This window comes from Rathayibacter iranicus NCPPB 2253 = VKM Ac-1602 (genome assembly GCF_003149025.1).
In the GTDB taxonomy this organism is placed as follows: domain Bacteria; phylum Actinomycetota; class Actinomycetes; order Actinomycetales; family Microbacteriaceae; genus Rathayibacter; species Rathayibacter iranicus.
Genome location: NZ_QGDV01000003.1, coordinates 54384 through 111045 on the forward strand (window position 1 = coordinate 54384; position 56662 = coordinate 111045).

Here is a 56662-nt window from a genome sequence, read left to right on the forward strand (position 1 = left end):
CGGGCGTGACCTACCTCCTCCTTAACACTGTGTTTCTCGCGGTGGTGCTCGTGCTTCTCCTCGTCGCGGTGCGCCGCCGTCTCCTCCGACCCGCGGCACTGCTCGGTACGCTCGCGGTGGTGCTGGTGATGACAGCGATCTTCGACAACCTGATGATCGGGGTCGGCCTCTTAGTCGCCTACGACGACGACCTCATCTCGGGCATCCGGATCGGCGTCGCCCCCATCGAGGACTTCGCCTACGCGATCGCCGCCGCCGCCGCCCTTCCCGCGCTCTGGGTGCTCCTGCCCGCGCGTCGACGGAGCGAGCCGTGAACCGGCTGCGCGCGCTGTTCGTCTCGAGTCGCCCGCTGAGCTGGGTCAACACCGCCTACCCCTTCGCGGCGACGTACCTGCTGACCACCCGCGAGGTCGACGTCGCCTTCGTACTCGGCACCCTCTATTTCCTCATCCCCTACAACCTTGCGATGTACGGGATCAATGACGTCTTCGACTACGAGTCGGATTTGCGGAATCCGCGCAAGGGTGGGGTCGAGGGGGCCGTGCTCGACCGGAGCGAGCACCGCGCCACCCTGGTCGCGGCGGTAGCGACGAACGTCCCTTTCCTGATTGCGCTGGCGCTGCTGGGCTCGCCGGTGTCGTGGCTGGTGCTCACGATCAGCGTGTTCGCCGTGATCGCCTACAGCGCTCCTGGTCTGCGCTTCAAGGAGCGGCCGTTCGTCGACTCGCTGACCTCGGCGACCCACTTCGTCAGCCCCGCCGTCTATGGAATCGCCCTCGCTGACACTGTGGTCACCGGCCCGCTGGTGGCTCTGCTCGTCGCCTTTTTTCTCTGGGGGATCGCGAGCCACGCCTTCGGGGCGGTGCAGGACATCGTGGCCGACCGGGCGGGCGGTATCGGCTCGATCGCGACGGTGATCGGAGCGAAGGCGACCACGCGTTTCGCCATCGTGGCCTACTCGGCGAGCGGAGTGCTCCTGCTGCTGTTGCCCTGGCCGGGGACGCTCGCGGCGCTCTTGGCCGTGCCGTACGCGGTGAGTATCTGGCCCTACCGCTCGCTCGGCGATGCCGAAGCGGAGCGCGCCAATGCGGGCTGGAAGCGCTTCCTGGTGCTGAACTTCCTGACCGGGTTCTTGGTCACGCTGCTGCTGATCGTCTTCTGGCTCGCGACCTGAGCGCGTGGTCGTGCTCTCGATCAGTGGCCCAGGCTTCTAGAACAACTCGTGCTTCTAGAACAACTCGTGCGGCGCGACGATTAACACCGCGACGAACGCGAGACCGATAAGCAGGCCGGCCGCCAGGAGGACTAGTCCGGTGCGCCGGGTCATGCGCTTGACGCGGGAGGCGCGCGATTCGGTGCGTTTCTTGCGAATGCGGATCGACGCGGGTCGCGCCGATTGGTCCGCGCCGGACGTGGCGTCCGCCTCGGCCTGTCCGCTCGCCTCGGTGGGTCGATCCGCGCCGTCCGGCGAAGCTGCGCCTGCCGCCGCCGTTGCAGCAGGTGACTTCGGCCATTCGGATGCCGGGCTGACAACTGGCCGTTCGGTCGCCGGTGCTGCCTCTTGCGTGTGCTGTTCGGGCTCAGAGAGCCGTTGGTCTGCGGGACGTGTCGACATTTCCGGCCTCCTTCACGCCGCGACTGCGCGGCGAGGCCACTTTAGGAGGTGAGGTGAGCCTGTCGTGGCTCTGGCGCGGGACGGGTGCTCGACGGCGGGCTGCGCACCGCACGAGCGTGTTGAACGCGGCTTCGCCCCAGTCCCGTTGCACGGCTGGAAGCACCCCGGCTGGGGCGTTCACAGCAGAGATTCTGATGCGGATCGTGCGCCGCTGGGGGCGGCACTCTCACGGCTTGCGTCGATCACGACCTGCAGTCGCGCGCCCGAGCGATGGTGGACGGCGAGGAACGCCGGCAGCGTGAGACGGGGCTGGATCGCCGCGATGGAAATGCCCTCGTAGACGTGCTCGGCTTCGTACGCAGCGAACACCGGTGTCCACATCGGAGTGGGATGCGCCACCAGCTCCGCGAACGTTGCCTCGATGGTGCTGAAGCGCATTCCCACCTCCACGCGAAGGCCGAGAGCAGCGAGCCCGCCGGAGAGGACATCGTGGAGGGCAGGATTCACGTCTTGCGAGACGAGAGCGGCGGGGGAGCGGGCGAGGTCGGCGAGCTGCACCGTCTCCTGCGCCGCGAGGGGATGATGCTCCGGGAGCGCGGCGACGAGTTCGTCGTCCCAGACGTGGTGCGCAATCAGCGAGCCGCGGACGCGCCCGCGAATGAACGCGGCGTCGAGATCACCGGCTTCGAGGAGGGCGGACCGCTCGCGGGGCGGCACGGAGACGGTCCGGACGGAGAGACCGGCATGTGCCAGCCGGCGCAGGATGAAGGCGAGCCTGCGCCCCATGCCAAGACCGATGCCGAGCCGGAGGACGCGACCTGGATGCTCGTGGGCGCGTGCTCTCTCGATGAAGCATTCGGCGTCGTGGAGGAGGGACCGACCGAGAGACACAAGTTGGCTCCCGGCCGAGGTAAGGGCAATCGCGCGATGGCTGCGGTCGAAGAGTTCAACGCCGATCAGCCGCTCGAGTTTTTTGACCTGCTCGCTGACAACCGACGGGGGAAGTCGTAGATGTGCGGCGGCGCGACCGAAGTGCAGTTCATCGGCGACGGTCACGAAGATCCTGACCTGGCGCAGTTCCAGCGGCATCGCGCACCTCTTTTTCTGATCGTTGAGCGCAAACCGTCCATCGAGCGCAGACCGTTCGGCTGCGACGTTAGCTCACTTCGCGAACTCGGTCTCGTTCGCGGCGCGATGCGCCTCCACGATGGTGACAGTCCACCGACCCACGAGAACGGAAGTTAGATCTATGAGTGTTGTAGCGATCATCGGAGACGGGAACGTCGGGGGTGCCCTCGCTGGCGCGGCGCGTCGAAGCGGTCACGATGTCCACCACGTCACGCGGAAGACGGAGCAGGCGGCGGCGGCGGGCACGCTGGCGGGCGCGGACCTGGTGGTTCTCGCCCTGCCCTATGAGGCTGCCCTCGAGATCGCGCCGGACCAGGTAGCGGCCCTCGCGGGGAAGATCGTCCTCGACGCCACCAATCCTCTTTCCCCGGACTTCAGCCGGCTTACGGTCGGCTTCAGCACGTCCGGCGGCGAGCAGATCGCGGCCCACCTTGGTCGGTCGAAGATCGTCAAAGCGCTGAATGCGGTGCTCGCTCCGAACCACGACCCCGCTGCCTTCGAGGCCGGCTCGCTCTTCGTGCCGGTGGCCGGAGACGATGACGAGGCCAAGTCCACGGCGATGCGCTTCCTCGTTTCCCTCGGGTTTGATGCGGTCGACGTTGGGCCGCTTGAGACCGCCCGCTATATCGAGCCGTTCACTGAGCTCCTGGTCCAGCTCGCATACTTCAAGGGCGAGGGGACCGCGATCGGCGTCTCCCTGCTTCGGGCCTGATAGCGGCGGCGACGAGCTACCGCGATGAACGCAGTCGATGACCAACCGGTCTCGCCGAGCATCGGCACCACGTCGGATGCCGAAGTCCCGCCCCGCGTGGCGCGGCTTCCCTCGCTCACTGCTGCGCGTTTCCCTGCCGCACTAGCGGTGTTCGTCTTCCACGCGGCGCTTCCTCAGGCAGCCTTCCTGGCCGGTTCGCCGCAGGTCGCGAGCGCTCTCTGGCGGATTTCGGAGCACCTCGGGGCGGCCGCGGTGTCCTTCTTCTTCGTTCTCAGCGGTTTCGTGATCACCTGGTCGGCGCGGCCCGGCGATCGAGCTGTGGACTTTTGGAGACGGCGCTTCGTCAAAATCCTCCCCGTCTACTGGGCCTGCGGGCTTATTGCGGTCCTGGTAACCCCGAGTGCGGCCCACCTCCTGCCCGGATTCCTCGTCATGGCACAGGCGTGGTCGACCGATCCCGCGGTCTACTTCGGCCTCGACGCGCCAGGCTGGTCGCTCTGCGCCGAGGCGCTCTTCTACGCGCTCTTCCCGCTCGCGATGCGAGCTCGCCTCGCGTCAGCTTCTCGCCGATTAGTCATCGTCATCGTGGCTCTGGCGCTGCTCGTCATTATCAGCACGGTGCTCCTCGCGCAGGTGCTGCCGGTCGGCGAGCCGATGGCGCACGACACGTCGCTGCGCAGCGTCCAGTACTGGACGCTGTACGTGTTCCCGGTGCTGAGGCTGCCGGAGTTCGTCCTGGGAGTGTGCGCGGCGGTGGCTGTGCGTGACGGCTGGTTTCGGCCCGGTTCTCCCGCTCTTCCCGCGATGGCACTCGTTCTCGCGTACGTCGTCGCGCTGTTCCTCCCGTCGCTCTGGTCACAGAAAGCGGTCGTCGTTCTCCCCTGTGCGTGGTTGATCGCTGCGTGGGCCACCCGCGACGCGTATGGCCCACGCATGACGGGATCGGAGTGGTCACGGCGCCTCGGAGAGTGGTCCTTCGCCTTCTACCTTGTCCACCAGCCCATGCTTGTCCTCTTCGCCCGCGCTAGCCGTTCCTCCGCCGTGGTCGAGTTGCTCCTCCTCTTTGCCGCCGCCCTCGCGTCGGTGGTGGCCGCTGCCGCCCTTCACTATGGGCTCGAGAGGCCGCTGATGCGGCGCTGGGGCTCACGGCAGCCAACCTGATCTTCCCTCTTGCCCCCGGGTGCGCCCTACACCCGGAATCCACCTCTACCCAGGGTCCTCCCTACACCCAGGACCCGCCCTCACTCAGAAGGAACCATGAATCCGACTCTCCCCCTTGCCCGTCCCGCCCTCGATCGCCGACACCCCGCCGCCGTCCCCACCGGCCTGATGCAGGTCGTCGAACTCACCGGCCCTGGCGATCTCCGCGCGGCCACTCGCCCGATCCCCTCGACTCCGGCCGACGGCGTTCTCCTGCGCACGCGTGCCGTCTCCGTCTGCTCCACCGACGTCTCCTTCTTCGAGGGGCATCTTTATCCCGATGCCTACCCTGTCGTGCTCGGCCACGAGTACGTCGGGGAGGTCGTCGATGTGGGGCCGGAGATCGCGAAGACAGAGACCGTGTCGATCGGAGATCGCGTCGTCTACTGGGGCCAGACCGACTTCGACGGGCTCGCCGAGTACCGGAGCTTGCGTCCCGTATTCGCTGGCGAACACAAGACCGACCAGTTCGCTGCCGAACGCTCCTTCGTCGACGATCGGCGTGCGGCAGCGGTCGTGGTCCCCTCCACACTGCCGGATATCGGCGCCTCGCTCATCGAGCCGACGACAGGGGCGCTCCGCTCGATTCTCGCGAACCCGCCGGTGATCGGCGACCGCGTCCTGATCCTGGGAGCAGGGCCGATCGGCATCATCGCCGGGAGCATCCTCCGGAAGATGTTTGCCGTCAGCGAGGTTGTGGTCCTCGACACGAACCTCGCGAGGAACGCGCACGCGGCGGTGATCTTCGCCGATCGGGCGATCACGCCCGCCGAACTCGCCGACATCCGCGCCGACCACTTTGATTACGTCTTCGACACCCTTCCGACCATCCGCATCGACGACGACGAGGTCGACCCTCGGCGTCAGGCCATGAGGCGCCTGCGACCGCAGGGACGCTATGTCCTCTACGGTGCGTCGCAGGAGATGCAGAAGTTCGATACCTGGCTCCTGCTGGCCAAGGGCATCAGGATTGTCTCGGCACCGTTCGACGTTCGCGTCTTCCCCATGCACCGCAGCGCCGCCGTCATCAGGGCAGCACTTGGGGCGATCACCTCCGGAGTGGTCGACATCGACTCGCTCGTCACTCGCGTCCACCCGTTCGCAGACGTCGAGGGGATGCGCGCGATCTTCGCCGACTACCGCACCACGACCGATCTGAAGATCGTCATCGACTTCTCCGGGTGACACCGCGCTAAAAAGCCCACCTCGCCGTCGGCGTCTCGCTGTTGACGAGACGTCTGGAATGCGTGGGCTGAGGAGAGTGGGGCCTTGGGCCCCTCTCCTGCGCGCAGTGGAGGCGCGGGGGAACGAAGACAGGGGAGGTGGTCAATGAGGATGCTCGCGCTGTCGAGCAGATCCATGTTGACCCGAACTCGAGGAGGATCGTGGTCTCGGCCGAGAACGTCGGTGAGACCGACGAGACGGCGGTGCCACGTCCTCTTCCCGTTCTCGGTCGACACCGAGCGCCTCTCCTGCCACGTTCTCCCTCAACTACCTCGAGCAGGTGCGGTGATCTCACCGGCCACCTCGCCCACCCTCCGGCTCAGGGCACCCGCCGCAGAATGACTGCGCAAGGACGAGTCGGAGGAGCGACAAGATGCGCTCTGGAGCGACCCGAGCAAGAACTTGAGCCGAGATGACTCAACTCTGCGGCAATCGACTTGACGTGACGGCCATGATGACTAAACTTGAGCGTGCGGGACTCAACCCCCGCAGAGGTTTCGATTCACCAGTCAGTCAATCGACCGGCTAGCCGCCTGCGCGGCGGTCGATCGCGAAGGAGAGCAACGCATATGTCCCGTGCCGTAGGCATCGACCTGGGAACCACCAACTCGGTCGTGGCCGTCCTCGAGGGTGGCGAGCCCACCGTCATCGCGAACGCCGAGGGCTTCCGCACCACTCCGTCTGTCGTTGCGTTCGCCAAGGATGGGGAGGTGCTTGTCGGCGAGACCGCGAAGCGCCAGGCCGTCACCAACGTCGACCGCACCATCGCCTCCGTCAAGCGCCACATGGGCACGGACTGGACATTCGGCGTGGAGGATAAGAAGTACACCCCGCAGGAGATCTCGGCCCGCATCCTGGGCAAGCTCAAGCGTGATGCTGAGCAGTACCTGGGCGACACGGTGACCGACGCGGTCATCACCGTTCCTGCGTACTTCAACGACGCCGAGCGCCAGGCCACGAAAGACGCCGGCGAGATCGCTGGCCTGAACGTCCTGCGCATCATCAACGAGCCGACCGCCGCCGCCCTCGCCTACGGGCTCGACAAGGGCAAGGAGGACGAACTCATCCTCGTCTTCGACCTCGGCGGCGGAACGTTCGACGTCTCCCTCCTCGAGGTGGGCAAGGACGACGACTTCTCCACCATCCAGGTCCGCGCGACCTCCGGCGACAACCGCCTCGGCGGTGACGACTGGGACCAGCGCGTCGTCGACCACCTGGTCAAGCGCTTCAAGGACTCGACCGGCGTCGACGTCTCCAAGGACAAGATCGCCCGCCAGCGTCTCAAGGAGGCCGCGGAGCAGGCGAAGAAGGAGCTCTCCTCGAGCACCTCGACCAGCATCCAGCTGCCCTACCTCTCGCTCACCGAGAACGGTCCCGCAAACCTCGACGAGACGCTGACGCGCGCGAAGTTCGAGGAGCTCACCAGCGACCTGATCGAGCGCACCCGCAAGCCGTTCACCGACGTCATCGCCGAGGCAGGCGTGAAGGTTGACGACATCGCGCACGTCGTGCTCGTTGGCGGGTCCACCCGGATGCCGGCCGTGGCCGAGCTGGTGAAGAAGCTCACCGGCGGCAAGGAGCCCAACAAAGGCGTCAACCCGGACGAGGTGGTCGCTGTCGGTGCCGCACTACAGGCAGGTGTCCTCAAGGGCGAGCGCAAGGACGTCCTCCTGATCGACGTGACCCCGCTCTCGCTGGGCATCGAGACCAAGGGTGGGATCATGACCAAGCTCATTGAGCGCAACACCGCGATCCCGACCAAGCGCTCCGAGACCTTCACCACCGCCGACGACAACCAGCCGTCCGTCGCGATCCAGGTCTTCCAGGGCGAGCGCGAGTTCACCCGCGACAACAAGAACCTGGGCACCTTCGAGCTGACCGGCATCGCGCCGGCCCCGCGCGGCATTCCGCAGGTCGAGGTCACGTTCGACATCGATGCCAACGGCATCGTGCACGTGTCGGCGAAGGACAAGGGCACCGGCAAGGAGCAGTCGATGACGATCACCGGCGGTTCGTCGCTGCCCAAGGACGACATCGACCGCATGGTCCGAGAAGCCGAGGAGCATGCCGCCGAGGACAAGGCACGCCGCGAGGCCGCCGAGATCCGCAATAACGCCGAGACCCTCGCGTACTCGGTCGACAAGCTGATCAAGGACAACGAGGACAAGCTGCCCGAGGACGTCAAGTCCGAGGTGCAGGGCGACGTCGACGCGCTGAAGACTGCGCTAGCAGGCGACGACGACGCAGCCGTCAAGACGGCGTTCGACGCGCTCAACGCCTCGCAGACCAAGATCGGCCAGGCGATTTACTCGCAGGACCAGGGTGCGCAGGGCACTCCTGCCGACGCTCCGGCCGGCGGGGAAAAGAAGAGCGATGAGGACATCGTCGACGCCGAGGTCATCGACGAGGACGAGCCGAAGGGCACCAAGTAGTCATGGCAGCCGAGAATGAGCCCCAGGACGTCCCCGAGGAGCAGCCGGCAGCCGGCGGCGACGAGGCGGGGGCCGAAGCGGCGCAGGATGCCCAGGATCAGGAGGGCCTCATTGAGGCTGAGGGGCCTGACGTCGAGACCACCCTCTCGGACGCCGATCTCTCGTTTCTCTCGGGTCAGTCCAGTGCCGAGGCCCTCGCAGCCGAGCACCTCGCCGACCTCCAGCGAGTTACGGCCGAGTACGCGAACTACCGCAAGCGCACCGAATCGAACCGTCAGGTCGACAAGGAGCGGGCCATCGGCGACGCCGTGAAGGTCATCCTCCCTGTGCTCGACGATCTCGACCGCGCCGAGAAGCACGGTGACCTCGCCGAAGGCGGGCCCTTCGTGGCCATCGCGCACAAGCTGCGCGGGGGAGTCGAGAAGCTGGGCCTGGTTAAGACGGGCGCGGTCGGCGACCTGTTCGACCCGAACATCCACGAGGCGATCTTCCAGCAGCCCACCCCCGGCGCCGAGACCTCCACGGTCGCGGACGTCGTCGAGTCTGGGTACTACCTCGGAGGCTCGCTGCTGCGGGCCGCCAAGGTGGTCGTCGCAGTCCCCGCCGACTAACCCGCTACCAGCACCACTGCGGAGGACCCCGCCCCGCTCGGCAACACGCCGCCGGGCCGAGGCGCGGTCCTCCGCCGCATTTGACACAGGAAGAGGCACATGGCCAGCCAGGATTGGTTCGACAAGGACTTCTACCAGGTCCTCGGCGTATCCAAGGACGTCTCCGCGGCGGACCTCAAGAAGGTCTACCGCAAGCTTGCCCGCCAGTTCCACCCCGACTCGAACCCGGGAGATGCGAAGGCCGAGGCGCGATTCAAGGAGATCAGCGAGGCGTACACCGTCCTCTCGGACGCCGACCAGCGCAAGGAATACGACCAGATCCGTGCAATGGGCGGCGGCGCTCGCTTTACTGCCGGTGGCCAGGCCGGAGGTTTCGACGACGTCTTCGGGGGAATGTTCGGCCAGGGCGGGCGTACCTCCTACAGCACCCAGCAGGGCCCGCCACCCGGCTTCGAGGACATTCTCGGCGGGGTGTTCGGTGGCGGCTCCCGGTTCGGCCAGCCCAGCGGTGGTTACCGCGGCTTCGGCGGTCCGCAGAAGGGCGCCGACGTCACCGCCAGCACCACCATCGACTTCCGCACGGCGACCCGGGGTGACACCGTGCAGCTGCAGACCGGTGACGGACGAACTCTCTCGGTGCGTATCCCGGCCGGAGTAGCCGACGACCAGAAGATCCGCGTTCGCGGCAAGGGCCGCCCGAGCCCAGACGGCGGCGAGCCCGGCGACCTCGTGCTGACCGTCTCCGTCCGCAAGCACCCCGTCTTTGAACGCGACGGGCTGAATCTCCGCGTCACGGTCCCGGTCACCTTCGTTGAAGCGGTCTTCGGCGCGACGATTGAGGTGCCGACCCTCGGCGGCGATCCGGTCAAGCTCCGAGTCGCCCCCGGGACGCCGAGCGGTCGGGTCCTGCGGGTCAAGGGCCGTGGAGTGACGACGTCGAAGGGCACCGGCGACCTGCTTGCAGTCCTCCAGGTCGCGGTTCCGAGCCATCTGTCCTCCGCCGCTCGTGAAGCACTCGCGGACTACGCGGCGGCCGAACCCGCCGAGGACCCGCGCGACGACCTTCTCGAGAAGGCTCGCTCGTAGCAGCGGAACATCGGCGCGGTAGGTCGGAGGGGTACAGGCATGGACGAGAACACGCCCGTCTTCGCGATCGCTGTCGCCGCCGATCTCGCAGGGATGCACCCGCAGACGCTCCGCCAGTACGACCGCCTCGGCCTGGTGCGCCCGACCCGTACGGCGGGCAGGTCGCGCCGCTACTCGATGCGCGACGTCGTGCAGTTGCGGGAGGTAGCGCGGCTCTCCTCCGAGGGAGTTTCCCTCGAAGGCATCGCGCGGATTCTTCAGCTTGAAAACCAGGTGCAGTCACTCTCGCAGCGGGTGCGCGAACTCGAGTCGGCGCTCGCGGATGAACTCCTCAACCGTCCAGGACGGCGGGTATTCGCCGCCGGGCTCGAGGGCGATGTGGTTACCCTCCGTCATGGGACACGAGCGCAGCGCCGCACCGAACTCGTCGTCTGGCGCCCGGTCCCGCGATCCAGCGCCACCGAGACCGAGTCGACGTGATCGAGGGCTACCCTGTCGGAGCGCCGGTGCACCGTCGCCGCGCCCGTTCCGAAGTCACGGAGCGGAGATAGGAGGACGACGTGGACCACGACAGCATTGACGAGCGGGAGCCGCACTCGGAGATCGATAGCGCGCAGGAGGGGAACCACGACGTTGATCCGCAGACCGACGTTGATCCGCAGACCGACGTTGATCCGCAGACTGATGTAGATCCGCAGACCGGCGCCAAGGATGCAACGGATGCCGAGCAGACGGTCGAAGCCCCCTCCGGGCGTATTCCTGCGGAGGTTTCCGAGGTACTCGAGACTGACGACTCCGCCGGGATCGACGAGACCGACAACACCGACGACATCGCGGAAGCCTCTGACATCGCGAAGAGCCGTGAGACCGCTGAGAACGACGAAGCTGCGGAGAACGCTGAGACTGGCGATGTCGTTGACGTCGCTGAGACTGGATCCACCGGCGGCTCCAGCGACGCTGCCCACTCGGCCGAGCCCGACGACCTGCCACACACCCCTGTCACGCCCGACAATGGCTACAGCCGCGAGTCCTACGCGATCCACGCGACGCGCAGCGAACTTCCACTCTTCAACGACGCGCTCAAGGGCGGTCGAAATGACCTCAGTTGGGTTTCGTCGCTCTCGAGCGTGCTTGGCGGATCGAACGGGCCTGTCGGTTCTGCGGAGGGGGCCGCCGCGGTGGCGCACGCCGCGATCGACCGCCGAAACGCCTCCGACGAGCAGGCCGACTCCGCCTCCTGAGCGGCCTGCGACCGGCCTTCGGACTGCTCGCTCCGCGGCCGTCAGTGGCGGGAAGGCGTCCGAATGAGTTGTGTGCTGCCTAGCGGGATGCCGCCGAGGCGCCCACCACTGAGGTAATGCAGTATCTCGGAGCCGAAGGGGACGGCGCGCGCCAGCGAGCCTCCGTCGACCCGCTCCTCGTCGGTGTAACCGAGCAGCATGTACAACCCGATGACAGCGATCGCGGCGATCGTGGCGACGCGCGCGGGAATCTGGTCCATCGTCCCGCCGCCGCCACCGTCGATGGGTTCGGCGACGGTGACAGTCATGAGGAAGATCGAGGCGTAGACCGCCAGGTGAACGTGTGCGCTTCGCCACGGCCGCGACAGAGCTGCGATCGGGAGAACCCACAGCGCGTACCACGGGTGGATCGCGGTCGACGCGGTGACGAAGGCCAACAGCGCGCCGGACAGCCGAGCGAGCGGATCTATCGCCCGCCGCGACAACATCAGCCACGCAGTAACGATTCCGGCGAGAGCAAGCGCGAGGAGTTTCACGAGGGCAATCGCTGCGGCCGGATCGTGTCCGGACATCTCGACGGCCGTAGAAGTAGCCACAGAGACAAACGACATCGGCGCGTACCAGTGCAGGATCGAGCCGGGGACGACCATCGCGCTGACCCAGCCGATCCCGACCCCCGCGATGAGTCCGACAGCGACAACGAGCCCGAGAGCGCCTGCACCCGTCCACATCCAGGCACGGATGCGCTCACGCAGCGTCGCGTCGTGGCGGAGCCAGAGCAGCGCCAGCACCGGCAGGGCGATGATGGCGATCGGCTTGATCGCGATCGCCCCCGCCATCAGCACAACCGCAGCGATCCGACGGTCGGTCTGTGCGTAGTAGATCGAAGCCAGGATGAGCGCCAGCATGACGGAGTCGTTGTGCCCCGCGACGATGAACAACACCAGCGTGAGCGGATTGGCCACCACGGTCCAGGCGGTCAGTGGGGTCGAGAGGCCGCGCAGACGGGCCAGACGGATTGCGTAGACGGCGAAGACGACGACTCCCGCGACGGAGACAGCTCGCAGCATTGCAATCGAGAGTTCGGGGGAGCTGAAGCCGGCGAGTTGCACGGCAGTGCGCTCGATGAGCAGATAGAGCGGGCCGTACGGAGTCGGCGTGTTGGCCCAGAGCGGATCGACGCCGAGGGCGAACCAGCCGGGCAGCGTCGACACTCCGTTCGTGTACGGGTTGATGCCCTGCGACATCAACCGTCCCTGCGCGACGTACGAGAACATGTCGTGGCTGAACAGCGGCACGGTCACGAGCAGTGGTGCTGCCCACGTGAGTGCCGCCGCGATGATCGTGCGCAGTGCACCCGGACCAGCGACGAGTGCGACCGTGCGCAGCCGCAACCAGGCGACCAGGAGCAGCAGTCCTCCGCCAATCACGAGTGCTGCGCTCAATTCGACCAGCCAGCCGGTCGCTCGGATCGACGCGATGAGCGACCAATCCCGGATCGGGGAGTCGTGCGGCAGATAGCCGACCCCGAGCGAACCGAACAGGATTGTCAGGGAGCCGAGAAGACCGGTGGCGAGTGGAGCAACCTCAATGAGGCGGAGGCGGACACCTCGTGTCCGCCCCGCTGTGCCGGTCATCGCCGACTGCTCGATCGTCCCCCGTGAAGCCATTCCTTCTACGCTAGGGGTTCCTGCTCGAAAGCGCATGGACGGGCGTTGAACGATTGATCAGCTGACGCGGAGGTGGCACGGGGTTTCGACCTTCGGGGCTCTCGAGGTGCAGAGCGTCGATCACGGCGCGGTGGGCTCTGGAGCAGGTTCGGCGAAGCGGAGCTGATTGCCGAACGGGTCGATCACGTTCAGAGTGAATCCGAACGGCGAGCGCGTGATGCGCGGATTCAGATAGGGGTAGGACTTGGCGTCGAGTTCCGCGTGGAGTTCGCGGACGCCGCGGAGGGCCACGTGCACGGCCGCGCCAGGACTGCCATCGCGGTGGTGCTCGCTGAGGTGCAGGCGCAGACCCGAGCGCGAGACCTGGAGGTAGAGCGGCGAATCCGGTGCTGTGCGGTGTTCCCAGTCGACCTCGAAGCCGAGGTAGTCGACGTAGAACTCACCCGCCTTCTCGACGGAGAAGATGCGCAGGATCGGCACTGCCGCCTCCAGCTGCACAGGTTCGAGACGTCCGGGCTCGTCGGACGCCGACCGGTACCTCGCGCGCCGTCTCGACTCCACGTCCTGAGGCTAGCGGCCCTGGCATCGCCGTGACACAGAGGGGCGTCAGTCGATGAGGCCGAGGGCGCGGAGCCGTTCCAGCGTTGCGACTCCAGCGGGTGGGCAGCGGTGGGCGTCGTCACCGTCGATCCAGTGCAGCGAGTCGATCTCGCCGCTCGGGCGTGGCTCCCTGTCGAGTTCGGCGGCGAACACCGTCATCCAGACTTCACGCCCCTCGGGCTCGCCGTGGGCCTGCGCGCGGATCGTGAACAGCTCCTCCAGACGGAGCGCCGACACGCCGAGCTCTTCCCGCGTTTCGCGGTCCGCCGCCTGAGCCGACGTCTCACCCGGATCAACCTTGCCGCCCGGGAGGTACAGCACATCGCGGCCGCGAGCGGTGACCATCAGCACCCGCCGATCGCGAAGGACGGCAACGGCGGAGACCACGATCGGCGGGAGGGGGAGCATCCGCTCATCATGCCCGCCACGGGCAGCTCGGTGCCGCGAGGCCGCGGCTAGCATGGGGGCACACCAGAAGGACGCGTGCAGCCGGCGCGCGCCGGGGCCCCGTGCGCCCGAACAGCTGAGGAGCAACCCGTGGCAGAAACCACCACCCTCGATAAAGTCATCACCCTCGCGCAGCACAGGGGATTCGTCTTCCCCTCGGGTGAGATCTACGGGGGCACCCGCTCCGCGTGGGACTATGGTCCGCTCGGCGTGGAGTTCAAGGAAAATATCAAGCGTCAGTGGTGGAAGACGTTTGTGCAGGGGCGCGGCGACGTCGTCGGCCTCGACTCAGCGGTCATCCTCCCCACGGCGATCTGGCACGCCTCCGGTCATGTCGGCGTTTTCTCGGATCCGCTGACCGAGTCCTTGATTACCCACAAGCGCTATCGCGCCGATCACCTCTTCGAGAAGTACGAGGAGGTCAACGGCCATCCGCCCGTCAACGGCCTCGATGACATCCCCGATCCCGAGCACCCGGACACGGTTGGGCAGTGGACTGAGATCAAGCAGTTCTCGGGATTGATGAAAACCTATTTGGGCGTGGTCGACGACGAGTCGGGACTGCATTACCTGCGGCCAGAAACCGCACAGGGCATCTTCACGAACTTCGCGAATGTGTTGCAGAGTGCGCGCCGCAAGCCGCCGTTCGGCATCGGCCAGATCGGCAAGGCGTTCCGCAACGAGATCACGCCCGGCAACTTCATCTTCCGCACGCGCGAATTCGAGCAGATGGAGCTCGAGTTCTTCGTCGAGCCCGGCACGGACGAGGAGTGGCAGGAGACCTGGATGCAGCTCGCCTGGGACTGGTTCGTCGGCCTCGGGATGAACCCCGAGAACATCCGCCAGTACGAGCACCCGAAAGACAAGCTGTCCCACTACTCCAAGCGCACCGTCGATATCGAGTACCGCTTCGACTTCGCCTCGGGCGAGTGGGGCGAGCTGATGGGGGTCGCGAACCGTACCGACTACGACCTCAAGACGCACATCGAGCACTCGGGTAAGGACCTCTCCTTCTTCGACCAGAACAAGAACGAGCGCTACGTGCCCTTCGTGATCGAGCCGTCGTTCGGCCTCACGCGAGCTCTGATGGCGTTTCTCGTCGACGCCTACGAGGAGCAGGAGCTGCCGCCGAACGCGAAGGGCAAGGTCGAGACGCGCACCGTGCTGCACCTCGACCCGCGCCTGGCGCCGGTGAAGGTCGCCGTCCTCCCGCTCTCGCGCAACGAGGCCCTTTCGCCGCTCGCCCGCCGCGTCGCAGACCAGCTGCGTCAGCTCTGGAACGTTGACTTCGACGACTCTGGAGCGATCGGCCGACGTTATCGCCGCCAGGACGAGATCGGGACGCCGTACTGCGTGACCGTGGACTTTGACTCGCTTGAGGACGACGCGGTGACGGTGCGCGATCGCGACACGATGAAGCAGGAGCGCATCCCGCTCACCAATCTGGAGTCGTACCTCCTCGTGGGGCTGCGCGGCGCCTGATCCGCCCCGCGAGATGCCACTTGTGACACTCTGCGTCGGGGCGTCGCGTACCGAAGAGGCATCTCGCGGGGTCGGCGGGCTCCGTCGGACGGCAGCGGCAGAGACTTACGCGGTCGCCGCGCCGGTGTCGGGGTGGGCGATCGAGGCCGGCTCGGCAAGCACCTTGATGCCGAAGAGAGCCTCGAGACCGGTGAGGTACGCCTCCTGAGCCCCGGCGCGCGCGTAGTCGCGGGCACGCACGCTCGGTGTGTGCAGCAGGACTCCCGCGAGGTGGCGGAGCGCCTGCTCCGTCCGGCCGTCCTCGTCGCCGCGCGAACGTGCGCGCTCGATCTCGGCGTCGAGCGCGTCGAATACGTGCGAGCGCAACGCCACGACGGCCGGGGTCAGGCTCTTCTCGTCGGCGACGTCCGAGAACTTGCGGACGGCCTTGTCGACGAGGGCCCGTGCGTGCTGGGAGGCGTCGAGGACTTCGAGTGGTGCGTGCAGGCTGATGGTCTCGAGGTCGAGTAGCTCGACGCCGGTGACCGAGGTGACGTCGGCGGCGACGTTGCGCGGCAGGCCGAGGTCGATGACGAGCTGGCGCTCGCGGGAGAAGCCCTGGAGGCGTCCAGCGGCGAGCAGTGCCGCGTCGAGCACCGGCTCCTGTGCCGTGGTGCAGGTGATGACGATGTCCGAGGAGACAGCTTCGAGCGCCAGGTCGTCGCCGTGAATCGGACGAAGGGAGCGTCGCGCAGCGAAGCCTTCCGCCCGACCGGACGGGGAGTGCACGGCGATATCGACCACTCCGCGGTCGCGAAGCGCGGCGACGGTCGCCCGGGCGTAGCTGCCGGTGCCGATGAGTAGCACGCGCGCCGCGCGCCAGTCCGTGACGCGGCTCGCGGCCAGGTCGAGTGCGAGGCGCACGATCGATCGGCCGGCGCTGCCGAGGCCGGTGCGGTTCTTAATCCCGCGCGAGGTCTGTGACGCGCGTTGGAACAGGCGCTCGAGCTCGGAGGACGTCGTGCCTAAGCGTCGCGCCTCCTCGAGCGAACGGCGGACCTGACCGGCGATTTCCCCCTCGCCGACGACGACAGACTCGAGGCCGCTGGACACGGCGAACAGGTGCTCGGCAACCCGGTCGCCCGAGACCACGTCGACGCTGCCGCGCAGCTCATCTTGCTCGACCCCGGTCGCGGCGCTGACGGCGGCGGTGGCCGCTTCGACGGCGACGGCCTGGGCGGCGGTCAACGGCTCGTCGATGTCGAGGTAGGCCTCGAAGCGGTTGCAGGTGGCGACGACGACCGCTCCGGAGACAAAATCGATGCCGTCCGAGAGCGCCGACGTAACGACCGCGGAGTCGACGGAAAGCTTCTCGAGGAGATCGAAGCTGGCGTTCTTGTGCGACGCCGTCAGACACAGAAGCACCACGTCAGTCTACGCGTGGTCTCAGGTGGCGAGGTCGTGAGCTGGGGAGGATGCACGGATGCGCCTGGACGACGACTGGACGTGGTGCGTTCCGTTCCCAGGGCCTCGGAACACGACCTGGAACCAGGAGGCTTATTCAGAGCAGATGATCCATCGTTTGGAAATGAACGCTGATCAGGGATTGTGTAGCGACCTGGCAGGGCTCTGAATAAGCCTCCAGGTGTCCTCGTGATGCGCCGATCGCTCAGCGGCGCCGGTCGGCGCTGTATGCTCCGACCGACGAGAGGTGGAGTCGTGAGTAGTGCGATCGATCGTGTCCAACGGAGTATCCCGGTTTCTCGAATCCATGCTCAAAATTTTCGGTCTTTCCGTGATGTGGACGTTCAGCTCGGACCCTTGACGGTCCTCGTGGGGCCGAATGGATCTGGAAAGTCCAATTTGTTGAAAGTATTGCAATTCATCTCGACTGCCGCTCGTTTCGATCTCGATGTCGCGCTGAGTCAGTGGGGTGGCTTCGATCATGTGCTCAGGCAGTCCACTCGCGCTCAAGCCCAAAGCGTTGAACTAGAGATTGAAGGTCAGGTGACGCGCCTTGCTAGCGAGAATGCCCCGGACCACTATCGTCTATTGGTGACACGCAAGAAAAATGGCGAGCTCACGCGTACCGAGGAATTGGCCTTCAAGCGGCTCGAAGGTCGCGGTCGGCGAATCAAGGTCCGCGATTCTGCCGTCACGATCGAGGCTGGAGAATTACAGACTCAACGAAATCTCGCGTCGCGAACGACAACCGGTCTCGGTGCCTTGGCACAATTCGCGCAGGACGAGGTCGGCCCGCAGCCGGCCGCCTATGTTCGTTTCCTGACCTCGATGCGTGTCCTCGAACCAGATGTGGCGGCAGCGCGCGAGCCGAGCCGATACTCTGAGGGGCGGCTCGCAGACGATGCGCATAACCTTGCTTCTGCGCTAGCAAACCTCCAGGCGGCATCCACTGACGCTTTTGCCGCCCTCGTTTCTGATCTCGCGGCATGTCTTCCTGGTCTTGAGCGAATTGAACTCGCACCCATTGGCGGCGCTGGGCGCGCCTTCGTTGTTCAATTGCACGAGCGCGGAGTGCGTCGGCCCATCGAACTCGCCGATGCCTCCTACGGAACGGTTCGGTTGCTTGCGCTCCTCGTCGCGCTCCACGAGCCCGACCCGCCTGCCTTCACGGCGATCGAAGAGCTCGACCACGGGCTGCATCCCTATGCGCTCGAGGTGTTGGTCGATCGTATGAGGGCCGCAAGCGCAAAGACTCAGATTCTCGCGGCTACTCATTCTCCCACTCTCGTTAATCGCCTCGAGCCGCACGAAGTTCTCATCGCGGAGCGCGATTACGAGACCGGAGAATCGATAATTCCTGCTCGCAACGCCGAGGAGATCGCTTCTGCCATTCGTTCGACCGTGGATGAGGATTCGGGCTCTTCGCGCGGAATCGGCGAACTCTGGTTTGCTGGTGCTCTCGGAGGAGTGCCGGCATGAGGAGTGCGAAGTCATCTAGTAAGCGAAAGCCTGTGGTCCTCGTTTTTGGCGAAAACCTCAACGACTCGGCCGCAATCTCGCATCTCGCATCTTTCTCGAATCCGAAACTCAAGGGCCGAGTTCGCGCTCGACCCAAGCCGGTGTCGTTGACCAAGGATGCGGGTCCGCCTGCGGTCACGAGGTGGCTAAAGGATCTCCTCGCTACAGTCGTTGCGACCGAGGCGGGTGGGCAGCCCGTCGCGGCAGTGCTCGTCCATCGCGACTCGGACGGCGTTGATCCTGACGGGAAAGTGGAAAAGGCCTTGCAGATGCAAATTCAAGAACTTCCCGGAGCGGTCGCGGTTGTTCCCGTTCAGGCAACGGAGTCCTGGTGGCTCCTCTACCCGACGGCCGTCGAATCGCTGAGCCCGCTCCGGTGGAAAGGTAGACTCTCTCGAAAGTCGCGGGAGGTCGATCTCATTCCTCATCCAAAAGATGAGCTGAAGCGTGCAACCCGTCCTTACGAGTACAGCGAGGCCGATTCTCGGAGGATTGCTGAACGGATTGCGAGTGGCGCTCACGAGCAATGTGGCACATCGGGGTCGTTCGCCCGCTTCCAAGCTAGGTCGAGGGAGATTGACCTCCGTCCCTGAGTCGTCGGCCGGCCCGCCCAGCGAGCGAGGTCGTGAGCTGGGGAGGATGCACGGATGCGCCTGGAATAATGCCGCGGTGACCTCCACTCTCGACGGCCTCCTCGATCCGCTGCATCCCCTCACAGCCGGGCGCACCGCCAACTCGGCGCTGCTGCGGGCCTACCGCTCCGAGCGCGGCGAGCGGACGCCCGTGTGGTTCATGCGTCAGGCGGGCCGCAGCCTCCCGGAGTACCGCGCGTTGCGCACCGATACCGCAATGCTCGATGCCTGCCTCGATCCCGCCCTCGCGAGCGAGATCACCCTGCAGCCGGTGCGTCGCCACGGAGTGGATGCGGGCATCTTCTTCAGCGATATCGTGATCCCGCTGCGGTTGGCGGGTGTGGGAGTGGACATCGTCCCGGGCCGCGGCCCCGTGCTCGAGAAGCCGGTGCGGACGGCCGCGGACGTCGCTGAGCTGGCCGCAATCGATCCCGCGGTGCTCGACGAGACGCTCGAGCCGATTCGCGAAGGCGTGCGCCGCACCGTGGCTCAGCTCGGCGACACTCCGCTGATTGGATTCGCCGGCGCTCCCTTCACCCTGGCTGCATACCTCGTCGAGGGCGGCCCGTCGAAGGACCACCTCCGCGCCCGCACGATGATGCACGCGGACCCCAGCGCCTGGGCTCAGCTGATGGAGTGGACGGCCGAGGTCACTGGTCGTTTCCTCCGCGCGCAGGTGCTCGCTGGAGCGAGCGCCGCCCAACTCTTCGACTCGTGGGCGGGCGCCCTCTCGCTCGCCGACTACACGGCGCACGTGGCCTCCGCCTCCACTCATGCTCTGACGCACGTGCGCGACCTGGCCTTCGATCACGGTGAGACACGGCGCAATGTGCCGATCGTGCACTTCGGAGTGGGCACGGGTGAGCTGCTCGGTGCGATGCACGAGATCGGTGTCGACGTGGTGGGAGTCGATTACCGCGTTCCTCTCGACGAGGCGAACCACCGTCTCGGCGGTTTCGTGCCGATACAGGGCAACGTCGACCCGGCGCTGCTGACCGCGCCCTGGGAGGTGCTCTCGGCCCACGTCGATGACGTCCTCCGCCGGGGGCTTAGCGCGCCGGCGCACGTGCTGAACCTCGGACATGGCGTGCCGCCCGAGACCGACCCCGACGTGCTGACGCGCCTCGTCGCGTTCGTGCACGACTGGCGTCCGTGAGCGCCGACCACTCGCGCGACGGCGCGCAATACGACGTCGCGGTGGTCGGTGGCGGAGTGGCGGGTCTCGCCGCTGCCGCCGAGTGCCTGCGCATCGGACTTCGAGTCGTCGTCCTCGAGGCTGGAGAGCGAGTGGGCGGCTCCGTCGCACCGCTCGACATTGCCGGAGTCACGCTCGATGCGGGTGCCGAGAGCTTCGCCACCCGCGGCGGCACCGTCGAGCGGGCGCTCGCCGCGCTGACGCTCGACGGCCGTCCGCTCGCCGAGTCGGTTGTCGAACCGCGGACGCACGGCTCCTGGCTGCACCTCTCGGGCGGCCGCTCCGTCCCCTCGCCAGGAGCCGGAATTCTGGGGATCCCTGGTTCCCCGTTCGCTCCCGATGTCGTGCGGGCGATTGGCCGCCGCGGCGCCTGGCGTGCCTGGCTTGACACGATGATGCCCGTGCTGCGGATTGGACGGGCTCACTCGCTGGCCGAACTCGTGCGCACCCGGATGGGCGAGCGCGTGCTCGAGGATCTGGTCGCGCCGGTCATCTCGGGTGTGTACTCGAGTCGCCCCGATGACATCGACGTCGATCTCGCCGCTCCTGGGCTCAACGGCGCGATCACCCGCGCCGGCTCCCTCGCTCGCGCGGTCGCGGCTCTGCGCGCCAACCTTCCGGCGGGTGTCGCCGTCCGCGGGATCGAGGGCGGGATGCACCGCCTCGTCGCCGCGCTCGTGCAGCGGATCGACTACCTCTCGGGCGAGATCCGCACGGGTGCCTCCGTCGTGAGACTCGGGGGCTCGGACGGGGCCTTCGTCGTGACCCTGGTCGACGCCGCGCTGGCCGCCCGCGCGGTGATCGTGGCGACACCGGAGTGCGACGCGCGCGAGCTGCTGGCCGGCCTCGCGCCCACAGTCCACGAGCGCACGGAAGAGGCACTGCACGACTCCGTCGAGCTGGTGACTCTCGTCATCGACGACACGCGCCTGGACGCGGCGCCTCGCGGTTCCGGAGTCCTGGTGGCGCCGACGTCGCGCGATGTCGTTGCCAAGGCGCTGACTCACGCGACCGCGAAATGGGAGTGGCTGGCCGCTTCCCTTCCTCCCGGCCGACACGTGCTCCGCCTCTCCTACGGGCGCCCCGGCGAGCACCCACCGCTCGCAGGGCGGGGAGACTCGGAGGTCGCGGCGATTGCGCTCCGCGATGCGTCGGTCCTGCTCGGGGTGCCGCTCGACCCGGATTCGGTGGTTGACACAACCCGGGTGAGTTGGGCGAACGTCCGCCCTGCCGCGGCGCTGGGGCGCAGGGCTCACCTGGAAGCGTTTCGCCAGGCGCTCGTGCCGGTCGAGGGAGTCGCCGTGACGGGCACCTGGATCGCGGGCACCGGGCTCGCGTCGGTACTGCCGCACGCCGCCGATGCCGCCACCCTTATCCGGCGCCGACTGGTGCGTCAAGGCGTCGAGTTTCCGCGCGAAGACCGGGACGCCGACGGCTACTCTTAGGCCGAGGCATCCGCGCGTGTGCGGCGTGCCCCGGCACGAGTGGTCGGCGACCGCGTGGACGATCGCGAAAGCGACCCAGGACGAGGAGTAGGCGTGAAGGGCAAGATTCTTTTCGTGGCAGGAGCTGCAACCGGTTACGTGCTGGGAGCACGCGCCGGCCGCAAGCGATACGAGCAGATCGCTTCGGCGGCGAACAAGTTCTGGAAGACGCAGCCGGTGCAGGATGTCGCGGGAGCCGTCGGCGGCGCCGCGAAGACGCAGCTGAGCAGCGTGTCAGACAAGGCGTACGAGGTCGTGCGCTCGGTGGTCGTCAAGGCGGTGTCCGGAGGAAAGAAGGCCCAGGGCGCGAGCGACGCGGAGGCCACTGCAGCGGCGCGCCAGGCCGCCACCAAGGTCGACGAGGCCGCGGCATCAGCAGGCTCCGGAGGATCGGCGTCGTCGACCTCCACCAGCAAGGCGTAGTGCTCATCTCTCCGGCCTCGTCCGCCCGGCACCGTCCGGCACGTCCCACCCTCGAGGAGCTCCCGTGGTGAACGAACGCAATCCTAAGAACGCCCGATCACTGGGAGAGCTGGTCAGCGACCTTCCTGGCCTGGTGATCGAGCTTGTCAAGGCCGAGGTTGCCTCGCTCAAGAACGAGCTTGCTGGCAAAGCCAAGAATGCGGGCGTGGCGGTCGCCCTGTTCGCGGTCGCGGCCTTCCTTCTCCTCACCGCGTGGGCGACGCTGGTCACCTTCGCGATCATCGGCATCGCTTCCTGGCTACCGGCCTGGCTGTCCGCGCTCATCGTCACCGTGTTCTTCCTGCTCGTGGCGGTGATCCTCGCGCTGGTCGGCGTGCGGACGATCAAGAAGGCGGTGCCGCCGGTGCCGCAGGAGTCGATCGACAGCATCAAGAAGGACGTCCAGGCGTTCAAGGGAGTGGGCAGCTATGACAACTGAGCGTTCCGTCAGCAGGAGCACGCCCCGCTTCATGGACCCGGCCGAACTCAAGCCCGGCCAGCTCAAGGCCGACATCGAGCGGGCGCGGTCCGAACTCGCCGCAACACTCGACGCGATCGAGTACAAGGTCAACGTCCCCCGCAAGATCCGCATCGCCCAGCGCACTGTGGGGCGCAAGCTCCAAGTCGTCCGCCGCCGGAATCCCTCCGCGCTGGTCGCGGGTGCGGTCGGCGCTGTTGCCGCCCTCGGCCTCGTCGCGTGGGGCATTGCCCAGAGCGTCATCGAGGACTAAGACGGCGGGGGGCTCCAGACCACTAGCTGTCTGGAGCCGGTGGCGCCAGAGCTCCTGCCGCTTTTGTGCATCGGCGCGAGCGGAGGGATGATGGGTCAATGACCGATCAGACCGCCGGTACGGCGGGTTCCGTTCAGTCCGCCCCCACGAGCGCCGTCGCTCCGGCGCCGCAGCCCCCCGCCGATCAGGATCACTCCGATCAGGCCCTGGGATACACGCTCTGGGCGGTTCTTCGCAGGGATCCCGTACGTCCATTCACCCTCTCGAGCGATGCGGTGGATCCCGCTGTCAAGCAGTACGAGCATCTCATCGCTCGGCTCGCCGGTCAGGACGTGACCGTTCGCGGCACGTACGACGTGTCAGCCCTGCGCGCCGACGCCGACATCATGCTCTGGCTCACTGGGCCCGCTCCCGAAGAGTTGCAGCGGGCCTACCGCGAGCTGCGGCGCTCCGAGTTGCTGGTCGGCCTGCTGCCGACGTGGAACGCGATGGGCGTTCACCGCGACGCGGAGTTCAGCGCGAACCACCTGCCCGCCTATCTGCGCGGCAAAGCGCCGGCCCGCTGGCTGACGGTCTACCCCTTCGTCCGCTCCTATGAGTGGTACATCCTGCCCGAGGACGAGCGTCGCGCGATGCTCGCCCAGCACGGGCGGCAGGGTTCGCGGTTCCGCTCCGTGCTGACCAATACGGTTGCCTCGTTCTCGCTCGGCGACTACGAGTGGATCCTCGCGCTCGAGGACGAGGAACTCGTCAACCTGGTCGACTTGATGCGCGACCTGCGTGCGACGGAGGCCCGCCGTCACGTGCGCGAGGAAGTCCCGTTCTACACAGGTCGGCGTATTGAGGCCGATCAGATCGCCGAGGTGCTCCGATGACTGACACGACCAGCGACCCGCAGATCCTCGTCCGCGCAGCGACGCCGGCGGCAGCCTCCGGGCCCGAGCACGTTGAGGTTCCCGTCGCCTACGACGCGATCCTCCTGGCTGGCTTCGGCGGTCCCGAGGGTCAAGACGACGTCATTCCGTTCCTGCGCAACGTCACCCGAGGCCGAGGCATCCCCGAGGAGCGCCTCGAGGAGGTCGCGCACCACTACCGTCACTTCGGCGGAGTGAGCCCGATCAACGCGCAGAACCGCGCGCTGAAGGCGGCGCTCGAGGCCGAACTCGCGAACCGCGGCATCGACCTGCCTGTGCTCTGGGGCAACCGCAACTGGGCGCCCTATCTGAGCGAGGCCGTGACGGAGGCCAACGAGCGCGGCTTCTCGAACCTCCTCGCGATCGCGACCAGCGCCTACTCCTCCTTCTCGTCCTGCCGCCAGTACCGCGAGGACTTCGCGGCCGCACTCGACTCGACCGGACTCGACGGTCAGCTGCGGATCGATAAGGTCCGGCAGTTCTTCGACCACCCGGGGTTCGTGATGCCGTTCGTCAAGGCGGTGCACGATGGCCTCGACGAACTTCGTGAGCGGATGCCGGATCTCGACGTCACGACCGAGGTCGAGGTACTGTTCGCGACCCACTCGATCCCTACCTCCGATGCCCAGCGCAGCGGGCCACACGAGCGCCACGACGACGGCACGGTCATCGACGTGCACGACTTCGGTCCGGGCGGCGCCTACGAGGCGCAACATCTCGCGGTCGCCGAGGTCGTGATGGCTGCGGCTACCGCGGAGGACGTGCCGTGGCAGCTCGTCTACCAGTCGCGCTCCGGCCCGCCTACCCAGCCGTGGCTCGAGCCCGACATTAACGACGCCATCGCCGAGCTTCCCGTTCGCGGCCGTCGTGCGCTGCTCATCGTGCCGCTGGGCTTTGTGTCCGACCACATGGAGGTCATGTGGGACCTCGATAATGAGGCCCTCGAGACGTCCGAGGAGCACGGTCTCGTCGCGCTGCGCGTCGCCACCCCCGGCACTGACCCGGTCTACGTGGCCGGACTGGTCGACCTCGTGCTCGAGCGGGTGAACGGCACGCCCACCGAAGACCGTCCGTCGATGACGGCGCTCGGTCCCTGGTACGACGTCTGCCGTCCGGGGTGCTGCGAGAACGTGCGAGCGGGGTTCAAGCCGGCTCTGGCCGGAGTGGCGCCGTGATCAGGAGCCCGGGGTCGTGAGCATCCGCGTCGGCACCCGTGCGAGCGCGCTCGCGGTGGCGCAGACCCGGATGACAGCCGACCTGATGTCGGCGGCGGCGGGCGTTCCCGTCGAGCTGGTGCGCATCGAGTCCGACGGCGACCGGATGCGCGGATCGCTCGCGTCACTCGGGGGCACCGGTGTTTTCGTGAGTGCCCTGCGGGACGCGTTGCTGGCCGGGCGCTGCGACGCCATCGTGCACTCGCTGAAGGATCTCCCCACGGCGCCGGTCGAGGGGCTGCTGCTCGGTGCGGTGCCCGAGCGCGAGGATCCGCGGGATGCCCTGTGTGCGCGCGACGGCCTGACGCTGGCGACCCTGCCCGTCGGCGCTCGCGTCGGTACCGGGTCGCCGCGCCGGCGCGCTGCTTTGCTCGCAGCGCGTCCTGATCTGGCGGTCGTCGATATCCGCGGGAACGTCGACACTCGACTGCGGCGTGTGTTGCCGGGGAGCGAATCACCGCTGGACGCGATTGTTCTTGCCCTCTCGGGTCTGCGCCGCCTCGGCCGGGTTGACGCGATCACCGAACTGCTCGACTTCGCTGTCTCGCCACATGCGCCGGGTCAGGGGGCCCTCGCGATCGAGGTCCGTGACGAGGAGCCGTCAGAGGAACTCCGCGCCGGCCTCGCGGCGGTCGAGCACCTGCCCACGCGCGCGGCGATCACTGCCGAGCGCTCCCTTCTTGCGGCCCTCGAGGCGGGGTGCGCCGCTCCGATCGGAGCCTCGGCTGCACTTGTCGGCGACCGGATCGTCCTGCACGGAGTGGTCTTTGCCGTTGATGGCAGTGCGTCTCTTGCGCGGGAGGTAGAGGAGGTGATCGGCGACGGCGATGATCGACATTGGGCGGATAGGCAGTATGGTGGTCGCGAACTGCCCGTCGTCGAAGCCGCGTTCCGTAGCGGGTCACTGCTCGCCGACGCGCTTCTCGATGCGGGTGCCGCCGAACTCGCACCTCTGGGAGCCCCGTCGTGATCGTCCCCGCCGCCTACTCCCAGTGGGAGAAGCCGTTGCAGGGGTGGCGCGTCCTCGTCCCCCGCGGAGGGCCATGGGGAGACGGTGTCGCTGCTGCCCTCCGCGCGAAGGGCGCGTCTCCCGTCGTCGCTCCCATGATCAACTTCGCGCCAACCGACGACTTCTCGACGCTGGAGCAGGCCCTCGCCGATCTCGAGGCCGGAGCGTTCGACTGGATGACGGTCACGAGCGCCACCACCGTCGATGTTCTCTCGCTGCTGCGCACGACAGTCCCCGCGACGACCAAGGTGGCTGCTGTCGGCGAGACCACCGCTGCTGCGCTCGTGGCGGCCGGCTACTCCGTCGACCTCGTCCCCTCCGAGGACAACTCCGCTCGGGGGTTGCTCGCCGAGTGGGAGCAGGCGACCGGCAACCGGCGGCCGCTGCGTGTGCTGACCCTGCGGTCGGAGATTGCGAAGCCGCTCCTCACCGAGGGGCTCACCCGCATCGGGCACGATGTGCGCTCGGTTGTGGCCTATCGCACGGTCGGAGTCCCGGCAGAGGATCGCGTCGTCGCCGATGTCGCCAGCGGCGCGGTGCACGCCATCCTGGTCACGTCGGGGAGTGTTGCCGAGCAGGTGCAGAAGCAGCTCGGACCGGTCCCGGAATCCACTCTCGTCGCGGCGATTGGCCCGCAGACAGCGAAGGACGCGCGCGCCTTTGGCCTGCGTGTCGATGTGGTGGCTGACGAGCGTTCGGCTGCCTCTCTCATCGACGCGGTCGCGGCCGTCGCCTCCGAACGCGCTTCCCGCTGAGGCCGCCGACGCAACGGCGCTGCCTCCGAGCGGGTGTCCGTAGGACCCGTGCCGCCTCCTGCTTACCCGGATTCTTGATCTAAGACCGGACTGGCTGTGCCCGTCGAGGAGATGTGGAGGAGCGTTCCCGGGAGGCGCGAGAGGCGGGATTACGCTGGAAGGCATGACTGCCATCCGCCCGCGGCGCCTCCGCACCACCCCCGCACTCCGCCGACTCGTGCAGGAGACGCGCATCCATCCGGCCCAGCTGATTCTCCCGCTCTTCGTCGCGGAGGGAATCACTGAGGCTCGTCCCATCGGCTCGATGCCCGGGGTGTTGCACCACTCGCTCGAGAGTGTGCGCCGCGCAGTGACGGACGCGGCCGAGGCCGGCCTGGGTGGCGTGATGCTGTTCGGCGTGCCCACCACCCGGGATGCGGTGGGCTCGGGTGCGACGGATTCGGACGGCGTGCTCAACGCGGCAACGCGCGCGGTCGTCGAGGAGGTCGGCGACGCTCTCGTCGTGCAGACGGACCTCTGCCTTGACGAGTTCACCGACCACGGGCACTGCGGCGTGCTCGACTCCCGCGGCCGCGTCGATAATGACGCCACGCTCCTCCGTTACGAGGAGATGGCGCTTGCCCAGGCCGAGGCAGGATCGCACCTCCTTGGTCTCTCGGGGATGATGGACGGACAGGTCGGCGCTCTCCGCGCCGCTCTCGACGGGGCCGGGCACCTCGACACCGCGATCCTGGCGTACTCGGCGAAGTACGCGTCGAGCTTTTATGGCCCTTTCCGGGAGGCTGTGCAGTCGACGCTTGAGGGCGACCGGCGGACCTACCAGCAGGATCCGGCGAACCGCCGCGAGGGCTTGCGGGAGGCGACGCTTGACCTCGCTGAGGGAGCGGACGTGGTGATGGTCAAGCCGGCCATGAGCTACCTCGATGTGCTTTCAGACGTTGCCGCCGTCTCGAACGTGCCGGTGTGGGCGTACCAGGTGTCGGGTGAGTATTCGATGATCGAGGCCGCCGCCGCGAACGGATGGATCTCGCGCGAGCCGGCGATCCTGGAGTCGGTGACCGGCATCCTCCGTGCCGGCGCTGACGCGGTGCTGACCTACTGGGCCGTCGAAATCGCCCGCGACCTGCTGCGCTAACCCCATCTCGCGAAATTTCGCGAGATGGGCCGAGGCGGACGAGACGCCCGACTAGAGCGTGGCATCTCGTCCGAATCGAAGGATCTCGGCGGAGCCCGCGGAGCCGGCCCGTACCCTGGTGGGGTGACCATCTCGGCGAACGACACCCTGTACGAGCGTGCCCGGCACGCGATCCCCGGAGGCGTCAACTCGCCCGTCAGAGCGTTCCGCTCGGTGGGTGGGACCCCGCGTTTCATGGTCTCCGCAGCAGGCCCGTACATCACGGACGCCGACGGCCGCGAGTACGTCGACCTCGTCTGCTCCTGGGGCCCGGCCGTGCTCGGCCACGCTCACCCCGAGGTCGTCGCGGCGGTACAGGAGGCGGCCGCCCGCGGCCTCTCGTTTGGCGCCTCGACGCCCGCTGAGACCGAACTGGCGGAACTCGTCGAGGCGCGGATCACCGCCGGAGGAATGTCTCCGATCGAGAAGCTCCGACTGGTCTCGACCGGAACCGAAGCGACGATGACTGCCATTCGCCTCGCTCGCGGTGTCACTGGCCGCGACCTCCTGATCAAGTTCTCTGGCCACTACCACGGCCACTCCGACGGCCTACTCGCCGACGCCGGCTCCGGCCTCGCGACACTCTCGCTGCCCGCCTCCGCCGGCGTCACTGCCGCCACCGCGGCACAGACAATCGTGCTGCCCTACAACGATCTCGAGGCGGTGCGCGCGGTGCTCTCCGCGCGCGGCTCCGAGATCGCAGCGGTCATCACCGAGGCCGCGGCCGCGAACATGGGCGTCGTCGCACCTGAGACGGGCTTCAACGCGGCGCTCGCTGAACTGGTGCACGCCAACGGCTCCCTCCTCATCATGGACGAGGTGCTCACCGGGTTCCGCGTCAGCGCGAGCGGCTGGTGGGGGCTTGAGAACCGGGAGGCGGAGACTCCGTACCGGGCTGACCTCTACACCTTCGGCAAAGTCATCGGCGGAGGGATGCCCGTTGCGGCTCTCGGCGGTCGCGCGGACGTGATGGACCACCTCGCGCCGCTCGGGCCGGTCTATCAGGCGGGGACGCTCTCGGGGAACCCGGTCGCGGTCGCGGCGGGCATCCGAACGCTGCAACTCGCGGACGACGCCGTGTACGCGTCCCTCGACTCGACCGCGCTGACCGTGCAGCGGGAGGTCTCGGCGGCGCTGACGAAGGAGGGCGTAGCCCACACAGTCCAGACCGCCGGCAGCCTATTCAGCTTCGTGTTCACCGATCTGGGGCGGCCTGTGCGCGACTATGCCGAGGTGCAGGCACAGGAGGCGTTCCGCTACCCAGCCTTTTTCCACGCGATGCTGGACGCGGGCGTCTCGCTGCCGCCGTCGGTGTTCGAGGCGTGGTTTGTCTCGGCGGCGCACGACGATGCGGCGGTCGGTCGCATCGTGGAGGCACTGCCGGCGGCGGCGCGAGCGGCGGCAGCGGCGCGAGCGTAGTGCGGCGTCAGCCGCGCCGAGAGACTGACTTCGGCAGCACGAACACCAGCGCGAACGCAGCGACCGCCATCAGGGTGCTCAGCAGCATCGCGGGGGCCGCCGCCTCGAGGAAGCCTGAGGCCACGGTGTCCGGCCCGGTAATGACCAGGCCGCCGAACAGCACGCTGCCGATCACGGCGATACCGACCGCGGAGCCGATCCGCTGAATGGCCGAGATCACTCCGCTCGCCGCGCCCGCGTCCTGCGGGTCGACGGTCGAGACGATGAACTGCACGTTCGGAGCGATGAAGAACCCGTTGCCGAGGCCGGCGATCAGTAGCGGTGCCAGAAGCTGCCAGTTGGTGATCGACTCCGGCGTGGCGGTGAGCAGCACGAGCCACACCCAGCCGAGGCCGATCGCGAGGAGGCCGCTGCCCATCACGAGGACGTTTCGGCCGAGCCGTGCGGTCATTCGATTGCTCTGCGACGCGCCGATGATGCTGCCGATGGCGAAGGGGATCGAGACGAGCCCCGACTCGAGCGCACTGTGGCCGAGGCCGGATTGCCAGAGCAGCGAGATCGTGAAGAAGATGCTGGTGAACGCGGCGAAGTAGACCAGCGCGAGGACCACGCCTCCGGTGAAGGCCGGGTGGCGGAACAGCGACGGCGGCACGAGCGGTGCGCGACCCCGACGCACGTAGAGCACCTCCCACGCCCCGAACGCGGCGAGGAGGAGCACGCCGCCCGCGATGGACAGGAAGGTCCAGAGCGGCCAGCCCTCGTCCTCGCCCTGAATGAGCGGGACGAGCAACGCGACCAGGCCACCCGAGACGAGCACCAGGCCGAGCCAGTCGACGCCTCCGCTCGCGGCCCGCTCGCCGGTCTCGAGATCGCGGCGGGCGGGGAGGAGGATCGCGGCGGCGATCAGGGTCGCGACGCCGATGGGGAGGTTCACCCAGAAGACGAGGCGCCAACCGTTGTCGTCGCCGAAAGCCTGGATGATCAGGCCACCGATGATCGGGCCGAGCGCCGACGAGACTCCGAGGACCGCGCCCATGATCGCGAAGGCCTTGCCGCGCGCGGGGCCCCGGAACAGCAGCTGGATATACGCGTTGACCGCGGGGACGAAGATGCCGCCGGCGAGGCCCTGCACGACACGCGCGATCACGAGCTGCGCGTCATCCGCAGCGAGACCGCACGCGAAACTCGCGACGGTGAACAGTGCGACTCCGCTGACGAAGACCCATTTGTGCCCGAAGCGGTCACCGAGGCGACCCGCCGGGATGAGCGCGAGGCCGAACGCGAGTGCGTAGCCGGAGATGATCCACGAGAGAGTCGACTCGGAGGCGTCGAGCGTGGTGCGGATGGTGGGCAGCGCGACATTCACGATTGTCGTGTCGAGCAGGGCGATAAACATGCCCGCCAAAAGGACGATCAGCGAGCGCCACGCCCGCTTGTCGGGGGCGGGCGGGAGGCTGGTCGATGGGGCGGTCGACGTCTCGGGCATGGCGGGGGTGCCTTTCGAGCGGAGGGGGGACGGGAGGCTGTGCTCCCCCATTTGGGGGCAACGGCCGAATGAGAATGCTCGCAGGAAAAAGTGAATTTCCCCACGTCGGAATCTGTGGGGGCCTTCAGGAGGACGGCGGGATCAGCGCCCGCGCGACTCTGCTCGGCGGGCGCAGTCGATGCAGAGCTCGGCGGTTGGCCGGGCGGCGAGGCGGGCGGCGCCGATGGAGCGACCGCACTGCGCGCAGTCTCCGTAATCACCGAAGACAAGGCGCTTTCGGGCGGCTTCGAGCTCGCTGGCGGAGGCGGCGAGGGCTGTACGTCTCCCGGCGATCCGCGACCACTCCGCCGAGAGTGGGGTGCCCTCGGGATCGTGCTCGTCGTCGGCGGTGCCGTCGGCGCGGTCGCGCAGGAGTTCGGCGAGCGAGGCTTCCAGGCGGGCGACCTCGAGGCGGGTCTCTGCCTGGCGTTCTGCGAGCAGCGCGTCGAGGAGGCGTGACTCGTCCGGATCCGTCGGCATCCCTCCATGCTGTCATCGCCGCGCCTCCCACGGGAGCTGTGCGATCCAACGCTGACCCGGCGGCGAGCCGCGGGGCAGACTAGAGACATGCCCGTCGTGACTGTGCTCCCCGACCGCCTCGAACTCCGTCTCACCGCGGCGGAACGATTCCTGTCCTCCCACCGCAGTGACGTCGTGGTCGACCGCTCGAGTATCCGCTCGGCCACGGTCACCGAGGATCCGTGGATCTGGGTGCGCGGCGTCCGAGCCCCCGGCACCGCCATTCCGCTCACTCTCGCGGCCGGAACATGGAAGTTTCACGGAGGCAAGGACTTCCTGCTGATCAAGCGCACGGCGTCCGCTGTCGTGATCGACCTGGTGGGTGGGGCGTACGCGCGCCTAATCATCAGCACCAAGCACGCGTCTGAGCTGATCGCGGCGCTACAGCTGGGAACGACGACCGCGGCGATCCCGGTGATCGAGACCGACGATCTCGTGATCGTCGCTGAGGTTGCGGAGCAGTCGGAGCGTGTGATGGCCGCGGACGCCGGGACGGAGGCTTCGGAACCGGGGGCAGCCCCCGAGTCGATGCCGAAGGCGACACAGAAGCCCCAGCCTGGAGCGGCAGCGAAGCGGAAGGCCGTCGCGAAGCCGAAGCCCGCCGCCGAGGAAGCTCACCCCGCTCACCCCGCCGAGCCCACCCCGACGTCGAAGCCCCGCTCCGCACGGGCGGACGACGCCGTCGGGCACGCCTCAGCCGAGCCGAGCGGCGCGACCGAGGCTGCCGAGTAGGTCCGCCCCCCGCGCAATGTGCGCTGAGAAGCGACCTCATCGACCATGGTGGCTGAGACAGCGCCTCAACTGACGATGTGCGGAGCTACGCCCGCACGTCGACCAGCGTCCGCCCGTGCGCACGTCCCGCGAGCACGTTGCCGGCCGCGTCGACAGCGTCGGCGAGTGCGACAGTCGTCGTCAGCTCATCGAGCAGCGCGAGGTCGAGGTCGTGCGCGAGGCGCCGCCACGCTTCTTCGCGGAGCGTACGGGGCGCCTCCACCGAGTTGATGCCGGCGAGCGTCACGCCGCGCAGGATGAACGGCATCACGCTGACGGGCAGGTCCGGCCCCTGAGCGAGACCGCAGGCGGCCACGGCGCCACCCCACCGGGTCTGAGCGAGCACGTTGGCGAGCGTGTGAGAGCCGGCCGAATCGACGGCTCCCGCCCACCGCTCGGACTGCAGCGGCTTACCACCCTCCTGCAACTCGGCCCGGTCGATCACGTCGGAGGCGCCGAGACGGCGAAGCAGCGCGCCGTGCTCGTCCATGCGCCCGGTCGAGGCGACCACCTCGTGACCGAGCCGCGCGAGCAGGGTCACGGCGAGCGAGCCCACTCCTCCCGAGGCGCCGGTCACCAGGACCGGACCGGTTCCCGGACGCACACCGTGCCGCTCCAGCTCCAGCACCGCGAGCATCGCCGTCAAGCCGGCGGTACCGATTGCCCCGGCCCGAGCCGACGAGATCGCTCCTGGCAGCCGCAGCAGCGAGGCGGAGTCGACCCGGGCGCGTTCGGCGAGCCCTCCGTCGTGTCGCTCGCCCAGGCCGGCTCCGTTCAGTACAACGCGGTCGCCGGAGTCGAAGCGCTCGGCCGCGTCGCCGTCCGCGTATTCGACGGTACCGACGAGATCGATCCCGGCGATCAGCGGGGTGCGCCGGACGATCCCCGGCCGCCCGGCGAGCGCCAGGGCATCCTTGTAGTTGACGCTCGAATACTCGACCGCGATCGACACATCGCCATGCGAGCGATCGGGGTCGTCGCGTTGGAGGAGGCGGGCTCGGTTCGGGGTCGCGGTGTCGGAGTCGGAGTGCCGCTCGACGACGATGGCTCGGTACATGGGCCCACGCTACGCCCGGGTGCCCGCCGGCGGGATCCTCATGCGACGAGCGGAGGGTCGGCATGGGACGGGCAGGCCACCGCCTCGCAGCCCTCGCAGACCACCAGCTGAGCGCGGCAGGCCGGATCGACGCAGTTGCGCATCCGACTGGTAGGCGCGGTGCATCGCGCGCAGCGCCCCAGCACTTCGGCGTCGGGGGAGAAGGTAACCGAGCCGCGCCCGTCGAACACGTACAGCGCACCCCGCCACAGGCCGCGGTCGCGGCGGGCCTCGGCGTAGCGGGCGACGCCTCCGTCAAGCTGGTACACCTCGCCGAAGCCGCGCGCCGCCATCAGGCTCGAGAGCACCTCGCAGCGGATGCCGCCGGTGCAGTAGGTGACGACCGGGCGTCCCTTGAGATGGTCGAAAACCCCAGCATCGAGCTGCTCGACGAAGTCGCGGGTGCTTGCGACTCCCGGCACCACCGCCCCGTCGAACCGGCCGATCTCGGCCTCGAAGGCGTTGCGGCCGTCGAAGAGCACCACGTCCTCGCGCTCGGCGACGAGAGCGTCAAGCTGGTCCGGGTCGAGTCGCGGAGCCGTGCCGACGACGCCCTCCACGTCGACCCGCAACTCGTCAGGGGCGCCGAACGAAACGATCTCGTCGCGCACCTTGACTGAGAGCCCGGGGAAGTCGACGCTGCGGCCCTGTTCGTCGAGCCCAGAACCCTCGCTCCATTTCACGTCCAGACCGCGGAACGCCGAGTGCTCTCGGGTGCGCCGGACGTAGCGCTTCAGCGCCCCCATGCCCCCGCCGAGAGTGCCGTTAATCCCGTGCTCCGAGATCAGGAGGCGACCGCGCAGACCCAGCGACTCGCAGAGCTCCCGCTGCCACAGCCGCACGGACTCGGGGTCGCGAAGCGGCACGAAGCGGTAGAACAGCAAGATCTTCGGCAGCACCGGCACATCTTACGAGGACGTCCGGTTTGAGACACAGCGTATGGGAGCATTCACGGGTGCCCTCCGCCCCCGTGCCGCACTCCCGCCTCGAGGATGTCTTCGGCCTCGTCACCGGCGCCTTCGTCGTCTCCCTCGGTCTGTACCTGTTGCGGGCGAGCCAGGCGGTCACCGGCGGGACGGCGGGTCTTGCGCTGCTGCTCGGGTATCCGCTCGATATCCCGTTCGGCGTGATCTTGGTGACCGTGAACGTGCCGTTCCTCGCTCTCTCGCTGTGGAAGAAGGGCTGGCGGTTCACGCTGCGCACGATGTTCTCGATCGTGTTGGTCTCGGTGCTGGCGGGCCTGCACCCGCTCGCGTTCGGCGACCTGCGGATCGAGCCCGTCTACGGTGTGCTGACCGGCGATGTTCTGGCGGGCATCGGTCTGCTCATCCTCTTCCGGCATGGGTCGAGTCTCGGCGGATTCAGCATCGTCGCGTTGATTGCGCAGGAGCGGCTGGGCTGGCGGGCGGGCTACGTGATGATGGTGCTCGACGCGTGCGTCGTCGTGGCCGCGCTGCTCGTGGTGCCTCCGCTGAACGTGCTGATCTCGGCCGCGGGAGTGGTGGTGCTCAACCTCGTGCTGGCGTTCAATCACCGGCCGGGGCGCTACCTCGGGTCGTGACCGCCTCCGCGCCTGTTGCTGGGCCGCGACGGATTCCTAGACTGGGATTCGCGCTGTCGCCCTCCCTTCCCGAACACCGCCCGCCCTTCTTGAACGGAGAACCGGATGTCCGACTGGACCTACGACCCCTACGCCCGCCTCGGCGAGGTACCGACCTTCGCGCTCGAGAGCGACGACATCGCCGATGGTGAGCCCCTGGCCGCCCGCCACTACGGCGAAGGTGCGGGCGGGGAGGACGTGTCGCCGCACCTGCGCTGGTCGGGTGCGCCCGCTGGGACGAAGAGCTTCGCCGTGACGGTGTTCGATCCCGACGCGCCCACCGGCTCCGGATTCTGGCACTGGGCCGTCTGCAACCTGCCCGCCGACACCGTCGAGCTACCGACCGGCGCGGGCGCCGCGGGCTTCGAACTGCTCCCGGCCGGTGCGCAGACGCTGCCCAACGATCTGCGGCTGCGCCAGTTCGTCGGAGCGGCGCCGCCGGACCGCGAGCACCGCTACTTCATCGTCGTGCACGCCCTCGACGTCGAGTCGCTCGACCTCGATCCGGAATCGACGCCGGCGATCCTGGGCTTTACCGCGCACTTCCACACGCTCGCGCGGGCTCAGATCGTGGTGACGGCGACGCCGGACGGCGCGAAGGGCTGACGCGTAGCGGGTGGGTCACATGTCCCCCGAGGTGAAGAAGGTCTCGCGCGCCTATTCGGATCGTCGTTACCGACTCACAGCGTCGTGCAATGGATCCGGGTGACGGTGAACTTCGTCTCGCCGGCTGACCCTTGCAAGCGACTCCAGGCGTTACGTCCTTTCAGTCCGGGGGTACTCAGCGTCAGAACATGGGCGCAACGGTCTTCCGTGCCTGCGAGCAAGTCTCCGGCCCGCAGGGGTGGTCGGCGGAGTCTTGATCGTCGAGATGCCTAGCCCGCCGATGGGCGCGGGACGGTGCCTCCCGATAAGGATCCGCTTCCAGAGCCTGTCGGATGTTCGCTCGACTGCGACTTCGTTCGAACGCTGTCCGTCTGCGCGTGTTGCCCGTCGATCGGAGTTGCCAGGATTACGGAAACCTCGAGCGGCTTCGACGGCAGCAGATTGGCGGGCGCCCACCGCAGGTAAACGGCTTTCGCCTCGACCGTCGGAAGTCGCAACTCCTCTCTCAGGCTTTTGCGGAGCGCGTCCATGATGGGCTTCAAATTAAAGCCCTCTTCGTTCCCGGTGTTCTGGATGGTCTCCACCGCTTGAATTTCCTCGCGCTTGCCGAGCAATACGATGTCGATCACGGCGTCTTCCGCCGCCTGGACCTGCTCGCGGGTCACTGCCTCTCGGTCGACGGCGTTGGTGATCGAATGGTAGGCCTGAATGAGGTACTGAATGCGGAGAGTTCGGCGTTGAGACTCATGCTCGCGAGACTTCGTCAGCAGGTGGCCGACGAGAATTCCCACGAGTGCACCAAGAAGCGAGGCCGCGACGGTAAGGATCGTGTTGGTAGTGTTTGAGTCCACCGCGCCAGAGTACGGCCAAGGATCAGTCTAGGGAGGGCAGGCCACCCGGAATGGGGTGTCCGAATACGATCGCGGAGTACTCTACCATCTAGTGGCACTAGAGCGGGTCCGAGCCGGGCGCACAGAGGATCTGCTCAGTCCGTCAGTCGAAGACCGGGCACCATCACTCCACTTTGTACCCCGAATTGTCCCCCTTTAAGACGACATGCCTTCGGTATTGAATCCCCTTATTCTCATGACGTCACCGAACTCAGTTGTGAGAGTGGGTCTAGAAACGCTTCGCGAGTCCTCGCACTTGCGTCAGGCCATTTTTCTTCGATAGTTATCATTTTGGATATGAGAGGTTAATACAATGACGGTTCGTACAGCGGAACGAACGATGGCCGTTCTCGCCGTATCGCTCGGCTTGATCTTCCCGGGAGCAACGGCCGCGGAGGCTGCGACAGGGCCTGGGGGAAATGTGATCACGTGCACCGTCTCGCTAGACAACCCGCACCCGTCCGGCCACGTAAACGGAACGATCAGTGCTCAAGGTCTCGTCACGTGCACCGGAACGGTGGCGGAGATCTACATCAAGACGTCAATTCGGAAGGTGAGCAACAGTACCGTTGCGTCGCAAACCTTCGACAGCTTCAACGTCAGTCGTGGATCCTCCGTTGGAGCGAAGCCATGCTCAGATGGCCCGGCAACATTCAGATCGCAGGCGGATGTCCTGGTTCATTTTCCAGCCGGATATACACCTACTCCGCAGACGGCCAATAGGTATAGCCCTCATACTGCTGTGGCGTGCGGAAACGCGACGAGGCTGACCGAGACGACCAGCGCGGCTGATGGCGTCAGTGACGGTACGACAACCTGGACTATCGTGGGAATCAAGAACTAGCCCACAGGGCTGAACGCAGCCGAACGGGTCGCCCTCACTCAGAGTGCCTGTTCGCGCAGGAGACGGACGCCGGCGCGCAGCCAGACGGTGGTCTCCGCTCCCCAGAAAACTGGCATGACTGTACGTCCTCGATAAGTGAACTCGAAACAATCTATCCGCGCCACCGCGAGCGGGGTCACGCACACGCGAGAATATTTTTCTGCCACTCGTTGCCATTGGATAATGCCATCCGCGCCACTGTACGTGAGTGAGAACTCACACCATTGAGTCGCAGAACGAATGATCAGACTCTTACCGGCCGGCGATCGGGCCACTCTCCACGAGTATACGTCGTCCAAGGTGTCTCTCGCAGCTAAATGGGCGAACCACATCCCCGGGAAGTCTCCGTCGGAGCTGGAGGTATACAGGGCGCCTACCGGCTTGTTTCCCCACGTTGCATCGCCAATATTACGCGTCTCGAATTCAGGCAGATTTGGGCGCTGCGAAAGGTGTCGCTGGTCGCCTGTCTGTCGAATTTTCTCAATCGCCTCATCAAGTAAGCGTATCGAAGGAGGTACTGCAACCCAGGAATCAACTTTCTCGGGATCCACGCCATCTTCCAGGGTTGTTTGGCCGGCGACGCTTTCCGGGTAGAGCGACTCAACGAACGCTACAGACGCCACAACGAGGTCCGACGGCTCGACGCGAGTACTGGCGGCCCCCAGTCCATAGGACGTACTCGCATTCCACGCTTGCATCCTTTCAAGCCGTGCGCAGAACTCCTCCATTGATGACTCTCCGCCTTTTCTTTCCGTGTGGCAGCGATACGCCTCGCGGGCGCCGCACTTCACACCTCGGGCAGGACGACCCGGAGGTTGAGTGAGCGGCTATCCGAAGAGGGTGCGTGCTTCTTCGTAGCGGGAGTCGGGCACCGTCTTGAGGGTGCCGAGCGCCTCGGCGAAGTCGACGTGGTAGATGTCGGTGCCGCGGAGGGCGACCATCCGGCCCCAGTGTTCGGCGACGACGGAGTCGATTGCCGCCATGCCCAGGCGGGTCGCGAGGACGCGGTCGAAGGCGGTGGGGGTGCCTCCGCGCTGGATGTGGCCGAGGGTGGTAGCGCGGGTTTCGATGCCCGTGCGCTCCTCAATCAGCGGTGCGAGCAGTTCGCCGATCCCGCCCAGGCGTGGGCGTCCGAAGGCGTCGAGTCCGCGCTCGGAGTGGGCGTCGTCCATGGTGTCGAGCGAGAAGCCCTCGGCGACGACGACGAGCGGTGCGCGGCCTCGATCCTGAGCACTCTGCACCCACTCCACGATCTGATCGATCGACGTGCGCTTCTCGGGGATGAGGATGACGTGCGCGCCGGCCGCCATTCCGGAGTGCAGGGCGATCCAGCCGACGTGGCGACCCATGACCTCGGCGACCATGCAGCGGCCGTGCGAATCGCCGGTGGTGCGGAGGCGGTCCATCGCGTCGGTCGCGATGCCGACGGCGGTGTCGAAGCCGAAGGTGTAGTCGGTGGCGCCGAGGTCGTTGTCGATGGTCTTGGGGACGCCGACGATCTTCAGTCCCGCATCCGTGAGGCGTTTCGCCGCCGCGAGCGTGCCCTCACCGCCGATCGCGATGATCGAATCGATGCCATTGCGATCCATCATCTCGGCGATCTTCTCGGGCCCGCCGTTCTCGCCATCGAACGGATTCGTTCGGCTGGTGCCGATGATGGTGCCGCCCTGCTTGGCGATGCCCTGAATCTCGGAGCGTCCGAGGGGGACGAGGTCGCCGTCGACCACGCCGCGCCAGCCATTGCGGAAGCCGACGAACTCCTGGTCGTAGACCTTAATGCCCTTGTACACGGCGCCGCGGATGACGGCGTTCAGCCCTGGGCAGTCGCCGCCGGAGGTCAGGATCCCGATCTTCATCCGCTCAGAGTAGAGGACTCGGTGAACGCATGTGCACGGAGACGACGACGGGCCCCTCCTCGCCGCCTCGAGGAAGGGCCCGTCGTCGTGCCTTGCGTTAGTTGGCCTGGCTGGTGTTGAGGTCGCCGTTGACGCCCCGGGGGAAGAATCCGCCGGTGCGCGATGCCTTCGAGTTCAGGTACACGATGTTCAGGACCTGACCGGGAGTGCGGCTGAAGGCGATCGAACTGGCGTCGGTTGGGGCGATGTTCGCCTGTCCGTTCACCTTCGGGCCCTGGTCGAGATCGCTCTTGCCGTCGAGGCTGTCGCGAGCATCCGAGAGCTTGTTTGCGGAGTCAGACAGGTCGGTTGCGTAGATCGCCGAGCGGATAGCTCCGGCGTGATACGCCTCCACCGCGAGAATTCCGGCGGCCGCGTCGAGGTAGGTCTTCGACTGGATAAGAGGAGCGGCGCCCTTGTAGGCCGTCACTCCCACATCCTCGAACACGAATGCGCCGAGGAGGAAGTTTGCCTCGCTCGCGAACGGGTCGAAGGTGCCTCCGGCCTTGATGAGCCCCGCCGCGGCTGCGGCGGCGTTGAAGCTGGCCTTGAGGTCGATCGCTGGGCGGGCGACCGCCGCAGTGCCGAGGGCACCGCGGAGGAACTTGACGTGCGCCTTCTCATCATTCGCGACCTCGGTGGCGAAGCTCTTGAGCCACGGGGTCTTGAAGTCGACGGGACGGCCGCCGATGACGCCACCGGGCGTGCCCTTGCCGGTCACGTCGGAGCCGCCGAGGCCCGAACCGTAGACGGCGCGGAGGTAGAACTCGGCCTCGAGGTACTCGAGATTGAGCGCGAAGTTGAGGATCGAGGCGTCGCTGGGGCCGCTGGCTGCGACCTCTTCAGCGGAGGCGGTCGGAGCGGCGAGGGCCGCGGCACCGATGCCGAGGCCGGCGACGCCGGTGGCCTCGAAGAAGCGGCGACGATCGAGAGCTGTCTCGGAGCTCCGGACGATCGCCTTGCGGATGAAGGTCGTGTCGAACATGTGCACATCTCCAGTGGTAGGCGGTGTCGGACGGCTGGAGCGCCGACGCGACAGCGTGAAACTACGCCCGAGATCGAGCCTCTGACCAGTGAAAATGCGGGATCAGAATTGCGCATGTGTTCTTGTCGGCTGAACCAATCCGCCGGGCGCATCGCTCCGAACACGTCGTGAATGGGAGTTCTAAACTGGCGGCCCCGAACCGGTGTCAGAGGTGGCGGTTACCATCGCTGCGTGTCGATCGCCGTGCCCGCCCCCGCGCCCTGCTGGGCGACGATCTACGCGCCGGTGGTGCCGGTGAGTCTCGCGCTCACGCTGCGGACGCTTCTGCGTGGAGCGGGCGATCCGACGATGCTGATCGACGCCTCCGGATTCTGGCGGGCGTTCCGCACCCCGCTCGGGCCGGGAACCCTCCATCTGCGGCAGGCGGTCGGTGGTGCAGTGCACGCTCGCGCCTGGGGCGAGGGTGCGGAGTGGTTGATCAGTCGGGTACCCGAGCTGCTCGGCCATGGTGACGACTGGAGCGGCCTCGATCTCAGCGGGCACCCGCCGCTGGCAGAGGTGCTCCGCCGATCCCTGGGCCTGCGCCTCACTCGCTCCAACCTCGTATTCGAGATGCTGGCGCCGTCGATCCTCGAGCAGAAGGTCACCAGCACAGAGGCGTGGCGCGCCTACCGCATGCTCGTCCGCTTACACGGGGAGCCGGCTCCGGGGCCCGCCGCCCTGCACGTGGCCCCGAGCGCGGAGCAGTGGCGTCGCGTTCCCTCCTGGGACTGGCACCGCGCGGGCGTCGACCCGCGGCGCTCCCGCGCAGTACTTTCGGCGGCGCTCGTCGCGTCCGGCCTCGAGCGCACCCTGGCGCTGGGCCGGGGCGGCGCGGAGGTGGAGCGCCGGCTTCGGTCGGTGCCGGGGATCGGGCCGTGGACCGCCTCCGAGGTGATGATGCGGGCGCACGGCGACCCGGACGCGGTGAGTGTCGGCGATTACCACCTCGCGTCAGCCGTCGGCTTTGCGCTGACGGGACGGCTCGGGGTCGATGACGACGGGATGCTCGAGTTGCTCGAGCCGTGGCGCGGGCACCGGCAGCGGGTCATTCGGCTGATCGGTTGCAGCGGGGTGCGCACGCCGCGACGCGGTCCGCGGATGACGATCCAGGACCACCGCGGGCACTGAGACGCTCCTCCACAGGCCCGCATCGGTGCGGAGTCCGTCGGAGCACCGCGTCACGCCAGGTCTGGCCGTCGAGTCGGACATACCCTCGGAGGATGGAGCAGTCGACGACCTTAGGTGTGCCCGGCAGCGACCCGGAACGCGAGCCAGACGATGCGGCGGTGACCGACGACGCCGCCGTGACCGGGGGCGGCGGGGCCGCATCGGTGGAGCCTGAGCTGGTCGAGGACGTTGAGCTGGCCGAGGACGTTGATGCGGTCGAGGACGCTGCGCTGGTCGAGGACGGTGCGCCGGACGATTCCGAGCGGCCGATGCCCGAGCGCGTCGAGGCACTGGTGCGCCGCTGGCTCGCACGCAGCGGCGAGTTTCTCGTCGAGCCGACGGCGCAGAGGCTGGCCGGCGTCCTCGAGGATCCGAACGGGCTCGACTTCACCGTCGGCTTCATCGACGGCGTCGCCCGACCCGAGGATCTGACGGTCGCCGCCGAGAACCTCGCCGCGCTCACCGCGAAGACGCCCGCGTTCCTCCCTTCCTACCTGCGCGCCGCGATCAGCGCGGGAGGTGCTGTCGGCCCGGTGTTGCCCTGGGTCGTCGTGCCGACTGCGCGCCGGGTTCTGCGGCGCCTGGTCGGCCACCTCGTGGTCGACGCGTCGGAGGCGCGGCTCGAAGCGTCGATCGCGGCGCTGCGTGAGGGCGGCGATCGTCTCAACCTCAACCTGCTGGGCGAGGCCGTGCTCGGCGAGCGCGAGGCACGCCGTCGTCTCGAGGGCACCCGGCGTCTGCTCGAGCGGCCCGACGTCGACTATGTGAGCATCAAGGTTTCGAGCGTCGTCAGCCAGCTCTCGATGTGGGCGTTCGAAGAGGAGGTCGACCGCGTCGTCGAGCGGCTGACTCCGCTCTATGAGGCGGCATCAGGCCCGGAGCCCACCTTCATCAACCTCGACATGGAGGAGTATCGCGATCTCGATCTCACCGTCGCGGTGTTCCGCCGCATCCTGGAGCAGCCGGGGATGCTGGAACTCGAGGCGGGCATTGTCCTGCAGGCCTACTTGCCCGATTCCCTCCGTGTGCTGCAGGAACTGACGGAGTGGGCGACCGAGCGGCGTGCCCGCGGAGGAGCGCCCATCAAGGTGCGCGTGGTCAAGGGCGCCAACCTCGCGATGGAGCGGGTCGACGCAGCCCTGCACGATTGGCCGCTCGCGACCGTTGGCAGCAAGGTGGAGGCCGATACCAATTACAAGCGGCTACTGGACTGGGCTCTGTGGCCCGAGCGCACGGATGCCGTGCGCATCGGGATCGCCGGGCATAACCTCTTCGACCTCGCCTGGGCCTGGCTGAGTGCGAACGATCGCGGTGTGGCCGATGCCGTCGACATCGAGATGCTGCTCGGGATGGCGACGGGCCAGGCGCGTGCCGTCCGCGAGGATGTAGGACGCCTCCTGCTCTACACGCCGGTCGTGCATCCGCACGAGTTCGACGTGGCGATCTCGTACCTCATCCGCCGGTTGGAGGAGAACTCCAGTCCCGAGAATTTCCTGTCTGCCGCGTTCCGGCTCGACGATGAGGAGGTGCTGCAGCGCGAGTTCGGCCGGTTCCGTGCCTCCCTCGAGGCGCTGGACGACTCGATCCCCACGCCGAACCGTACGCAAGACCGCCTGCGGGAGTGGGCCTCCGGCTCGGGTCGGCGGCTGGTGCAGGAACATGCCCGGGCCGGGGAACGCATCCAGGATCCCGCCGCCGACGGCCTCACGCAGGCGGTCCTTGGCCTCAGCCGCGGCTTAGGCGCCTCCGCCTCCACCACGGGCTTCCACAACGAGCCAGACACCGATCCCGCACTGCCTGGCAACCGCCGCTGGGCGCGTCTGATCACCGAGCACATTGCCGGCTCGACGATCGGCACGAGCACCGCCGACGCGGCGCGAGTGCGCTCCGAGGCCGAGCTGCAGGAAGTGCTGCGCACCGTGTCGCACCGAGCCGAGCGCTGGGGGGATCGGCTGGGCTACGACCGGGCCGCGGTGCTCGATCGGGCCGGACTCGCCCTCGCAGCCAACCGCGACCGCTTGATCGAGGTGATGGCTTCGGAGACGGGCAAGACGATTGCGGAGGCGGACCCCGAGGTCTCGGAGGCGATCGACTTCGCCCACTACTACGCCACCCGCGCCCGCGAACTCGATGCGGTCGGCGGAGCGACGTTCGTCCCCGAGCGCGTCACCGTCGTCGCTCCGCCGTGGAACTTCCCCGTCGCGATCCCCGCCGGCTCGATCCTTGCTGCGCTCGCCGCAGGGTCCGGAGTCGTGGTGAAGCCGGCCCCGCAGGCCCGCCGCTCGGCCGCGGTGCTGGTCGAGGCGCTCTGGGACGCGGGCATCCCGCAGGAACTCCTCGCGCTGGTCGACCTCGACGAGGAGGCGCTGGGACGCGCGCTCATCAGCGACCCCCTCGTCGACCGCGTGCTGCTCACCGGCTCGTACGAGACCGCGACGCTGTTCCGCTCCTGGCGGCCCGATCTCGCCCTCCAGGCCGAGACGAGCGGCAAGAACGCGATCATCGTCACTCCGCATGCCGACTACGACCTCGCCGTCGCCGACATCGTCCGCAGCGCCTTCGGCCATGCGGGCCAGAAGTGCTCGGCCGCATCGCTCGTGATCCTCGTCGGCTCGGTCGCGCGCTCCAAGCGGTTCCGCGCCCAGTTGGTTGATGCGGTCACTTCCCTGCGGGTCGGCTACCCCACCGATCCGTCCACTGCGATGGGTCCGTTGATCGAGGAGCCGACCGGCAAGCTCCTGCACGCGCTCACCACGCTGGGCGGAGGCGAGTCGTGGCTGGTCGAGCCGCGGCGTCTCGATGAGAGCGGCCGGCTCTGGTCACCCGGTGTCCGCGAGGGGGTCGCCGAGGGCAACTACTTCCACGTCACCGAGTTCTTCGGGCCGGTGCTCGGAATCATGCACGCGGCGACCCTTGAGGATGCGATTCGCATGCAGAACGGCACCGACTACGGACTGACCGCCGGCCTGCACTCGCTGCACGCCGACGAGCTCGCGCTATGGATCGACTCCGTCGAGGCGGGGAACCTGTATGTCAACCGCGGCATCACCGGCGCCATCGTGCGCCGTCAGCCCTTCGGAGGCTGGAAGCGCTCGTCCGTCGGATCGGGCGCGAAAGCGGGAGGGCCAAACCACCTCATCGGGCTCGGCTCCTGGAAGCCTTCGCCTGCACGAAGCTCCTCCACGCTGCACCTGCGCGGGCTCGACGATCGCGTCCGCCAGTTCATCGAGGCTGCGCAGTCCTCACTCCGCTTCGAGCAGTTCGATCTGCTGCGCCGCTCCGCTCTCTCGGATCAGCTCGCTTGGGCGACCGAGTTCGGCGTGGTCACCGATATCTCGAAAATCGGTGTCGAACGCAACCTGTTCCGCTACCTCCGGGTGCCGATTGCTCTGCGCCTGGCTGATGGTGGCGACCTCGGCGAACTGCTCCGCGTCATCACGGCGGGGCTGCTCACGCGCTCGCGGATGGACATCTCCACCTCGGTCCCTCTTCCCCCTCGCGTGCAGGAGGTGCTGAGCGGCGATGATCTCGCCGAGATGGCCGGCCTTGTACCGAGCATCGTCGTGGAGTCGGACGCCCAGTGGCTCGAGCGCGCAGCGGCCGGGCGGATCACGGCCTCGCGCATCCGGATCATTGGCGACATCGTCTCCGATCGTGTCGACGGTTTCGGCGCGCAGCAGACCATAGCGGATGTGCCCGGGCAGCAGAGTGTCGTGCGGCGCTCGTCCGACTCGACCGGCTCCTTCACCGACGTCGTTGCAGGCGTGACACGCGGCAGTACCGGAGCGCCAGTCCCGCTGACACGCGCCGACGGTTCCCGGGTGCCCCTCGCGACAGCGCTCGCCGAAGCACTCGGCGGCGCCCTCGACATCGCTATCTACGCCGACACGGTCACTCCGGCCGGGCGGGTGGAGTTGCTGCCGTTCCTCCGCGAACAGGCCATCTCGATCACCAATCACCGCTTCGGCGCCCCGATCGCCCTGAGTGACGACGTGCTGTGATGTCTACCGAGTCGGTCTCGACCAGGGCGGCGCTGGGCGAGAAGGCTGCGCAAGCAGGGCTTACTTGTCGCGGCAACTATTTGCTAGCATTGGAGGATGAGCGCGCCCGAGAACCGTTGGCTGACGCCCGACCAGCTCGACGCTTGGCTGCGCTTCATCGCGGTCGTCGAACTGCTGCCGGGCGCCCTCGACACGCAGCTGCAACGGGACGCCGGGCTCACCCACTTCGAGTACCTGACGCTGGCGATGCTGTCGGAGGCGCCGGATCGTGCACTACGGATGACGACGCTGGCCGCCCGCACCAACGCGACCCTTCCACGCCTGTCGCACGTGGTCACCCGCCTTGTCGCGCGCGGCTACCTCGAGCGGCAACCGTGCGCCTCCGACGGCCGCGCGACGAACGCCGTGCTCACCGTCGCGGGGATGCAGAAGATCGTCGAGACCGCGCCCGGCCACGTAGCCACCGTGCTCGCTGACGTCATCGACCCGCTCGATGCCGAGCAGATCCCGCAACTGGCCGACATCATGACCAGGATGCTGACGCGCCTGGATCCAGAGGGCCGGATGACGGTCGACGCCGTGCGTTCGTCGCTTGGCGACCCTGAGATCCGCGCCTGCTGAGGGCTTAGGAGGCGGGCGGTCCGGCCTCGGCCGCGGCCGGATCCATGTGCAGGAACTCCCAGATGTGCCCGTCCGGGTCCTCCAGGTCGCGGGAGTACATGAAGCCGAGGTCCTGCACCGGCACGGGTTCGGCTCCGCCCGCCTCGAGTCCTCGTTTCAGTAGCTGATCCACTTCTTCGCGGCTTCCGACGCTCAGCGCGAAGAGGGCCTGCACCTCATCCTTCGCGTCGATGATCGTCTTGGACGTAAAGGTCGAGAAGAACGGATGCACGAGGAGCATCGCGTACACGTGCTCGGACGCGACGATGCAGGCGGCGTCCTCATTGCTGAAGAGCGGATTCACGCTCCAGCCGAGCGCGGTGTAGAACGCTGTTGAGCGTCCCAAATCGGTGACGGGCAGGTTCACGAAGATCGAGTCGACGGCCATGGGCGCCAGTATGGCGATGGCCCGCGCGACATGCCAGAGTCCGTGGCATCATCGCCCTGTGCAGTTCGCGACGACGCTCTTCCAGACCGGTAACAACACCGGCATCGAGGTCCCCCCGGAGGTCCTCGAGGCTCTCGGCGGGGGCAAGCGGCCGGCGGTCGCCGTGACCGTGAACGGCTACCGCTTCACCAGCACGGTTGGAGCGATGGGAGGCCGCGCGCTGATCCCCTTCTCGGCCGAGAAGCGCCGGGAGACGCACCTTCAGGGCGGGAATGCGATCGAGGTCGAGATTGAACTCGACACCGCGCCGCGCGAGGTCACCGTGCCCGCCGACCTGGCGGCGGCTCTCGCCGAGGCGGGTGTCGCGGAGCGCTTCGCGGCGCTCTCGCCGAGCGCGCGCAAGGCGCATGTCACCGCCGTCGAGGGCGCGAAGGCCGCCGAGACGCGGACACGCCGCATCGCCGCGGTCGTCGCGGCTCTCGCCGACTGACGCACGCGGGACCCTCGCAGAGCCACCCCGGCGAAGGATAGGCTGCCCTTCGGCGCGCCACGGAGGAGCGCCCGCAGCGCGGAGTCGGGGGACAGCATGGGCACGGTTCGACGATGGGTCTTCCCGATCGTGTGGATGGTGATCATCGGCGCGGCGAGCCTCGCGCTGGTGAAAATCGCGTTCTTCCCCGACGGAGCGGCTGAGGCGGACCCGACGCAGCCGACGGGCGAGATCACCGAGCCGACCGTGGTCGTCGGTCGCGGGACCGTCACCAATGACCTCACTCTGCAGGGCACCGTCGCAGCCGATCCCGCCGTGCCGCTCAAGGCCACCGCAGCCGGCACCGTCGACGACGTGTACGTGCAGCAGGGCGCGAGCGTCGCTCCAGGCGACGTGATCTACGACATCCGTGTCGAAACTCCGCGCGAGCCGGTTGAGACCACCGGTCCGGATGGCACCGTTAGCGTCACCCAGCCCGTGCCAGCCGTGCGCTTCGAGCGTGTCTCTGCCGCGTCCGGCGGTACGGTCAGCTCCCTCAGCGTCATCCATGACCAGGCGGTGACCGTCGGCGAGGTGACCGGCCAGGTCGCTCCACCCAGCTACGCGGTAACCGGTTCGATCGACGCGCAGCAGCTGTACCGCATTCAGAACCGCCCCACCCAGGCGCAGGTCGCCATCACGGGTGGGCCCGCCGGCTTCACCTGCACCGACCTCGCGATCACCACACCGCTCGCCGGTGAGGCCCAGGGCGGGTCGACACCCGGAGGGACGGACGGCGGCGGGACATCGACCAGCTCCGGCACCAGCTTCACCTGCCAGGTCCCCGCCGACATCACGGTGTTCCCGGGGCTCGCCGCCTCTGTCACGCTCGCTGGAGGCAAGGCCGAGAACGTTCTCGTGGTGCCGACAACGGCGGTTGAGGGCACGGCCCAGTCCGGTGTCGTGTTCCGCCGGACGGATGACGGTGGAACCGAGGAGGCGCCCGTCACCCTGGGCCTGACCGACGGCAGCTCCGTCGAGGTCACCGGAGGGGTCGAGGAGGGCGCCGAGCTTCTGCAGTTCGTGCCCGGCGCGGCAGCGAGCACCGGAGAGGTCGCGCTCGACGGGAACTGCGTCTCGCAGGCTGACGGCTCGGTCTTCTGCTCGTGACGATCCTCCGGCTCGAGGGCATCCGGAAGGTCGTCCCGCTGCCCGACGCGGCGCCGCTAACGATCCTCGATGGCGTCGACCTCGAGGTCGGCGAGGGCGATCACGTGTCGGTGGTGGGTCGCAGCGGGTCGGGTAAGTCGACGCTGCTCAACATCCTCGGGCTCATCGACGAGCCGACCGAGGGGCGGATGCTGCTCGAGGACCGTCCGACTGAGACGCTATCCTCGCGCGCCCGCGCCCGGATCCGCGGCGGCAGCATCGGCTTCATCTTCCAGCAGTTCAACCTGCTCGAGGGGCGGACGGCCCGCGAGAACGTGATGACGCCCCTGCTCTACGCGACCGGTTCCGAGTTCTGGCGCCGCCGCGATCTCGCCGCCGACATGCTCGAGCGGGTGGGGCTGGGGCACCGGGTCGACTCCATGCCGGGCCGGATGTCGGGAGGTGAGCAGCAACGGATCGCGATCGCTCGCGCGCTTGTGCGTCGGCCGCGCCTGATTCTCGCCGACGAACCCACTGGCGCCCTCGACACCGACACGGGGGAGAGCGTGATGGGACTGCTCGACGAGATCGCGCGCGAATCTGGCTCGGCCCTCGTGACCATCACCCACGATCCGGCCATCGCGGCGCGCGCCGAGCGGCACTACCGGCTCGACCACGGGCGACTCGGGCCCACGGCTCTCCCGGCGGCAGCGCCCCTGGCGGAGGTCCTCTAATGCGCGGATTCGTCGGGGTCGCCGGCGCGATCGTCGAGGCGTGGACTGAGCTGCGAATCCACCGCGGGCGGGTGCTGCTCTCGCTCATCGGAGTCGCTGTGGCCGTCGCCGCGCTGACCGCCGTGGTGGCCGCCGGCGGTATCGCCCGCCAGGCCAACATCGAGCAGGCTGAGCGGTCGAGCGGTCGCCCGGCCAGTCTCTTCCTCTCGGCGTACGCCGCCGGCGACGGTACCGGCCAGGTGGATGCGACCGCCCTGCAGACGGCCTGGGAGAGCATCCTCGAGCGCTATTCCATCGATTACGCGAGCCGGTCGACCTCTGGCGGCGCCCGTGTGCAGTTCGCCGATGGAGTCGTCGACGTCGGGGTGCAGGCCGTCGATCAGCCATACGCCGAGATGCACCGCCTGAAGATCGCCAACGGCGCCTGGTTCACCGAGCGGGACTCCCTACGCCTCGCTCCCGCTCTCGTGGTCAACGAAGCGTTCTGGCAGCGGCTCGGCAGCCCGGATCTGCGCACTCATCCGGTGGTGAGTCTGCTCGGCAGCGAGCGCGACACCACCGGCGTGGTCATTGGAGTGACCCCCTCCTCGCAGTGGGACACGTCCCCCTCGATGATTATGCTTGCGGACGCCTACCCGGCCGTGGCGCAGGAGGCGGGCCCCGCATCCGGCGCCCCGGCCACTGTGAACTACGAGATGTGGGTGCCGCTGAATCTGGCCGAACCGCTCGCAGCGGCTGTCGAACGCGATATCGCAGGGGTGCTCGGCGAGGGCTTCGACGTGTCGGTCGACCGCCAGGACTACCTCGTCTATGACTCCGACCCGTTCGGCGTGCTGACCTGGGTCATCGGTGGCGTGGCGGGTCTGGTGCTGGCGCTGGGCGCGCTCGGGTTGCTCAATATCGCCCTGGTCACCGTCCGGCAGCGAATCCGCGAGATTGGGATCCGACGCAGCTTCGGAGCCTCCTCCGGCCGCATCTTTTTCTCGATCATGATGGAGAGCGTCGTGGCAACGGTGGTCGCCGGCGTGATCGGCGTGACCGTCGCGGTGATCCTGATTACCAATCCGTGGACAGTCGCCCTCGTCAAGGAGAACGGGATCAGCGACATCCCGTCGTTCCCGGTGGAGGCGGCACTGCTGGGGCTGGGGTCCGCGACGCTCGTCGGCGCACTGGCGGGACTCGTCCCAGCGATCGTCGCCGTCCGTGTGAAGGTGATCGACGCGATCCGCTACTGACGCTCAGCCGAGAGTGAGGACGAACTCGTCGCCCTCGATCGCGGCGCGCGCGGTGGAGTAGTGCGGGATGCGCGGGAGGCCGTGCGTGCTCGGGCTCTCGTGGCTTCCGACAACCACGACGCGCATCCCCGCGTCGAGGCCCGCGCGGATGCCGGCCTCGGCGTCCTCGAACACGATGGCATCGGTCGCAGCGACGCCGAGACGCGCCGCTGCGGCCACGTAGCAGTCCGGAGCCGGCTTCCCGTTCGCCACATCACGTGCCGTGACGACGGTATCGGGGGAGGTGACCCCCGCCGCGGCGAGGCGACCGGCGGCCAGTGCGGGGCTCGCGGAGGTGACCAGGGCGACGCGCTCGCGGGGCAGAGAGGCGAGGAAGGCGATCGCGCCGGGTATCGCGACGGTCCCTTCGGTGTGCTCGAGCTCGTCAGCGTCGAGTTCGGCGACGATTGCCGCGACGTCGCTACCCGCCGGCGCGAAGCGACGGACGCTGTCGGCGGCTCGGACGCCGTGAATCGCACCGAGAACCGTGGCGCGGTCGAGGTCGAAGCGCTCGGCGAAGGCGCTCCACATCACCTCGACGACGGCCGTCGAGTCGACGAGGGTTCCATCCATGTCGAAGAGGGCGGCGCGGGCGCGGAGGGAGTGGGACATGCGTCCATCCTGACCGACGAGGTCGGTGGCGAGGCCGCGATGGCGCCCCGCGGACGCGTGCGGTCAGCGACCCTTCATGTTCCGACCCGGGAGGCGGCACTACGGTGGAGCCTAAATGCGGGCAGAACGCCCGAGGGGAACGGAGGACGCGATGACGGACGACAACGGAACCGGTTTCGGTCAGGGCGCAAGCACGGACGGCGAGTCCACCGGACCCCGCGCGGGCTGGTACCCGGACCCGGCGGGCTCGTCCCGCCAGCGCTGGTGGGATGGGTCTAGCTGGACCGAATCGCTGCGCGACGCCCCGGCGGCCGCTCCGACGACTCCTCCGATCGCTCCCGCGGCGGCGACCCCAATCACTCCGCCCGTCGCGCCCGTGCCGCCGGTGCCGCCCGCTGCCCCCGCCGAGCGACCCGCCTACGGCGAGACCTCGAGCGGAACGGCCACCGGTTACGGGCAGACGGCTTCGGGTCAGTATCCGCAGCAGGCGGCGCCCCTGCCGCCGGCCCCCGGGCAGCAGGCGTACGGGCAGCAGAGCCAGCAGCCGCCGTACCAGCAGTCGTACGCGGCCGCGCCCGTCGCACCGGTTCAGCAGCGCGATTCCAGCATCGTCACCGCGACCCCGTGGATCTGGGTCGTCGTGTTCCTGCCGCTGCTCTCGGCAGTCTCCATCTTCCTGCTGCCGCCGAGCGCCATCATCGACTGGTCGATGGCGTCGACGTACGGTCCCCGTGCGTCGATGAGCGGATCGACCGCTTACCTCGTCGGTATGGGCGCCGTCCAGATCGTCGGCTTCCTGATCTACGCGGCGGAGGTTGTCTTCGCCTTCCTCGACTGGCGCCAGCTGAAGCGGGCCGGTATGCAGCGCCCGTTCCACTGGGCATGGGGGTTCCTGGCCGCTCCGTATGTTTACGTGATCGGCCGGAGCGTCATCGTCAAGCGCGTGACCGGCGGCGGACTCTTGCCGCTGTGGATCTTCATCGCCGTGGTGGCCGTCTCGTTCATCATCGCGATCGGCTGGACCGTGGCATTGGTGACGCAGATGTCGGTGGCCTTCTCTTCGTCGGGCTTCTGACACCAGCGGGTCGGCGGCACCCGCGCACAAGGTGGGCGTGGCCCGGGTGCGGAGGACGCGTCAGCACGAAGAGGAGCCGCTCGCGCTCGGCAGCGCCGTCCGTCACGCCTCGCTGCGCTGGATGAGGCGAGAGAGCACGATTGCCGAGCGGGTGTGGTCGACGTTCGGTGCGATTCGCACCCTTTCGAGAGCGAGCTCGAGGCTCGGTATGTCTCGTGAGCGGATGTGGACGATGGCGTCGGCCGAGCCGGTCACCGTGCCGGCGTCGACGACTTCGGGGACCGCGGACAGGATCCGGCGCAGCTCATCCGGGGCGACGGTGCCTCGGCAGAACAGCTCGACGTAAGCCTCGGTCGCCATGCCGTCGACGGCGGGGTTGACCTTGATCGTGAAGCCCTGGATCACTCCGTCGGCCACGAGGCGGTCGACGCGGCGCTTCACGGCGGAGGCGGAGAGTCCGACGATCCCGCCGATGTCGCCGTAGCCCGCGCGGGAGTTCTGGCGGAGCAGATCGAGGATCGTCCGATCAATGTTGTCCATCTTTCGAGGATAGGGCGGCTGCGAACGCTCCCGGACGGACCCCGCCCGAGCGCTCGCTATTCAGCACGCTTGGCTATATAGTTGCCTGTGGTCAACAGTTGACGACAGTCAACTAGGCCGCAGTCGTGCCGAAGAGGAGCCCATGTCACACCCCGAATACCGCGCCGCACCGCGCGGAACCGCCGCTCGACCCGCGCCAGACGGCGCCATGTCACACCGCCAGGTGCTCGAATCGCTCAGCGGCCTGCTGCTGGGCATGTTCGTCTCGATCCTCGCCGGAACGGTCGTGTCGACCTCACTCCCGCGCATCATCTCGGATCTCAACGGCGACCAGAACGCCTACACCTGGGTCGTCACCGCGACCCTGCTCGCGACGACGGTCTCGACTCCGCTGTGGGGCAAATTCGCCGACCTGTTCAACCGCAAGCTGCTCATCCAGCTCGCTCTGGGCCTCTTCGTCCTCGGGTCGGCACTGGCCGGATTCTCGCAGGACACGAATACGCTGATCGTCTTCCGCGTGTTCCAGGGCCTCGGCGCGGGTGGGCTTGCCGCACTGAGCCAGATCATCATGGCTGACATCATCAGCCCCCGTGAGCGCGGTAAGTACGCCGGCCTCTTCGGTGGAGTGATGGCGATTGGTACTGTCGGCGGCCCGCTCCTGGGCGGCGTTGTGACTGACGCGTTCGGCTGGCGCTGGAACTTCTTCATCGCGATGCCCGTCGCGATCGTGGCGATCGTCCTGCTGCAGGTGACGCTCCGTCTGCCCGCGCATCCCAAGCGCACGGTGAAAATCGACTATGTCGGCGCGGTCCTGATCGCCGGCGGCGTCTCCCTCCTGCTGATCTGGGTCTCGCTCGCCGGAAAGAACTTCGACTGGGCCTCGTGGGAGACCGCGGTCATGGTCGGCGGAGCGATTGTCCTGCTCATTGCCGCCGTGATAACCGAACTCACCGTCGCCGAACCGATCATCCCGATGGGTATGTTCAAGAACCGGACCTTCAGCCTCGCGGTCGTCGCGAGTATCTCGGTGGGCGTCTCGATGTTCGGCGTCGCGGTCTTCCTCGCTCAATACATGCAGCTCGCTCGCGGAGCCACCCCGACCCAGTCGGGCCTGCTCACCATCCCGATGATGGCCGGCCTGCTGATCGCCTCGACGATCTTCGGCGGGATCATCTCGCGAACCGGTAAGTGGAAGGCGATCATGATCAGCGGCGGCGTGCTCGCCGTTGTCGGCACCTTCCTCCTGAGCACGCTGCGCTACGACACGGACCTCGTATTGGTCGGCATCTACATGGCCGTCCTCGGTGCCGGCCTGGGCATGCTGATGCAGAACCTCGTCCTCGTGGTGCAGAACTCCATCGAGGTGAAGAACCTTGGCGTGGCGACCAGCGCGGTCACGTTCTTCCGCAGCCTCGGTGGCACCATCGGCGTCTCCGTGCTCGGCTCAATACTCGGCACCGTCATTGCCGACCGGATGAAGACCGGAATCGCCGGTCTTGCGCCCGCTGATCAAGTCCTTGCTGCGCAGGCGCTCGGCAGTGGCACCATCCCGCAGCCGGCGACTCTGCCGGATGCTGTGCGCGTGGTGGTCGAGAGCGCTTATGGGATCGGCGTGGGTGACGTGTTCCTCTACAGCATCCCGCTGGCCATCGTCACGTTGATCGCCGTCATCCTGTTGCCCAACGTTGACCTCGGGTCTCAGAACGCCGTGCAGTTGAAGGCGTCGCATCCGCTCGAAGACGCGGAGGACGCGCTCATCGCTGCCTCCGACGGGCAGGCCGGGCTGCGCCCCGTCGGCCAGTCCCACCCCACCGGCGCGATCGACGTGATCGAGCGGCGCTGATGCCCGTCGCCACGTCCTCGGCCGGGGCGCTGCGCGAGGTGGAGGAGCGGATCACTGCGCTCGCTGTGCAGGTGCGCCTCGCGGTCCGGGATACGGCGGCGTCGATCGACCCGGCGCTGCCACCCTTCGGTCTGCGACTGTTGCAGATGCTCGAGCGCTGCGGCCCGGTGCACTCCGGTGTCGCGGCCGAGCGGCTGGGCGTCGACCGCAGCGCGATCAGCAGGCAGGCCCGGCAGCTCGCGGAACTCGGCCTGGTCGAAATGACCGCCGATCCGACGGACGGTCGCGCGCGGTTCCTCTCGCTCAGCGGCATCGGTCGGGAGCGGATGCGGGACCTCGGCGGGCAGCAGCGGCAGCGGATGCGGGAGTCGCTCAGCGCGTGGCCCGAGGCCGACCTACTCGCGTTCGCGGGGTTTCTGGAGCGGCTGACCTCCGCGGGCTGAGGTCGGGGGCGATGTGCGATCTCGCGCCAGCGCGGCTTCTGTCTGGCGGCATCTGACTACTGTCCTAGAGCGAAGCTCAGGGGAGGTGGTCAGACGGTGGTCATGGAGACGTTCCGGTTCGATGACGAGGTGGCGGCACAGTTTTCGCGGAACCTGGTGAAGGTGGCGGACTCGTTGAGGTCGCACGCGGTGGTGCATCGCGCGGCTGCCGAGCAGGCGATGCAGGATTTCAAGGGGCCTTTTGCGCGAGTGTTCTGGGTTGCCCATCTGACGGAGACGTCGAATCGGTCGCGTCTGGAAGCTGTGCTCTTCGACCTCTCGGAGATGGTGCTTGCCGCGATTTTGAGGGCGCGTAAGGAGCGGGAGCGGCTGGAGGAGATGGCTGCGTGGGAGGCGCGCCAGGCTGAGCGGGAGGAGCGGCGCCGCGTCGATCCGACGGGCGGTCTGGGTTTTAATCCCGACGAGTTCTTTGATCGGCGTCCGTCGGAGGATCGGTTTCTTCCGCCGACGCTGTCGGCAGCGTATTCGCCGAATGAGCCGCCTCGCACGACGGCCGCTGTCGGGATGACTCCGGCGGCCAGTTTTGGACAGACGTCTGCTGATCCTGATCGTTTGGATGTGTTCGTGTCGGACGCGCGGCAGGCGAATGTCGCGTTGCGGGCGGAGCGGGATGAGCTGGTGAAAGCGTTCGCGACGTTTCAGGATGCGTGTGCGTGGGTGCCGTGGGAGTCGACGACTGCGCTCGGCGGCTTTGAGCAGTTGCTGGCGATTGACCAGTCGCATGCGGACTGGGTCGAGCAGGTCTCTCTCGCCTTTACTGCGGCGGGCGGGGGGCTGTTGTCGACTCCGACTTTGGAGGTGGTGGCGACTGCGGGGCCGCCGAAGAGCGATCAGAGCGTGTTGGATCTGCTGTCGTCGGTGCCTGCCGATGAGCTTGCGGTGCTCTTTAAGACGCGGCCGGAATTGGGTGCGCAGCTGAAACGGATTCCGGCGACCGAGGTGAACGCGTGGTGGACGCGGCTCGGGCCGGCTGAGGATGGGGCCCGGTTTTCTGCGCGGCAGGAGGCGTTGATCGGTGGGCTGCCGGAGGTGATCGGGAATCTCGAGGGGGTGCCGTATGGGGCGCGGGCGCAGGCGAACGAGAGTGTGTTGCGGGCGCGGATCAAGGCGTTGAAGGAGCGGCAGCACGCGATGCTCTACGGTGCGCCTGACCTTGGCGCGGACGACTTCGCGGAGATATCGAAGCAGCTTAAGGTGCTGGAGAATATCGCTGACTCGCTAAAGGTTCGCCCTGGTTTCGATGAGCGGTTCCTCATCTCGCTGACGGACGATAATCCGCCATTGGCGGCTGTATCAATCGGTGATCTTGATACTGCGACGAACGTGACGTATGCGGTGCCCGGGATGGGGCAGACGACGGCGACCATGACCTCGTGGGCCAAGGCTTCGCAGAATGTGCAGTCACTGTTGCCGGAAGGAAGTGCTGTGGTAGCGTGGATCGGATATGAGACGCCTCCTCCGGCGGTCGAGAATGTCGACCCGTCGGTCTTGAGTACCGCTGACGCTGTTGCGGGTGGTGCGGCTCTTGCCGCGTCTATGCAGGGGCTTTCCGCTGTTCGAGGGGATTCGATTCCGAAGCCGGATGTCGTGGGGCATTCGTATGGGACGACGGTCATCGCCGTCGCTGCCTCGCGTTCCGATGTCGAACTCGGGACGTTTGTGGCTCTCGGTTCGGCGGGGTTGCCGGACAGTGTTGATTCCGTGAGTGATTTGCATGTCGAGGGCATGTATGCCGGGCAGGCGCGGGACAAGTATCCGAACGAGGAAGAGAGTGGCGATGAGGCGGCGTGGATCGGGCGCAGATACAGCTTCGACCATCATGTGAATCCTGTTGATCCCGGGTTTGGTGCGCATGCGTTCGGTGTGGAGACTGGCGGGGATGCAGGGCGTGTTGTCACGAACCATGATGCTTTGCGAAGCGATGACGGCGATTCGGCGGGATACTTCGACATCCATACGGAAGCGCTCTTAAATATCGGACGTGCCCTTCGAGGTGAGACGGATCTCATTACGGAGAATAAGCCCCTAGGCCCTACC

The 56662-nt window shown here is 67.6% G+C and carries 55 protein-coding genes and 1 pseudogene (2 of these 56 only partly in view); 40 read left to right on the plus strand and 16 right to left on the minus strand.

Annotated features, from left to right (window positions below):
* The 3 genes in view from B0H03_RS04410 to B0H03_RS04420 are tightly spaced (each overlapping or abutting the next) and all read left to right on the plus strand, a layout consistent with a single transcriptional unit that may run on beyond the window.
* On the plus strand, positions 1 to 9 hold the end of the coding sequence (locus B0H03_RS04410; protein ID WP_104265425.1) for a lycopene cyclase domain-containing protein. Its footprint begins 321 nt before the window's first position; 9 of the gene's 330 nt are visible here — the last part of the coding sequence; the start codon falls outside the window, past its left edge; it ends in the stop codon at positions 7 to 9.
* Complete coding sequence (locus B0H03_RS04415; protein ID WP_104265424.1) at positions 6 to 314, plus strand: lycopene cyclase domain-containing protein; 309 nt, start codon at positions 6 to 8, stop codon at positions 312 to 314. The genes B0H03_RS04410 and B0H03_RS04415 overlap by 4 nt, the downstream gene beginning before the upstream one ends.
* The gene (locus B0H03_RS04420) at positions 311 to 1174 is read left to right on the plus strand and encodes a prenyltransferase (RefSeq protein ID WP_104265423.1); all 864 of its coding nucleotides are present in this window, start codon (positions 311 to 313) and stop codon (positions 1172 to 1174) included. Before B0H03_RS04415 ends, B0H03_RS04420 begins: the two co-directional genes overlap by 4 nt.
* A 54-nt stretch (positions 1175 to 1228) precedes the next feature.
* Here B0H03_RS04420 and B0H03_RS04425 read toward each other — a convergent pair whose 3' ends face one another.
* Both B0H03_RS04425 and B0H03_RS04430 read right to left on the minus strand, forming a co-directional pair.
* Positions 1229 to 1615 (minus strand): hypothetical protein, encoded by a 387-nt coding sequence (locus tag B0H03_RS04425; RefSeq protein ID WP_104265422.1) that lies wholly within the window; start codon positions 1613 to 1615, stop codon positions 1229 to 1231.
* Positions 1616 to 1792: 177 nt separating this feature from the next.
* On the minus strand, positions 1793 to 2704 hold the full coding sequence (locus tag B0H03_RS04430; protein WP_104265421.1) for a LysR family transcriptional regulator: 912 nt from the start codon (positions 2702 to 2704) through the stop codon (positions 1793 to 1795).
* 160 nt (positions 2705 to 2864) lie between these two features.
* Between B0H03_RS04430 and B0H03_RS04435 the strand changes: the two genes are divergently transcribed.
* From B0H03_RS04435 to B0H03_RS04475, 9 genes and pseudogenes are all read left to right on the plus strand, one after another.
* Positions 2865 to 3455 (plus strand): NADPH-dependent F420 reductase, encoded by a 591-nt coding sequence (locus B0H03_RS04435; protein ID WP_160487228.1) that lies wholly within the window; start codon positions 2865 to 2867, stop codon positions 3453 to 3455.
* Positions 3456 to 3479: 24 nt separating this feature from the next.
* Positions 3480 to 4616 (plus strand): acyltransferase family protein, encoded by a 1137-nt coding sequence (locus tag B0H03_RS04440; RefSeq protein WP_104265419.1) that lies wholly within the window; start codon positions 3480 to 3482, stop codon positions 4614 to 4616.
* A gap of 96 nt (positions 4617 to 4712) precedes the next feature.
* Entirely contained in the window at positions 4713 to 5840 is a 1128-nt protein-coding gene (locus tag B0H03_RS04445) for a zinc-dependent alcohol dehydrogenase (protein WP_202129870.1), read from the plus strand.
* 95 nt (positions 5841 to 5935) lie between these two features.
* Positions 5936 to 6295, plus strand: a pseudogene (locus tag B0H03_RS17400) (hypothetical protein); the annotation flags it as partial.
* Between the two features lie 153 nt (positions 6296 to 6448).
* Positions 6449 to 8311 carry a molecular chaperone DnaK gene (gene dnaK, locus B0H03_RS04455; RefSeq protein WP_104265413.1) on the plus strand — a complete coding sequence of 621 codons (1863 nt, stop codon included), beginning with the start codon at positions 6449 to 6451 and terminating at the stop codon, positions 8309 to 8311.
* A gap of 2 nt (positions 8312 to 8313) precedes the next feature.
* On the plus strand, positions 8314 to 8922 hold the full coding sequence (locus tag B0H03_RS04460) for a nucleotide exchange factor GrpE (RefSeq protein WP_104265412.1): 609 nt from the start codon (positions 8314 to 8316) through the stop codon (positions 8920 to 8922).
* A gap of 99 nt (positions 8923 to 9021) precedes the next feature.
* Positions 9022 to 10008: a DnaJ C-terminal domain-containing protein gene (locus B0H03_RS04465; RefSeq protein WP_104354358.1), complete on the plus strand. Its 987-nt coding sequence runs from the start codon at positions 9022 to 9024 to the stop codon at positions 10006 to 10008.
* 39 nt (positions 10009 to 10047) lie between these two features.
* The gene (locus B0H03_RS04470; RefSeq protein ID WP_104265410.1) at positions 10048 to 10488 is read left to right on the plus strand and encodes a heat shock protein transcriptional repressor HspR; all 441 of its coding nucleotides are present in this window, start codon (positions 10048 to 10050) and stop codon (positions 10486 to 10488) included.
* Positions 10489 to 10568: 80 nt separating this feature from the next.
* Positions 10569 to 11249, plus strand: coding sequence for a hypothetical protein (locus B0H03_RS04475; RefSeq protein WP_104265409.1), 681 nt, complete (start codon positions 10569 to 10571; stop codon positions 11247 to 11249).
* 41 nt (positions 11250 to 11290) lie between these two features.
* Here B0H03_RS04475 and mptB read toward each other — a convergent pair whose 3' ends face one another.
* The 3 genes from mptB to B0H03_RS04490 all read right to left on the minus strand — a co-directional run bounded on the left by mptB (position 11291) and on the right by B0H03_RS04490 (position 13927).
* Positions 11291 to 12919, minus strand: coding sequence for a polyprenol phosphomannose-dependent alpha 1,6 mannosyltransferase MptB (mptB, locus tag B0H03_RS04480; protein WP_104265408.1), 1629 nt, complete (start codon positions 12917 to 12919; stop codon positions 11291 to 11293).
* Between the two features lie 120 nt (positions 12920 to 13039).
* A complete protein-coding gene (locus B0H03_RS04485) occupies positions 13040 to 13480 on the minus strand; it encodes a glyoxalase superfamily protein (protein ID WP_202129871.1) in 441 nt (146 codons plus the stop codon).
* A gap of 45 nt (positions 13481 to 13525) precedes the next feature.
* Positions 13526 to 13927, minus strand: coding sequence for an NUDIX hydrolase (locus B0H03_RS04490; RefSeq protein ID WP_104265406.1), 402 nt, complete (start codon positions 13925 to 13927; stop codon positions 13526 to 13528).
* 129 nt (positions 13928 to 14056) lie between these two features.
* On the opposite strand from B0H03_RS04490, the gene B0H03_RS04495 reads away from it, so the two are divergent.
* Positions 14057 to 15448 carry a glycine--tRNA ligase gene (locus B0H03_RS04495; protein ID WP_104265405.1) on the plus strand — a complete coding sequence of 464 codons (1392 nt, stop codon included), beginning with the start codon at positions 14057 to 14059 and terminating at the stop codon, positions 15446 to 15448.
* A gap of 105 nt (positions 15449 to 15553) precedes the next feature.
* On the opposite strand, the gene B0H03_RS04500 is transcribed toward B0H03_RS04495, so the two are convergent.
* Positions 15554 to 16852: a glutamyl-tRNA reductase gene (locus tag B0H03_RS04500; protein ID WP_104265418.1), complete on the minus strand. Its 1299-nt coding sequence runs from the start codon at positions 16850 to 16852 to the stop codon at positions 15554 to 15556.
* Positions 16853 to 17146: 294 nt separating this feature from the next.
* On the opposite strand from B0H03_RS04500, the gene B0H03_RS04505 reads away from it, so the two are divergent.
* The 13 genes from B0H03_RS04505 (at position 17147) to hemL (ending at position 29398) form a co-directional block, all read left to right on the plus strand.
* Positions 17147 to 18370: an AAA family ATPase gene (locus B0H03_RS04505; RefSeq protein WP_202129872.1), complete on the plus strand. Its 1224-nt coding sequence runs from the start codon at positions 17147 to 17149 to the stop codon at positions 18368 to 18370.
* Positions 18367 to 19002, plus strand: coding sequence for a hypothetical protein (locus tag B0H03_RS04510; protein WP_127843983.1), 636 nt, complete (start codon positions 18367 to 18369; stop codon positions 19000 to 19002). Before B0H03_RS04505 ends, B0H03_RS04510 begins: the two co-directional genes overlap by 4 nt.
* Positions 19003 to 19048: 46 nt before the next feature.
* On the plus strand, positions 19049 to 20197 hold the full coding sequence (gene hemE, locus B0H03_RS04515; RefSeq protein ID WP_104265402.1) for a uroporphyrinogen decarboxylase: 1149 nt from the start codon (positions 19049 to 19051) through the stop codon (positions 20195 to 20197).
* Positions 20194 to 21681 carry a protoporphyrinogen/coproporphyrinogen oxidase gene (locus B0H03_RS04520; RefSeq protein ID WP_276329551.1) on the plus strand — a complete coding sequence of 496 codons (1488 nt, stop codon included), beginning with the start codon at positions 20194 to 20196 and terminating at the stop codon, positions 21679 to 21681. The genes hemE and B0H03_RS04520 overlap by 4 nt, the downstream gene beginning before the upstream one ends.
* A 93-nt stretch (positions 21682 to 21774) precedes the next feature.
* Positions 21775 to 22143 carry a hypothetical protein gene (locus B0H03_RS17040; protein ID WP_104265400.1) on the plus strand — a complete coding sequence of 123 codons (369 nt, stop codon included), beginning with the start codon at positions 21775 to 21777 and terminating at the stop codon, positions 22141 to 22143.
* A gap of 67 nt (positions 22144 to 22210) precedes the next feature.
* A complete protein-coding gene (locus B0H03_RS04530) occupies positions 22211 to 22621 on the plus strand; it encodes a phage holin family protein (RefSeq protein WP_241560443.1) in 411 nt (136 codons plus the stop codon).
* Complete coding sequence (locus tag B0H03_RS04535) at positions 22611 to 22913, plus strand: DUF3618 domain-containing protein (RefSeq protein ID WP_237399323.1); 303 nt, start codon at positions 22611 to 22613, stop codon at positions 22911 to 22913. The genes B0H03_RS04530 and B0H03_RS04535 overlap by 11 nt, the downstream gene beginning before the upstream one ends.
* 98 nt (positions 22914 to 23011) lie before the next feature.
* Positions 23012 to 23788, plus strand: coding sequence for a hydrogen peroxide-dependent heme synthase (gene hemQ / locus B0H03_RS04540; RefSeq protein ID WP_104265397.1), 777 nt, complete (start codon positions 23012 to 23014; stop codon positions 23786 to 23788).
* The gene (locus B0H03_RS04545) at positions 23785 to 25002 is read left to right on the plus strand and encodes a ferrochelatase (protein ID WP_104265396.1); all 1218 of its coding nucleotides are present in this window, start codon (positions 23785 to 23787) and stop codon (positions 25000 to 25002) included. Before hemQ ends, B0H03_RS04545 begins: the two co-directional genes overlap by 4 nt.
* Positions 25003 to 25018: 16 nt before the next feature.
* Positions 25019 to 26011 (plus strand): hydroxymethylbilane synthase, encoded by a 993-nt coding sequence (gene hemC / locus B0H03_RS04550; protein WP_104265395.1) that lies wholly within the window; start codon positions 25019 to 25021, stop codon positions 26009 to 26011.
* Positions 26011 to 26805: a uroporphyrinogen-III synthase gene (locus tag B0H03_RS04555; protein ID WP_104265417.1), complete on the plus strand. Its 795-nt coding sequence runs from the start codon at positions 26011 to 26013 to the stop codon at positions 26803 to 26805. The genes hemC and B0H03_RS04555 overlap by 1 nt, the downstream gene beginning before the upstream one ends.
* A 163-nt stretch (positions 26806 to 26968) precedes the next feature.
* Complete coding sequence (hemB, locus tag B0H03_RS04560; RefSeq protein WP_104265394.1) at positions 26969 to 27940, plus strand: porphobilinogen synthase; 972 nt, start codon at positions 26969 to 26971, stop codon at positions 27938 to 27940.
* Positions 27941 to 28069: 129 nt separating this feature from the next.
* The gene (gene hemL, locus B0H03_RS04565; RefSeq protein ID WP_104265416.1) at positions 28070 to 29398 is read left to right on the plus strand and encodes a glutamate-1-semialdehyde 2,1-aminomutase; all 1329 of its coding nucleotides are present in this window, start codon (positions 28070 to 28072) and stop codon (positions 29396 to 29398) included.
* A 7-nt stretch (positions 29399 to 29405) separates the two neighbouring features.
* On the opposite strand, the gene B0H03_RS04570 is transcribed toward hemL, so the two are convergent.
* Positions 29406 to 30884, minus strand: a complete 1479-nt coding sequence (locus B0H03_RS04570) for an MFS transporter (RefSeq protein WP_104354357.1) — start codon at positions 30882 to 30884, stop codon at positions 29406 to 29408.
* Positions 30885 to 31025: 141 nt separating this feature from the next.
* Positions 31026 to 31403 (minus strand): TraR/DksA family transcriptional regulator, encoded by a 378-nt coding sequence (locus tag B0H03_RS04575; RefSeq protein ID WP_104265377.1) that lies wholly within the window; start codon positions 31401 to 31403, stop codon positions 31026 to 31028.
* An 87-nt stretch (positions 31404 to 31490) separates the two neighbouring features.
* Between B0H03_RS04575 and B0H03_RS16875 the strand changes: the two genes are divergently transcribed.
* Positions 31491 to 32174, plus strand: coding sequence for a hypothetical protein (locus B0H03_RS16875; protein WP_181075063.1), 684 nt, complete (start codon positions 31491 to 31493; stop codon positions 32172 to 32174).
* Positions 32175 to 32259: 85 nt separating this feature from the next.
* Here B0H03_RS16875 and B0H03_RS04585 read toward each other — a convergent pair whose 3' ends face one another.
* Complete coding sequence (locus tag B0H03_RS04585) at positions 32260 to 33270, minus strand: MDR family oxidoreductase (protein WP_104265376.1); 1011 nt, start codon at positions 33268 to 33270, stop codon at positions 32260 to 32262.
* A gap of 38 nt (positions 33271 to 33308) precedes the next feature.
* Positions 33309 to 34205 carry an oxygen-dependent tRNA uridine(34) hydroxylase TrhO gene (gene trhO, locus B0H03_RS04590; protein ID WP_237399338.1) on the minus strand — a complete coding sequence of 299 codons (897 nt, stop codon included), beginning with the start codon at positions 34203 to 34205 and terminating at the stop codon, positions 33309 to 33311.
* 59 nt (positions 34206 to 34264) lie between these two features.
* On the opposite strand from trhO, the gene B0H03_RS04595 reads away from it, so the two are divergent.
* Complete coding sequence (locus B0H03_RS04595; protein WP_241560441.1) at positions 34265 to 34870, plus strand: YitT family protein; 606 nt, start codon at positions 34265 to 34267, stop codon at positions 34868 to 34870.
* 105 nt (positions 34871 to 34975) lie between these two features.
* Positions 34976 to 35515 carry a YbhB/YbcL family Raf kinase inhibitor-like protein gene (locus tag B0H03_RS04600; RefSeq protein ID WP_104265374.1) on the plus strand — a complete coding sequence of 180 codons (540 nt, stop codon included), beginning with the start codon at positions 34976 to 34978 and terminating at the stop codon, positions 35513 to 35515.
* 269 nt (positions 35516 to 35784) lie between these two features.
* Here the strand turns inward: B0H03_RS04600 and B0H03_RS04605 are convergent, their stop codons facing one another.
* The 3 genes from B0H03_RS04605 to B0H03_RS04615 form a co-directional block, all read right to left on the minus strand.
* Positions 35785 to 36366 carry a hypothetical protein gene (locus B0H03_RS04605; protein WP_104265373.1) on the minus strand — a complete coding sequence of 194 codons (582 nt, stop codon included), beginning with the start codon at positions 36364 to 36366 and terminating at the stop codon, positions 35785 to 35787.
* 1749 nt (positions 36367 to 38115) lie between these two features.
* A complete protein-coding gene (locus tag B0H03_RS04610; protein ID WP_104265372.1) occupies positions 38116 to 39144 on the minus strand; it encodes a 6-phosphofructokinase in 1029 nt (342 codons plus the stop codon).
* Positions 39145 to 39241: 97 nt separating this feature from the next.
* On the minus strand, positions 39242 to 40168 hold the full coding sequence (locus tag B0H03_RS04615; protein WP_104265371.1) for a ferritin-like domain-containing protein: 927 nt from the start codon (positions 40166 to 40168) through the stop codon (positions 39242 to 39244).
* A 231-nt stretch (positions 40169 to 40399) separates the two neighbouring features.
* Here B0H03_RS04615 and B0H03_RS04620 point away from each other — a divergent pair, with 231 nt between their 5' ends.
* The 3 genes from B0H03_RS04620 to B0H03_RS04630 all read left to right on the plus strand — a co-directional run bounded on the left by B0H03_RS04620 (position 40400) and on the right by B0H03_RS04630 (position 45999).
* Positions 40400 to 41338: a DNA-3-methyladenine glycosylase family protein gene (locus tag B0H03_RS04620; protein ID WP_237399324.1), complete on the plus strand. Its 939-nt coding sequence runs from the start codon at positions 40400 to 40402 to the stop codon at positions 41336 to 41338.
* A 308-nt stretch (positions 41339 to 41646) separates the two neighbouring features.
* Positions 41647 to 45378 (plus strand): proline dehydrogenase family protein, encoded by a 3732-nt coding sequence (locus tag B0H03_RS04625; protein ID WP_104265391.1) that lies wholly within the window; start codon positions 41647 to 41649, stop codon positions 45376 to 45378.
* Between the two features lie 96 nt (positions 45379 to 45474).
* The gene (locus B0H03_RS04630; RefSeq protein WP_104265370.1) at positions 45475 to 45999 is read left to right on the plus strand and encodes a MarR family winged helix-turn-helix transcriptional regulator; all 525 of its coding nucleotides are present in this window, start codon (positions 45475 to 45477) and stop codon (positions 45997 to 45999) included.
* Positions 46000 to 46003: 4 nt separating this feature from the next.
* On the opposite strand, the gene B0H03_RS04635 is transcribed toward B0H03_RS04630, so the two are convergent.
* Complete coding sequence (locus B0H03_RS04635; protein WP_104265369.1) at positions 46004 to 46426, minus strand: VOC family protein; 423 nt, start codon at positions 46424 to 46426, stop codon at positions 46004 to 46006.
* A gap of 58 nt (positions 46427 to 46484) precedes the next feature.
* Here B0H03_RS04635 and B0H03_RS04640 point away from each other — a divergent pair, with 58 nt between their 5' ends.
* The 4 genes from B0H03_RS04640 to B0H03_RS04655 all read left to right on the plus strand — a co-directional run bounded on the left by B0H03_RS04640 (position 46485) and on the right by B0H03_RS04655 (position 50013).
* Complete coding sequence (locus B0H03_RS04640) at positions 46485 to 46916, plus strand: YdeI/OmpD-associated family protein (protein ID WP_104265368.1); 432 nt, start codon at positions 46485 to 46487, stop codon at positions 46914 to 46916.
* Between the two features lie 96 nt (positions 46917 to 47012).
* On the plus strand, positions 47013 to 48065 hold the full coding sequence (locus tag B0H03_RS04645; protein ID WP_104265367.1) for an efflux RND transporter periplasmic adaptor subunit: 1053 nt from the start codon (positions 47013 to 47015) through the stop codon (positions 48063 to 48065).
* A complete protein-coding gene (locus B0H03_RS04650; protein WP_104265366.1) occupies positions 48062 to 48778 on the plus strand; it encodes an ABC transporter ATP-binding protein in 717 nt (238 codons plus the stop codon). The genes B0H03_RS04645 and B0H03_RS04650 overlap by 4 nt, the downstream gene beginning before the upstream one ends.
* The gene (locus B0H03_RS04655; protein ID WP_104265365.1) at positions 48778 to 50013 is read left to right on the plus strand and encodes an ABC transporter permease; all 1236 of its coding nucleotides are present in this window, start codon (positions 48778 to 48780) and stop codon (positions 50011 to 50013) included. Before B0H03_RS04650 ends, B0H03_RS04655 begins: the two co-directional genes overlap by 1 nt.
* A 3-nt stretch (positions 50014 to 50016) precedes the next feature.
* Here the strand turns inward: B0H03_RS04655 and B0H03_RS04660 are convergent, their stop codons facing one another.
* Positions 50017 to 50664, minus strand: coding sequence for an HAD-IA family hydrolase (locus B0H03_RS04660; RefSeq protein ID WP_104265364.1), 648 nt, complete (start codon positions 50662 to 50664; stop codon positions 50017 to 50019).
* Positions 50665 to 50815: 151 nt separating this feature from the next.
* On the opposite strand from B0H03_RS04660, the gene B0H03_RS04665 reads away from it, so the two are divergent.
* Entirely contained in the window at positions 50816 to 51739 is a 924-nt protein-coding gene (locus B0H03_RS04665) for a DUF2510 domain-containing protein (protein ID WP_160487229.1), read from the plus strand.
* A 102-nt stretch (positions 51740 to 51841) separates the two neighbouring features.
* Here B0H03_RS04665 and B0H03_RS04670 read toward each other — a convergent pair whose 3' ends face one another.
* A complete protein-coding gene (locus B0H03_RS04670) occupies positions 51842 to 52279 on the minus strand; it encodes an Lrp/AsnC family transcriptional regulator (protein ID WP_104265362.1) in 438 nt (145 codons plus the stop codon).
* Between the two features lie 208 nt (positions 52280 to 52487).
* Between B0H03_RS04670 and B0H03_RS04675 the strand changes: the two genes are divergently transcribed.
* The 3 genes from B0H03_RS04675 to B0H03_RS04685 form a co-directional block, all read left to right on the plus strand.
* Positions 52488 to 54122 carry an MDR family MFS transporter gene (locus B0H03_RS04675; RefSeq protein WP_104265361.1) on the plus strand — a complete coding sequence of 545 codons (1635 nt, stop codon included), beginning with the start codon at positions 52488 to 52490 and terminating at the stop codon, positions 54120 to 54122.
* Entirely contained in the window at positions 54122 to 54565 is a 444-nt protein-coding gene (locus B0H03_RS04680) for a MarR family winged helix-turn-helix transcriptional regulator (protein ID WP_104265360.1), read from the plus strand. Before B0H03_RS04675 ends, B0H03_RS04680 begins: the two co-directional genes overlap by 1 nt.
* 102 nt (positions 54566 to 54667) lie before the next feature.
* On the plus strand, positions 54668 to 56662 hold the 5' portion of the coding sequence (locus B0H03_RS04685) for an alpha/beta hydrolase (RefSeq protein WP_146083983.1). It continues 57 nt past the right edge of the window; only the first 1995 of its 2052 coding nucleotides appear in the window; its start codon is at positions 54668 to 54670; its stop codon lies off the right edge, out of view.

Excerpts from the sequence above, each read along its gene's own strand:
- B0H03_RS04425 (WP_104265422.1), bottom strand. The coding sequence starts at position 1,615 with ATGTCGACACGTCCCGCAGACCAACGGCTCTCTGAGCCCGAACAGCAC.
- B0H03_RS04430 (WP_104265421.1), bottom strand. The coding sequence starts at position 2,704 with ATGCCGCTGGAACTGCGCCAGGTCAGGATCTTCGTGACCGTCGCCGAT.
- B0H03_RS04435 (WP_160487228.1), top strand. The coding sequence starts at position 2,865 with ATGAGTGTTGTAGCGATCATCGGAGACGGGAACGTCGGGGGTGCCCTC.
- B0H03_RS04440 (WP_104265419.1), top strand. The coding sequence starts at position 3,480 with ATGAACGCAGTCGATGACCAACCGGTCTCGCCGAGCATCGGCACCACG.
- B0H03_RS04445 (WP_202129870.1), top strand. The coding sequence starts at position 4,713 with ATGAATCCGACTCTCCCCCTTGCCCGTCCCGCCCTCGATCGCCGACAC.
- dnaK (WP_104265413.1), top strand. The coding sequence starts at position 6,449 with ATGTCCCGTGCCGTAGGCATCGACCTGGGAACCACCAACTCGGTCGTG.
- B0H03_RS04460 (WP_104265412.1), top strand. The coding sequence starts at position 8,314 with ATGGCAGCCGAGAATGAGCCCCAGGACGTCCCCGAGGAGCAGCCGGCA.
- B0H03_RS04465 (WP_104354358.1), top strand. The coding sequence starts at position 9,022 with ATGGCCAGCCAGGATTGGTTCGACAAGGACTTCTACCAGGTCCTCGGC.
- B0H03_RS04470 (WP_104265410.1), top strand. The coding sequence starts at position 10,048 with ATGGACGAGAACACGCCCGTCTTCGCGATCGCTGTCGCCGCCGATCTC.
- mptB (WP_104265408.1), bottom strand. The coding sequence starts at position 12,919 with ATGGCTTCACGGGGGACGATCGAGCAGTCGGCGATGACCGGCACAGCG.
- B0H03_RS04490 (WP_104265406.1), bottom strand. The coding sequence starts at position 13,927 with ATGCTCCCCCTCCCGCCGATCGTGGTCTCCGCCGTTGCCGTCCTTCGC.
- B0H03_RS04510 (WP_127843983.1), top strand. The coding sequence starts at position 18,367 with ATGAGGAGTGCGAAGTCATCTAGTAAGCGAAAGCCTGTGGTCCTCGTT.
- hemE (WP_104265402.1), top strand. The coding sequence starts at position 19,049 with ATGCACGGATGCGCCTGGAATAATGCCGCGGTGACCTCCACTCTCGAC.
- B0H03_RS04535 (WP_237399323.1), top strand. The coding sequence starts at position 22,611 with ATGACAACTGAGCGTTCCGTCAGCAGGAGCACGCCCCGCTTCATGGAC.
- hemQ (WP_104265397.1), top strand. The coding sequence starts at position 23,012 with ATGACCGATCAGACCGCCGGTACGGCGGGTTCCGTTCAGTCCGCCCCC.
- B0H03_RS04545 (WP_104265396.1), top strand. The coding sequence starts at position 23,785 with ATGACTGACACGACCAGCGACCCGCAGATCCTCGTCCGCGCAGCGACG.
- hemB (WP_104265394.1), top strand. The coding sequence starts at position 26,969 with ATGACTGCCATCCGCCCGCGGCGCCTCCGCACCACCCCCGCACTCCGC.
- B0H03_RS04570 (WP_104354357.1), bottom strand. The coding sequence starts at position 30,884 with ATGCCCGAGACGTCGACCGCCCCATCGACCAGCCTCCCGCCCGCCCCC.
- B0H03_RS04575 (WP_104265377.1), bottom strand. The coding sequence starts at position 31,403 with ATGCCGACGGATCCGGACGAGTCACGCCTCCTCGACGCGCTGCTCGCA.
- B0H03_RS16875 (WP_181075063.1), top strand. The coding sequence starts at position 31,491 with ATGCCCGTCGTGACTGTGCTCCCCGACCGCCTCGAACTCCGTCTCACC.
- B0H03_RS04585 (WP_104265376.1), bottom strand. The coding sequence starts at position 33,270 with ATGTACCGAGCCATCGTCGTCGAGCGGCACTCCGACTCCGACACCGCG.
- B0H03_RS04600 (WP_104265374.1), top strand. The coding sequence starts at position 34,976 with ATGTCCGACTGGACCTACGACCCCTACGCCCGCCTCGGCGAGGTACCG.
- B0H03_RS04610 (WP_104265372.1), bottom strand. The coding sequence starts at position 39,144 with ATGAAGATCGGGATCCTGACCTCCGGCGGCGACTGCCCAGGGCTGAAC.
- B0H03_RS04615 (WP_104265371.1), bottom strand. The coding sequence starts at position 40,168 with ATGTTCGACACGACCTTCATCCGCAAGGCGATCGTCCGGAGCTCCGAG.
- B0H03_RS04625 (WP_104265391.1), top strand. The coding sequence starts at position 41,647 with ATGCCCGAGCGCGTCGAGGCACTGGTGCGCCGCTGGCTCGCACGCAGC.
- B0H03_RS04630 (WP_104265370.1), top strand. The coding sequence starts at position 45,475 with ATGAGCGCGCCCGAGAACCGTTGGCTGACGCCCGACCAGCTCGACGCT.
- B0H03_RS04635 (WP_104265369.1), bottom strand. The coding sequence starts at position 46,426 with ATGGCCGTCGACTCGATCTTCGTGAACCTGCCCGTCACCGATTTGGGA.
- B0H03_RS04645 (WP_104265367.1), top strand. The coding sequence starts at position 47,013 with ATGGGCACGGTTCGACGATGGGTCTTCCCGATCGTGTGGATGGTGATC.
- B0H03_RS04655 (WP_104265365.1), top strand. The coding sequence starts at position 48,778 with ATGCGCGGATTCGTCGGGGTCGCCGGCGCGATCGTCGAGGCGTGGACT.
- B0H03_RS04660 (WP_104265364.1), bottom strand. The coding sequence starts at position 50,664 with ATGTCCCACTCCCTCCGCGCCCGCGCCGCCCTCTTCGACATGGATGGA.
- B0H03_RS04665 (WP_160487229.1), top strand. The coding sequence starts at position 50,816 with ATGACGGACGACAACGGAACCGGTTTCGGTCAGGGCGCAAGCACGGAC.
- B0H03_RS04670 (WP_104265362.1), bottom strand. The coding sequence starts at position 52,279 with ATGGACAACATTGATCGGACGATCCTCGATCTGCTCCGCCAGAACTCC.
- B0H03_RS04675 (WP_104265361.1), top strand. The coding sequence starts at position 52,488 with ATGTCACACCGCCAGGTGCTCGAATCGCTCAGCGGCCTGCTGCTGGGC.
- B0H03_RS04680 (WP_104265360.1), top strand. The coding sequence starts at position 54,122 with ATGCCCGTCGCCACGTCCTCGGCCGGGGCGCTGCGCGAGGTGGAGGAG.